Source organism: Candidatus Nanosynbacter sp. TM7-008 (assembly GCF_022828245.2).
In the GTDB taxonomy this organism is placed as follows: Bacteria; Patescibacteriota; Saccharimonadia; order Saccharimonadales; family Saccharimonadaceae; genus Nanosynbacter.
Window position 1 is genome coordinate 115,344 of record NZ_CP157587.1, and the last position, 57,671, is coordinate 173,014.

At 43.2% G+C, this 57,671-nt stretch carries 51 protein-coding genes, 3 tRNA genes, 3 rRNA genes and 2 other RNA genes (2 of these 59 cut by a window edge); 46 read left to right on the forward strand and 13 right to left on the reverse strand.

The annotated features are described in order from the left end of the window. A protein-coding gene (gene rpmB / locus LRM48_RS00620) for a 50S ribosomal protein L28 (protein ID WP_146423687.1) crosses the window boundary here: on the reverse strand, nucleotides 1-95 show its 5' portion. The gene continues 115 nt to the left of window position 1, outside the view; the window shows 95 of its 210 coding nt (coding positions 1-95); the start codon lies at nucleotides 93-95; its stop codon lies beyond the left edge, outside the window. A 98-nt stretch (nucleotides 96-193) separates the two neighbouring features. On the opposite strand from rpmB, the gene LRM48_RS00625 reads away from it, so the two are divergent. Together LRM48_RS00625 and rnpB are read left to right on the forward strand one after the other, a co-directional pair. Next, complete coding sequence (locus LRM48_RS00625) at nucleotides 194-838, forward strand: site-2 protease family protein (RefSeq protein WP_243812053.1); 645 nt, start codon at nucleotides 194-196, stop codon at nucleotides 836-838. Between the two features lie 175 nt (nucleotides 839-1,013). After that, an RNA gene (gene rnpB, locus LRM48_RS00630) (RNase P RNA component class A) lies at nucleotides 1,014-1,355 on the forward strand. A 50-nt stretch (nucleotides 1,356-1,405) separates the two neighbouring features. Here rnpB and rplT read toward each other — a convergent pair. The 4 genes from rplT to LRM48_RS00650 are packed head-to-tail and all read right to left on the reverse strand — an operon-like array spanning nucleotide 1,406 to nucleotide 4,057. Further along, the gene (gene rplT / locus LRM48_RS00635; protein ID WP_243812052.1) at nucleotides 1,406-1,747 is read right to left on the reverse strand and encodes a 50S ribosomal protein L20; all 342 of its coding nucleotides are present in this window, start codon (nucleotides 1,745-1,747) and stop codon (nucleotides 1,406-1,408) included. A gap of 2 nt (nucleotides 1,748-1,749) precedes the next feature. Continuing rightward, the gene (gene rpmI / locus LRM48_RS00640; protein ID WP_129743559.1) at nucleotides 1,750-1,944 is read right to left on the reverse strand and encodes a 50S ribosomal protein L35; all 195 of its coding nucleotides are present in this window, start codon (nucleotides 1,942-1,944) and stop codon (nucleotides 1,750-1,752) included. Beyond that, on the reverse strand, nucleotides 1,944-2,474 hold the full coding sequence (infC, locus tag LRM48_RS00645; protein WP_243812051.1) for a translation initiation factor IF-3: 531 nt from the start codon (nucleotides 2,472-2,474) through the stop codon (nucleotides 1,944-1,946). The genes rpmI and infC overlap by 1 nt, the downstream gene beginning before the upstream one ends. Nucleotides 2,475-2,533: 59 nt before the next feature. Continuing rightward, complete coding sequence (locus LRM48_RS00650) at nucleotides 2,534-4,057, reverse strand: YifB family Mg chelatase-like AAA ATPase (protein ID WP_243812050.1); 1,524 nt, start codon at nucleotides 4,055-4,057, stop codon at nucleotides 2,534-2,536. A 66-nt stretch (nucleotides 4,058-4,123) separates the two neighbouring features. Here LRM48_RS00650 and ssrA point away from each other — a divergent pair. The 4 genes from ssrA (at nucleotide 4,124) to LRM48_RS00670 (ending at nucleotide 9,643) form a co-directional block, all read left to right on the forward strand. Beyond that, nucleotides 4,124-4,526, forward strand: a transfer-messenger RNA (tmRNA) gene (ssrA, locus tag LRM48_RS00655). 1,332 nt (nucleotides 4,527-5,858) lie between these two features. Then, on the forward strand, nucleotides 5,859-6,230 hold the full coding sequence (locus tag LRM48_RS00660; protein ID WP_146423691.1) for a hypothetical protein: 372 nt from the start codon (nucleotides 5,859-5,861) through the stop codon (nucleotides 6,228-6,230). A gap of 54 nt (nucleotides 6,231-6,284) precedes the next feature. Further along, nucleotides 6,285-6,731 (forward strand): hypothetical protein, encoded by a 447-nt coding sequence (locus tag LRM48_RS00665; protein WP_243812049.1) that lies wholly within the window; start codon nucleotides 6,285-6,287, stop codon nucleotides 6,729-6,731. A gap of 8 nt (nucleotides 6,732-6,739) precedes the next feature. Beyond that, a complete protein-coding gene (locus tag LRM48_RS00670; RefSeq protein WP_243812048.1) occupies nucleotides 6,740-9,643 on the forward strand; it encodes a type IV secretory system conjugative DNA transfer family protein in 2,904 nt (967 codons plus the stop codon). A 14-nt stretch (nucleotides 9,644-9,657) separates the two neighbouring features. On the opposite strand, the gene LRM48_RS00675 is transcribed toward LRM48_RS00670, so the two are convergent. Continuing rightward, complete coding sequence (locus LRM48_RS00675) at nucleotides 9,658-10,227, reverse strand: hypothetical protein (RefSeq protein WP_243812047.1); 570 nt, start codon at nucleotides 10,225-10,227, stop codon at nucleotides 9,658-9,660. Between the two features lie 10 nt (nucleotides 10,228-10,237). Then, nucleotides 10,238-11,842: a hypothetical protein gene (locus LRM48_RS00680; RefSeq protein WP_243812046.1), complete on the reverse strand. Its 1,605-nt coding sequence runs from the start codon at nucleotides 11,840-11,842 to the stop codon at nucleotides 10,238-10,240. Between the two features lie 150 nt (nucleotides 11,843-11,992). Between LRM48_RS00680 and LRM48_RS00685 the strand changes: the two genes are divergently transcribed. From LRM48_RS00685 to LRM48_RS00700, 4 genes are all read left to right on the forward strand, one after another. Continuing rightward, nucleotides 11,993-13,981 (forward strand): DNA gyrase/topoisomerase IV subunit B, encoded by a 1,989-nt coding sequence (locus LRM48_RS00685; protein WP_243812045.1) that lies wholly within the window; start codon nucleotides 11,993-11,995, stop codon nucleotides 13,979-13,981. A 9-nt stretch (nucleotides 13,982-13,990) separates the two neighbouring features. Further along, the gene (gyrA, locus tag LRM48_RS00690) at nucleotides 13,991-16,489 is read left to right on the forward strand and encodes a DNA gyrase subunit A (RefSeq protein WP_243812044.1); all 2,499 of its coding nucleotides are present in this window, start codon (nucleotides 13,991-13,993) and stop codon (nucleotides 16,487-16,489) included. A 2-nt stretch (nucleotides 16,490-16,491) separates the two neighbouring features. Continuing rightward, nucleotides 16,492-16,923, forward strand: coding sequence for a divergent PAP2 family protein (locus tag LRM48_RS00695; RefSeq protein ID WP_243812043.1), 432 nt, complete (start codon nucleotides 16,492-16,494; stop codon nucleotides 16,921-16,923). A gap of 213 nt (nucleotides 16,924-17,136) precedes the next feature. Next, nucleotides 17,137-18,663 (forward strand): 16S ribosomal RNA (locus LRM48_RS00700). A 293-nt stretch (nucleotides 18,664-18,956) separates the two neighbouring features. Here the strand turns inward: LRM48_RS00700 and LRM48_RS00705 are convergent. Continuing rightward, on the reverse strand, nucleotides 18,957-19,196 hold the full coding sequence (locus LRM48_RS00705) for a hypothetical protein (RefSeq protein WP_146422321.1): 240 nt from the start codon (nucleotides 19,194-19,196) through the stop codon (nucleotides 18,957-18,959). 66 nt (nucleotides 19,197-19,262) lie between these two features. Between LRM48_RS00705 and LRM48_RS00710 the strand changes: the two genes are divergently transcribed. From LRM48_RS00710 to LRM48_RS00750, 9 genes are all read left to right on the forward strand, one after another. Next, nucleotides 19,263-19,339: transfer RNA gene (locus LRM48_RS00710), tRNA-Ala, on the forward strand. A gap of 49 nt (nucleotides 19,340-19,388) precedes the next feature. After that, a tRNA-Ile gene (locus LRM48_RS00715) sits at nucleotides 19,389-19,465 on the forward strand. Between the two features lie 13 nt (nucleotides 19,466-19,478). After that, a tRNA-Val gene (locus LRM48_RS00720) sits at nucleotides 19,479-19,555 on the forward strand. 92 nt (nucleotides 19,556-19,647) lie between these two features. After that, nucleotides 19,648-20,787, forward strand: coding sequence for a dihydroorotate dehydrogenase (quinone) (pyrD, locus tag LRM48_RS00725; protein ID WP_243812042.1), 1,140 nt, complete (start codon nucleotides 19,648-19,650; stop codon nucleotides 20,785-20,787). Between the two features lie 270 nt (nucleotides 20,788-21,057). Beyond that, nucleotides 21,058-24,444, forward strand: a 23S ribosomal RNA gene (locus tag LRM48_RS00730). A gap of 181 nt (nucleotides 24,445-24,625) precedes the next feature. Next, nucleotides 24,626-24,734: ribosomal RNA gene (gene rrf, locus LRM48_RS00735) — 5S ribosomal RNA — on the forward strand. A 118-nt stretch (nucleotides 24,735-24,852) separates the two neighbouring features. Further along, nucleotides 24,853-25,551 (forward strand): DUF3152 domain-containing protein, encoded by a 699-nt coding sequence (locus LRM48_RS00740; protein ID WP_243812041.1) that lies wholly within the window; start codon nucleotides 24,853-24,855, stop codon nucleotides 25,549-25,551. Continuing rightward, entirely contained in the window at nucleotides 25,548-26,264 is a 717-nt protein-coding gene (locus LRM48_RS00745) for a hypothetical protein (RefSeq protein ID WP_129744536.1), read from the forward strand. The genes LRM48_RS00740 and LRM48_RS00745 overlap by 4 nt, the downstream gene beginning before the upstream one ends. A gap of 327 nt (nucleotides 26,265-26,591) precedes the next feature. Continuing rightward, nucleotides 26,592-26,801: a general stress protein gene (locus LRM48_RS00750; RefSeq protein ID WP_129637339.1), complete on the forward strand. Its 210-nt coding sequence runs from the start codon at nucleotides 26,592-26,594 to the stop codon at nucleotides 26,799-26,801. Between the two features lie 41 nt (nucleotides 26,802-26,842). Here LRM48_RS00750 and LRM48_RS00755 read toward each other — a convergent pair whose 3' ends face one another. Beyond that, the gene (locus LRM48_RS00755; RefSeq protein WP_243812040.1) at nucleotides 26,843-27,313 is read right to left on the reverse strand and encodes a DpnI domain-containing protein; all 471 of its coding nucleotides are present in this window, start codon (nucleotides 27,311-27,313) and stop codon (nucleotides 26,843-26,845) included. Continuing rightward, on the reverse strand, nucleotides 27,279-28,091 hold the full coding sequence (locus LRM48_RS00760) for an ROK family protein (RefSeq protein WP_243812039.1): 813 nt from the start codon (nucleotides 28,089-28,091) through the stop codon (nucleotides 27,279-27,281). Before LRM48_RS00760 ends, LRM48_RS00755 begins: the two co-directional genes overlap by 35 nt. A gap of 76 nt (nucleotides 28,092-28,167) precedes the next feature. On the opposite strand from LRM48_RS00760, the gene LRM48_RS00765 reads away from it, so the two are divergent. The 6 genes from LRM48_RS00765 to LRM48_RS00790 all read left to right on the forward strand — a co-directional run bounded on the left by LRM48_RS00765 (nucleotide 28,168) and on the right by LRM48_RS00790 (nucleotide 34,413). Then, on the forward strand, nucleotides 28,168-28,635 hold the full coding sequence (locus LRM48_RS00765) for a hypothetical protein (RefSeq protein ID WP_243812038.1): 468 nt from the start codon (nucleotides 28,168-28,170) through the stop codon (nucleotides 28,633-28,635). 111 nt (nucleotides 28,636-28,746) lie between these two features. After that, nucleotides 28,747-29,823, forward strand: coding sequence for a 30S ribosomal protein S1 (locus LRM48_RS00770; RefSeq protein ID WP_129635204.1), 1,077 nt, complete (start codon nucleotides 28,747-28,749; stop codon nucleotides 29,821-29,823). Between the two features lie 49 nt (nucleotides 29,824-29,872). Then, complete coding sequence (infB, locus tag LRM48_RS00775; protein WP_243812037.1) at nucleotides 29,873-31,642, forward strand: translation initiation factor IF-2; 1,770 nt, start codon at nucleotides 29,873-29,875, stop codon at nucleotides 31,640-31,642. A 104-nt stretch (nucleotides 31,643-31,746) separates the two neighbouring features. Then, nucleotides 31,747-33,576 (forward strand): hypothetical protein, encoded by a 1,830-nt coding sequence (locus LRM48_RS00780; RefSeq protein WP_243812036.1) that lies wholly within the window; start codon nucleotides 31,747-31,749, stop codon nucleotides 33,574-33,576. A gap of 31 nt (nucleotides 33,577-33,607) precedes the next feature. Next, nucleotides 33,608-33,922 (forward strand): DUF5663 domain-containing protein, encoded by a 315-nt coding sequence (locus LRM48_RS00785; protein ID WP_243812035.1) that lies wholly within the window; start codon nucleotides 33,608-33,610, stop codon nucleotides 33,920-33,922. Nucleotides 33,923-33,984: 62 nt separating this feature from the next. Beyond that, entirely contained in the window at nucleotides 33,985-34,413 is a 429-nt protein-coding gene (locus tag LRM48_RS00790; RefSeq protein WP_243812034.1) for a DUF5663 domain-containing protein, read from the forward strand. Nucleotides 34,414-34,456: 43 nt separating this feature from the next. On the opposite strand, the gene fmt is transcribed toward LRM48_RS00790, so the two are convergent. The 3 genes from fmt to priA are packed head-to-tail and all read right to left on the reverse strand — an operon-like array spanning nucleotide 34,457 to nucleotide 37,837. Then, nucleotides 34,457-35,341: a methionyl-tRNA formyltransferase gene (gene fmt / locus LRM48_RS00795; protein WP_243812033.1), complete on the reverse strand. Its 885-nt coding sequence runs from the start codon at nucleotides 35,339-35,341 to the stop codon at nucleotides 34,457-34,459. Then, entirely contained in the window at nucleotides 35,301-35,876 is a 576-nt protein-coding gene (def, locus tag LRM48_RS00800; RefSeq protein WP_243812032.1) for a peptide deformylase, read from the reverse strand. The genes fmt and def overlap by 41 nt, the downstream gene beginning before the upstream one ends. Before the next feature lie 20 nt (nucleotides 35,877-35,896). Further along, nucleotides 35,897-37,837, reverse strand: coding sequence for a replication restart helicase PriA (gene priA, locus LRM48_RS00805; RefSeq protein WP_243812031.1), 1,941 nt, complete (start codon nucleotides 37,835-37,837; stop codon nucleotides 35,897-35,899). 39 nt (nucleotides 37,838-37,876) lie between these two features. Here priA and LRM48_RS00810 point away from each other — a divergent pair, with 39 nt between their 5' ends. From LRM48_RS00810 to LRM48_RS00910, 21 genes are all read left to right on the forward strand, one after another. Then, nucleotides 37,877-38,536 carry a phosphoribosyltransferase gene (locus tag LRM48_RS00810; protein ID WP_129632282.1) on the forward strand — a complete coding sequence of 220 codons (660 nt, stop codon included), beginning with the start codon at nucleotides 37,877-37,879 and terminating at the stop codon, nucleotides 38,534-38,536. A 64-nt stretch (nucleotides 38,537-38,600) separates the two neighbouring features. Next, nucleotides 38,601-38,903, forward strand: a complete 303-nt coding sequence (locus tag LRM48_RS00815; RefSeq protein ID WP_129632285.1) for an ArsR family transcriptional regulator — start codon at nucleotides 38,601-38,603, stop codon at nucleotides 38,901-38,903. Continuing rightward, entirely contained in the window at nucleotides 38,903-40,531 is a 1,629-nt protein-coding gene (gene recJ / locus LRM48_RS00820; RefSeq protein ID WP_243812030.1) for a single-stranded-DNA-specific exonuclease RecJ, read from the forward strand. Before LRM48_RS00815 ends, recJ begins: the two co-directional genes overlap by 1 nt. A 76-nt stretch (nucleotides 40,532-40,607) precedes the next feature. Next, nucleotides 40,608-41,747, forward strand: coding sequence for an alpha/beta hydrolase (locus LRM48_RS00825; protein WP_243812029.1), 1,140 nt, complete (start codon nucleotides 40,608-40,610; stop codon nucleotides 41,745-41,747). A 119-nt stretch (nucleotides 41,748-41,866) separates the two neighbouring features. Then, the gene (locus LRM48_RS00830) at nucleotides 41,867-42,379 is read left to right on the forward strand and encodes a hypothetical protein (RefSeq protein ID WP_243812028.1); all 513 of its coding nucleotides are present in this window, start codon (nucleotides 41,867-41,869) and stop codon (nucleotides 42,377-42,379) included. A 44-nt stretch (nucleotides 42,380-42,423) separates the two neighbouring features. Continuing rightward, nucleotides 42,424-42,639, forward strand: coding sequence for a 30S ribosomal protein S21 (locus LRM48_RS00835; protein ID WP_039326918.1), 216 nt, complete (start codon nucleotides 42,424-42,426; stop codon nucleotides 42,637-42,639). Further along, nucleotides 42,639-43,097, forward strand: coding sequence for a GatB/YqeY domain-containing protein (locus LRM48_RS00840; RefSeq protein WP_243812027.1), 459 nt, complete (start codon nucleotides 42,639-42,641; stop codon nucleotides 43,095-43,097). The genes LRM48_RS00835 and LRM48_RS00840 overlap by 1 nt, the downstream gene beginning before the upstream one ends. A 9-nt stretch (nucleotides 43,098-43,106) precedes the next feature. Next, the gene (locus tag LRM48_RS00845) at nucleotides 43,107-43,664 is read left to right on the forward strand and encodes an adenylate kinase family protein (protein WP_129634944.1); all 558 of its coding nucleotides are present in this window, start codon (nucleotides 43,107-43,109) and stop codon (nucleotides 43,662-43,664) included. Next, nucleotides 43,661-44,428, forward strand: a complete 768-nt coding sequence (map, locus tag LRM48_RS00850; protein ID WP_243812026.1) for a type I methionyl aminopeptidase — start codon at nucleotides 43,661-43,663, stop codon at nucleotides 44,426-44,428. Before LRM48_RS00845 ends, map begins: the two co-directional genes overlap by 4 nt. Before the next feature lie 47 nt (nucleotides 44,429-44,475). After that, the gene (ftsA, locus tag LRM48_RS00855) at nucleotides 44,476-45,702 is read left to right on the forward strand and encodes a cell division protein FtsA (protein WP_243812025.1); all 1,227 of its coding nucleotides are present in this window, start codon (nucleotides 44,476-44,478) and stop codon (nucleotides 45,700-45,702) included. A gap of 37 nt (nucleotides 45,703-45,739) precedes the next feature. Next, nucleotides 45,740-46,933: a cell division protein FtsZ gene (gene ftsZ / locus LRM48_RS00860; protein ID WP_129634948.1), complete on the forward strand. Its 1,194-nt coding sequence runs from the start codon at nucleotides 45,740-45,742 to the stop codon at nucleotides 46,931-46,933. Between the two features lie 5 nt (nucleotides 46,934-46,938). Continuing rightward, nucleotides 46,939-47,394, forward strand: coding sequence for a transcriptional regulator NrdR (nrdR, locus tag LRM48_RS00865; RefSeq protein ID WP_129632309.1), 456 nt, complete (start codon nucleotides 46,939-46,941; stop codon nucleotides 47,392-47,394). Continuing rightward, complete coding sequence (locus LRM48_RS00870) at nucleotides 47,394-47,651, forward strand: hypothetical protein (RefSeq protein ID WP_129744170.1); 258 nt, start codon at nucleotides 47,394-47,396, stop codon at nucleotides 47,649-47,651. Before nrdR ends, LRM48_RS00870 begins: the two co-directional genes overlap by 1 nt. Further along, nucleotides 47,644-48,249 (forward strand): vitamin K epoxide reductase family protein, encoded by a 606-nt coding sequence (locus LRM48_RS00875; RefSeq protein WP_243812024.1) that lies wholly within the window; start codon nucleotides 47,644-47,646, stop codon nucleotides 48,247-48,249. The genes LRM48_RS00870 and LRM48_RS00875 overlap by 8 nt, the downstream gene beginning before the upstream one ends. A 108-nt stretch (nucleotides 48,250-48,357) precedes the next feature. Further along, nucleotides 48,358-50,601, forward strand: coding sequence for an RCC1 domain-containing protein (locus tag LRM48_RS00880; protein WP_426303689.1), 2,244 nt, complete (start codon nucleotides 48,358-48,360; stop codon nucleotides 50,599-50,601). An 8-nt stretch (nucleotides 50,602-50,609) separates the two neighbouring features. Then, nucleotides 50,610-51,305 (forward strand): LPXTG cell wall anchor domain-containing protein, encoded by a 696-nt coding sequence (locus LRM48_RS00885; RefSeq protein WP_243812559.1) that lies wholly within the window; start codon nucleotides 50,610-50,612, stop codon nucleotides 51,303-51,305. A gap of 50 nt (nucleotides 51,306-51,355) precedes the next feature. Beyond that, nucleotides 51,356-52,000: a hypothetical protein gene (locus tag LRM48_RS00890; RefSeq protein WP_243812558.1), complete on the forward strand. Its 645-nt coding sequence runs from the start codon at nucleotides 51,356-51,358 to the stop codon at nucleotides 51,998-52,000. A 99-nt stretch (nucleotides 52,001-52,099) separates the two neighbouring features. Beyond that, entirely contained in the window at nucleotides 52,100-53,089 is a 990-nt protein-coding gene (locus tag LRM48_RS00895) for a WxL protein peptidoglycan domain-containing protein (protein ID WP_243812557.1), read from the forward strand. 28 nt (nucleotides 53,090-53,117) lie between these two features. After that, nucleotides 53,118-53,804, forward strand: a complete 687-nt coding sequence (locus LRM48_RS00900; RefSeq protein WP_243812556.1) for a LiaF transmembrane domain-containing protein — start codon at nucleotides 53,118-53,120, stop codon at nucleotides 53,802-53,804. 303 nt (nucleotides 53,805-54,107) lie between these two features. Continuing rightward, the gene (ileS, locus tag LRM48_RS00905; RefSeq protein WP_243812555.1) at nucleotides 54,108-57,017 is read left to right on the forward strand and encodes an isoleucine--tRNA ligase; all 2,910 of its coding nucleotides are present in this window, start codon (nucleotides 54,108-54,110) and stop codon (nucleotides 57,015-57,017) included. An 87-nt stretch (nucleotides 57,018-57,104) separates the two neighbouring features. Further along, nucleotides 57,105-57,671 carry the 5' portion of a hypothetical protein gene (locus tag LRM48_RS00910; protein WP_243812554.1) on the forward strand. 168 nt of this gene lie beyond the right edge of the window, so only the first 567 of its 735 coding nucleotides appear in the window; it begins with the start codon at nucleotides 57,105-57,107; the stop codon falls past the right edge of the window.

Genomic DNA, 57,671 nt, shown 5'->3' on the forward strand with positions numbered 1-57,671 from the left:
TTTGGTTTGAAAACACGCTTAGTGCGGCGCAGGGAGAAGCTGACGTTGTTGCCATACTGCTTGCCTTTGCCTGTTAAATCACATCGTGATGCCATTTCCACTCTCTTTACTTTATTATTAATAACAATCCTTATTATTGTAGCGGCATTTGTGTAATTAGTCAAGATCGTGTATTGATGCTATAATAACACTTATGATTTTAGAAATAATAGTAGTTTTGATTGTTATATTATTATCTATGACCATTCACGAGGCTATGCATGCTTTTATGGGATATGCATTGGGCGATAATACCGCAAAAGAAGAGGGGAGGTTGACACTTAATCCCATAAGACATATCGATCCAGTGATGACTCTTTTGCTTCCCTTGATTATGGTGGTGTTACATGCTCCAGTTTTCGGAGGGGCTAAGCCTGTTCCATTTAATCCAAATAGAGTCCGTTTTGGCGATTGGGGAGCAGCCCTTGTTGCCTTTTCTGGTCCAATTACTAATTTAATAATCGCCTTTATTACGTTTGGCGTCGGAGTGTTTAGCGGCGTTATTAATAATGTTGGGGCAGTACAGTCTACGATATTTGGACTGATTATTTCTACTGCTGTATCGGTGAACCTGGGCTTTTTTGTTTTTAATATGTTACCAATTCCGCCCCTGGACGGATCTAGAATATTATACGCCGTAGCACCAAATAGCGTCAGGAATGTTATGCAAAAAATTGAGCAAAACGGCGTTCTTTTGGTTATGATTATAGTTGTGCTGTTTTCTGATGTAATTGGGCAGGTTATGTCGGGCTGTATTCAGGCGATTTTGCGTGTATTTATGAACATATTTGGTGTATAATATAGGCAGACCCTGGATTTATCCGTGGGCGCGTATGATTTTCCTAACATCATACAATCGGGAGCTTTAATGATTTATTGTCGTGGCAATAAGTTGCGAGCACCCACCTTGCATTTATGCGGGGAATATCTAGCGCCCACAGACAAGTCTAGGGTTTAGTGCTATAATATATCATGTAGTCTGTTAGGTAATCGCTTAAGGTATACTTAAGAGGAAAGTCCGGGCAGCGAAGGATACGACAGTCGTTAACGGCGACCGGAGGCAACTCTAGGGAAAGTGCCACAGAAACGAAACTACCTTCGTATTTTATATACGAGGGAAAAGGTGAAACGAGTGGGGTAAGAGCCCACAGTCGTCTATGGTGACATAGACGAGAGGTAAACCCTGTCGGCTGCAAGGAGATTTGCAAATAGGATTATCCGTCCGCAGATCGATAACCGCTTGATTTGTTTGGCAACAAGCAAACTAGATAGATGATTGCCCTAGACAGAACCCGGCTTATAGGCAGACTATGAATAAAACACCCTGCATAATGTCAGGGTGTTTTATATTGGTAGATTTGTCCTATTATAGACTTGCTTTTACTATTTCAGCGAAAGCTTTTGGCTCGTTAACTGCCAATTCTGCTAATATTTTTCTATCAATCTCAATGTTTTTAGATTTCATAGAAGCTATAAGTTTGCCGTAAGTTGCGCCTTCTTGTCGAGCAGCTGCATTGATTCGGGTAATCCATAGACCGCGTAGATCGCGCTTCTTGTTTCGGCGATCGCGGTAGGCGTACTGTAGAGCTCTAATAACACCTTGTTTTGCAAGACGAAAACTTCTGGTGCGATTATGTTGCATTCCCTCAGCTGCTTTCAAGATTTTTTTGTGCTTAGCGCGTGCGGCAACTCCTCGTTTTACTCGCATAACTATACTCCCATTGCTCGACGGGCGTTCTTAGCCATCGAACCAGTTACTGTTGCTGTTGTGTTGATTGCGCGCTTACGACTTTTTGACTTTTTAGCCAACAAGTGGCCGCCAAATGCGCGCTGGCGGGTCAATTTTCCGGTGCTGGTCAGCTTGATACGCTTCGCAGTGCCTTTGTGGGTCTTTAGCTTTGGCATTATTTACTCCTTATTACTACGCTCAGATTGCGACCAGCCATCTGAGGTTTTTGCTCTAATATTGCATCCTCACTAAGGTGCTCCATGATTTTGTCAATCAATTCGTAGCCGATCTCTTTATGGGCCATTTCACGACCTTTATAGACCACTTGTATGCGGACTTTATGTCCTCCCTCCAAAAACTTACGGATCTTCTTCAGCTTAACCTCTAGGTCTCCAGCTCCTATCTTTAGACCAAAGCGCATCTGCTTTAGGTCTCCAGATTTGGCTTGGCGCCGATTCTTCTGTTGATCCTTCATTTTTTGGTACTGGTATTTACCCCAGTCAATGATTTTAGCAACTGGCGGATTGGCTCCCGGTGATATTTCAACTAGGTCAAGATTCATGTCGTTGGCCTTATTTAAAGCCTCTTTAAGTGACATGATTCCTAGCTGCTCGCCATCAGGACCAATTATCCGCAGTTCTCTTGCACGGATTGCTCCGTTGATACGGATTGATTTATTAATCTCTGGCTCTCCTTTTTGAAGCAATTTTAGATTAACTCAGTTGCTATTGTAACAGAGATGTTTGTTATTTTCAAGGATAATAATTAACCTATGTTAATCTGTCTGTATTGTAGGCTTTCTGCTATATGTGGAATTTCTATGGATGTGGATCCTTCTAAATCTGCGATAGTGCGAGAAACTTTTATAACTTTAAAATAGCTGCGAGTGCTTAAATCTAGTTTTCTGGCTGCGTTCGTCAAGAAGGTTTTTGCAGATTCTGAGATTGATGTAATTTTATCAACGTTACTACTTGGAATGTCATTGTTGTATTTATAACTACACTTATATCTGTCTCTCTGAATAGAGTAGGCTTTATGTATCTCGGATAAAAATGTCTCTTGTTGTGATTTTGTCGACATTTTATCATTTAATAATTTTTCATGGGGGACTCGTGAAACCGATACTGTTAGGTCTATTCGATCAAGTAGCGGTCCCGATAATCTTTTTTGATAATTGAGAATCTGATTTTGTGAACATACGCAAGTTTTTTCTGGGTCTCCAAGAAATCCACAAGGACAAGGATTCATTGTGGCTACTAATAAGAAATTGGCAGGGAAGTTGAATTTACCGTTTGCACGACTGACGGTAATTTCGTGATCCTCTAAGGGTTGACGAAGTGATTCAAGTATAGTGCGCGGATATTCGAGTAACTCATCAAGAAATAGGACACCTCTATGGGCTAAACTGATTTCTCCTGGCTGCACTTTCGATCCTCCGCCAATAATAGACGCTCTACTTGCGGTGTGGTGTGGTGATCTGAATGGCCTGTCTACTATGGGATTGTTTATTATAGTGTGTTCTCCAAGACTGTGAAGTTTTGTCACTTCTACTATTTCATCCTCTGATAGGGCTGGTAATAGATTCTTCAAAGATTTTGCTAACATAGTTTTTCCTGATCCTGGAGGGCCGGACAATAAAATATTATGTCTTCCGGCAACTGCTATTTGAACAGCTCTCTTTGCTTGTTCTTGTCCGTAGATGTCGTCAATGGTTGGAGTATTTTTATGATTGCGAGATATATTTTTTATTGATGATCTGTCTATTGGCTTAATAATCTTTTCTTTTTTGAGGTGTAAGAAGAGTGATTTTAGGTTTTTTACTGGAAATACATCAACTCCAGTCACTAGCGCTGCCTGTTCGGCGTTTTGGGCTGGCACGTATACCGATTTAATTTTTTGGTTTTTGGCTACTTCGGCTGTAATAATCGCTGATCGTATTGGGCGTAGACTACCGTCTAGTGCCAATTCACCTGCAAAAACCGCATTACTTACGTCGCTTTGGTTGAGTACGCCGTTGATGCATAAGATAGATAAGGCGATGGGAAGATCGAAATGAGATCCGTCTTTTGGTAACTCTGCCGGTGCTAAGTTGATGATTATTTTTCCTTTTGGAAAATCTAGGGAAGAGTTTTTTATTGCACTACGTACTCGATCTCTGGACTCATCGATGGCCTTATTGCCCATTCCGACAATTTGTAAGCTAGGAAGCCCTTTTGACATATCTCCCTCAACTTCGATGATTTGTCCACTAAATCCGTAGGGTGTAGCTGAAATAACTCTACTAATCATGAATCTATTAAAACATAAGCATGTAGATTTTTGAATGAGATCAGGGTATAATATGAATCGATATGTGGGGCTGATATAGCTTTCGACAATTGGACCTTATCATGACATTCTGCGAGCCGACGATACGCGTAACGTATGTTTTTAGATGCAAACTTTGTTGCAAAAGCAAAGTCATTCGTAGCGAGCGCTTTCGCTCCTAAGATGGCCTTTGCGCCAATCGCTGCCTAATTTTTAGCGATCATCCTTGTATTGTGGCAACAGTCAATATCTAAGGGTGCTATATCTATGTTGCTTGCTATATATTCGGAAGTAGCGAATATATAGGACTTTTACTACGTAACGGAACTCGGTTTTCTTGGTTTATTTTAAATCCGAGTAGCGTTATTAAATAAATTTAGATAAGCCTATGCTCGTAGACGAATGCTGTGATACCAGTTGGACCCGGGGGCAGTACCCGGCAGCTCCACCAGATAGATTAAATTAAAAGTCAGCCTTATCGCTGACTTTATTTATGCTAAAGAGTAGAATTTATCTTTAATATAGAAAAACAACCACCTGCGAGTAGTGGTTGTTTTCAAAAAAGTGGAGTTTTACAATTTCTTTTTATTTTTGGCCTCTGTATAACTTTTTTATTCAGAAGCTACCCCTATAATAAGCTATATAAATGCTTATGTCAACAATATTTTTGTAAAAAGTTTAGTAAAAAATACCACACATTTTTATAATCTTCTTTCTAATTTTTGCAACTATTTTTCTAACAGCTTTTACTATGAAGTTGTATACTAGAAGACTGGTGCTTGTTTGATGGTCTTTTTTATGTGTGCGACAAATTAAATTGTCGCACATTTTCTAGGACTCTTTTATTGAAGTGTAAAGGGTGGCTTTGTGTGCTATGAATAAACTTTATACTTTCGTTTTGTAATTTTTAATTAAAACTGTTGTATAACATTTTTGATGTATAAGATTTAATATACATACGGATGCTTGTATGTTCTTGTAATAATATAAAAAATAATTTTGTTAAGTTTGCTATAGTGTGGCAATGAAAGTGAACAGAGTTTTATAAAGCGGGGAATAGAGATTATTATTTTATTGCGGATTTGAGTGCTAGGTGTCAGTCTGATATTGACTGTACGAACCTATTTTTGTGGCAATGTTTGGATGATAGATAATCATAGGTTAGTCGTGCAATTGGGTGGTCACTAAGTCGAGGGTATCTTTATCAAATGACAGCAGAATCTGTGCTGGCTAATACTCAAAATGGTAAGTTTGTTGTAAAATACACATATGACCATAAAGCGATAGGAGAATAATTAACAGATGATAATTTTAACAACATTAAAAAATAGGTGAAAATTACAATATTTTTTGGACGAGTAATGGTTGACATCTAAATAGGGCTATGCTAGTATAAGGTTAAGCTTTTAGAAAAATAAAAAAGCAAAAATACATTAACAATAAAATTTATATAAAGCTACATTTTGCGTATAAATTGACGGACAGTTGGCTGCATGATTTTTATAATGACGCAGCCAATGCTCCGCCTTATAAAAGCGTTGAGCGCGCGGTTAGTACCGCATACATCCAGTTAACCCTCGTTAAAGGACTAGCGGTGAGAATCCTGGATGTATGCAGAGGAACACTGCAAGGATGCTCCTTAATTAAGGAGCGGTCAAATCGCCTCGAGCGGTAATAGGCAAGTAGCACCCGCGCCTAATAGTTATTTTTTATCGGCGGATGGTTTGTGTCTATATGCTATAGTATTATCGCTCAGGCTTCTCGTGTATAGTATGATGTGAGTATGGGGATGAAGATAATTAGTTTTATAGCGTTGGTTGCATTGATTTTGACTGCGGTTATTTTGAATGCAACAAACCCGAGTTCTGCTGGTCCGTTTGGGATTTTAGCGTTTTTTGTATGTTTGTATGTACTATTTATCTGTCTAACTTATGTAGTATTTTTAACATCGGAGCGAATAGCTGCGAAATTTTTTAATTTCAAGAATAGTCGCAATGAGTCTAAGTATAAGACGTATTATTACTCTACTGTAATCTCTCTTGCTCCAGTTATTTATGTGGGTATGCAATCGATGGGAGATGTTGGGATTTTTGAGATATTATTACTTGGTGTGTTTGAGTTGCTGGCGTGTTTTTTTATACATAAAAGATACTAATCTCGTCCTGAATGTAGTCGTGTATTTTAAGTAGTTACGTGGTACAATATATTTATGAATCCCGAACTGCCACAAGTTAATAGGACCCCTGAGGTGCAGCCACAAAATATAGGTGGCGGTGAGTATAATGTAGAAAATACATCATTAAATCCTGAAGTCGGAAGAGAGTCTGAGCAGTCACTTGGTGCTAGGGTTGAACAATATAACAATATCCCTGTGGCTTTGCCTGTTGATAATACTACAACAGTTCCTTTATCTCAATCTCAAAACGACGATCAAAGTGCGAAGCAGTCAGGGGTAGTAGCTGATGATGACACTCCTCTGGTAGCAGCGGATGAAGACTTGATAGAAAGAGAGTGGGTGGATAAAGTTAAAAAGATTATAGCCTTAACGAAAGATAATCCTTATGAGAGGAATAGAGTTATTGCACAGCTGCAGGCTGATTATTTAAAAAAACGATATAATAAGACTTTAGGTCAAGATGACGACGGTAGTAAGTAGGGTTTTATATGGGTGCGGGTCCTTTGATAGTTAGTTTTATCGCGATTGTTATTATAGCCGCTGGTTCTGCGGTAGCTTTTGTGTTGTATCGTAACATGCTGAGGGAAGCCAAAAATTATGAACGAGGCTTGAAGATGGTGCCGTTACTTATACATTTGCCTCCGACAAGTGAAGACGTCAATAGTTCAAATCGAGATGAGCGAGATTTAACTGAAGAGGTGCTGTCGCAAGCCCAGGTGATGTATAACATTATCTCAAGTACGGCAACTAAAGGATTCAAAAGTAAAGTCTACGGCCAACGTCATATATCGTTTGAGATTGTTGCGCATGGTGGATTAGTTCACTATTACGCGGTTGTTCCGCTAGTGCTAGTTGATGTTATTCGTCAAGCTGTAGCGGCGGCATATCCTTCTGCTCGGCTAGAAGAGGTATCTGATACTAATATATTCAGCAAGGTTGGTAAGATGAGCGGGACCATCGGCGGCGAATTCACCCTGAAAAAGTCCTTTGTTTATCCAATATCGACTTATCAGGAGTCGAAAAGAGATGCTTCCAGGGCGTTATTAAATGCTTTGTCTTCGGCATCTAAAGAAGATGGAATAGGTGTGCAATTTTTACTACGTCCGGCGTATGACGGTTGGTCCAAGGCTTCAGAGTCTCATATTGACGGTATGAAGAAAAATAAGGGCAAGAAGAAAGGCTTTGGAGGCGTTGCTCCTATGGATATTATGGAGGCTCTGTGGAAACCGCCAGAGAATAATGAAAAAGATGGTGGTTCTAATTCTGAGGACAAGCAGCTAACATCTTTAGAGCAGGCTGAAGTGGATGCTATCAGCGAAAAAGCTCGCTATCCTGCGTATGAAGTTTTGGTGCGTGTTGTAATTTCGTCAAACACTGCAGCACGCTCTCAAGTGCTGTTAAAAAATATAATAGCAGCCTTCTCGTTATTTGACTCACCGCGTAATAATGGGTTTAAGTTCTCTTTAACCAGGAATGTTGAGGAAATGACAACAGCTTATATTATGAGGTTCTTTCCTCAGGAAACTCGTAGTAATATTCTCAACAGTGTAGAAATGGCAACGTTATTCCATTTACCTGGAGCTAACGCGATACCGACTTCACAAGTTAAGCGACAGATGTCCAAGCAGGTTGATGGACCAACAGACGTTTTGGATGAGGGTTTGCTGATTGGGTATAACGAATTTCGAGGAGTCAAGAAGCCTATTCGAATCGGGACAAAAGACCGTCGTCGTCACGTATATATTATTGGTCAAACAGGCGTTGGTAAGTCTGTATTGCAAGAGAATATGGCATATCAGGATATGATGGACGGTCGAGGATTCGCCTTTATTGATCCGCACGGTGACTTGGTTGAATCTTTATTGGGTAAGGTTCCAAAAGAGCGCGTTGAGGATATTATCTATTTTAATCCTGCTGATATGACTAATCCAATTGGGTTGAATATGTTTGAGTTCGACACTCCAGACCAAAAGGATTTTTTGGTTCAAGAGGCAATTAATATGCTGTATGGACTTTATGACCCAGGGCATACAGGAATTGTTGGTCCTCGCCTAGAGCATATTTTTAGAAACTGCGCTTTATTGTTGATGTCGGATCCTGCTGGTGGAACGTTTATTGATGTGCCGAAGTGTCTTATTGATCCTGAATTTGTGAAAAGCAAGCTTAAATATGTAAAAGATCAGCAAGTTATTGATTTCTGGACAAAGGAATTCCCTGCGTCACAGAGGTCAAATGAGGCGGGTGAGGTTATTTCATGGGTTGTATCAAAGTTTGGTCCATTTATTTCCAACGATGCAATGCGCAATATTATTGGTCAGACCAAATCTGGATTTAATTTGCGTGAAATCATGGATAATAATAAGATTTTGCTAGTCAATTTGTCAAAAGGTAAGATGGGTGAGCTTAACTCTAAGCTTTTGGGTATTATCTTTGTGATGAAGTTTCAAGCAGCAGCGATGTCTCGGGCGGATATTCCAGAGGATCAGCGAGTTGACTTTTCACTGTATGTTGACGAGTTCCAGAACTTCGCCACTGACAGCTTTGAATCTATTTTGTCTGAGGCTCGTAAGTATAAATTGAGTCTTATTATGGGTAACCAGTTTATGACGCAGTTAACGGATAAGATACGAGAAGCAATTATTGGTAACGTCGGTACGGTTATTTCTGGGCGTATCGGTGTGACTGACGCCGAATTGATGGTTAAGAAGTTTCAGCCGACTTTCGATGTCGACGACTTGGCTAAATTGCCAAACTTCCAATCTATAACTTCTGTGATGATTAATAACGTGCCGTCTGCACCGTTTAGTATGAATTGGATTCCTCCGATGGGGCAAGTTAATAATCAGCTGAGAGATGCGTTAGTAAGGCTATCTGCTGCGAAATACGGTAGACCGCGAGCTGTTGTTGAGAAGGAGATATTTGACAGGATTAGGGGTAGTGTGCAACCAAAGACAAGTCCTTCTCAATTAGCGTCTTCTGTTGGTCAAAAATCGTCGGGCGGTGGGTCATCGTTCTTGGATGAATGGCTAGCGAAGAGACAACAATTAGGAGGAAAGCCCGCTCCTAGCCCAACTGTAAGACCAGTAAATTCGCAAGCCCCACAGGCTTCCTCGCAAATACAGAATCCGCAAGGTCGCCCAGGGGCGGTTGATAATGCGCCTTCTAATATAAATAGCGTAAATGCTACAGCTTCTAACCTTGGCAATAAACAGCAAAGTCAACCTTCTGTGATAGATAGTGCTGTCGCTAATAAGCCAAATATGTCTATGACTACAAATAATAACCCTGTTTCTTCTGTAAATGTAAAACCGAGCCAACCTGTAGTTAAGAATCGGCTCGATTTACGCAATGGTGATGATGACGATAGTGAAGTGATGATTAGCTTGAGATAAGATTCAACATCTATCTAGCTATTTTTCCTGTTGTTGATAAACCCTACTCGAGCATACTCAATAACAGCGCCGATAGACCAGCCGGCTACAAACAAGATAATAGTTTCTGATCCTGATAATAGGTATCCGTATCGTTTGGCGATAAAATACACGACAACAGAAGCTATTGCTCCTAAGGCGCCAGAAATGATTAAGTTAGGGCGGGCAACAGTATTGCCAATTGCGTCACTAGTCTTTTCGACGACTGGGTTGTGAATGACCTTACTGAAGGCTCTGGATGGAGCTGATAGTTGGTCTTGTACATTCTCCAAAGTCTTCTTATACGAAGCTTCAATATCTTTTTTTGTAAGAGGTTTATCTTTTTTTATCTCTTTAGATTCTTTTTGTTCTTGCCTCTTTTCTTGGCGGGCGGCAATTTCTATAGCTTCATGTTTAATGCTATTTTCATTTTCGGCATTTGATTTTTCTTTTTCAACCGCCTTTTCTAGAGATTTTTCGATCTCAGCCGCTTTTTCTCTGCTTAAGTCTGCCAATTCTCTGGTGTCGACAGCATTCTCTACGGTAGATTTTAATTTTTCACTCATTTTTCACCTCCTATAAAGTTCCTGCGGACATGTCTCGCCGAATGATTCTAACTTCTTTATTTAATTGACGTGATCGAGCGTAGAAGTATACGACCACGGCTGCAATAATCCCTGCGAACATCATATTCTCGCTGGCGCCAGTTTTTGGCAGTTGTGAAGTGGTTTGTTCAATAACTTTCGGTGCAGGGCAGTCAATTTTTGTGCTGACAGTATTGCCAAATGTGTTATCAATCCTACAGTCATAAGACATTGGATTACTTTTACCGCTAGCCATGGCTGGGATGCTGTTCTTTATTTGGATGGTAAAGCTGCGCTTCTGGGTTTCTCCTGGCTTGATCTTTATAGGGTTCCATACTAGAACTTTTGCGTTGCCGCTGCCCGCACTAGCGCCTTTATCGTCTGTCAATGTTCCGCCGCCAGCGTCGAATATATCGGCATACTCTAATAGGTCGCTGACTTGATCTTTGAATGTAAATTCTTCCTCTTTAAGGCCTTTGTTTTTTACCGAAAGAGTGTAGGTAATTCGATCTCCAGATTTTGCAACCGTAGTTGTTGCGTCGGCGTTATTTTGGGTGAGATTAACTGCGGTTTTTGTCTGTACGAACGAGGCAGAACATCGACTATCGTTAATCCATATCGTAGAGTCGCCTGGACATGGTTGACATTGAGGATCGTCCTTTAACAATTTAGGGTTTTGAGGACACCTTGCTGGCTCTGGTATAGTAAATGTCTTTACGCAGGCGTCTGAGGTCTTGTCGCCTAGCGAGCTTTTTACTGTTAGAACAACTTTGTATGATCCCGGTGTTTTCTCTGTATAAGATACAATCTTATCGTTGCTTTCTATAGTTTTAACTAGGGTGTCTCCTCGATAAATACTGTATACATATTTTTGAATTGTAGCACCGTTGGCTGCACTGGCGTTGGCTGTAAGTTGGTAAGTGTCTCCATTATTCTTTATGTCTAGAGCGTTACACGTGGCTACTGGCTGTGGTGGAGTAGAGCAGTCGGGGTATGTGCCGACTTGACCAGTCGGACAATGGTGATTCGGTGGTGCGAATTTTAAGATTAAGTTGCCACAGTTAAGCATAATTGCAAACCAGCCAGTCCCGGCTGAATATCCAACGAATGCTCTGTACGAGAAACTACCCCAGAGGTTGTGAGGTCGATAGTAGAATGTGCGAGCCCCTCCTTGAGATGTGCGCACTACATATGAACCTTCACCTCTTGATGGTCCAAAATGAGGCGTAAGTCCCCATGAATAGGTACCCATATTGCTATTTAAAGTCTGAAGATTACCAGTCGCTGCTACCAAATCAGAACGGCTAATACCAAGATGATTATAGAGGTCGCGAATATTATTTGTGTTCGCGTCATAATGAGCCATCAATTGCTGACCGCTAGAAATTCCGCCGTAAATTAGGTCGCTGGAATCTGCTGCATTGGCTGATTCTGGCGGTGAAAAAACAGTGAAAGACTGCACAATAAGCGCTAGGGCGGTTAAAATAAGCCCGATCTTTCGAGTAGCTTCTTCTTTACGTAGGCGTTTCGCATAAAAGCCCAAACTGTGGATCATTGAAGGGCTGTATGGTAGGCGCGAGATAATTTTTTTGAACATTTTGACCTCTTTTATTTTTGTTGTTATATAACTTTAATCTAACTTTAGCATAAGCAGGCTGAAAAAGTAAATAGTTTGAGAATATATCTATTTTGATGTATAATAAAGTTGTTGAAAAGAGCTGATAATTCAGATAATAGTGAGGGAGATATGGCTAAACAAACAAATGAACAATCTTATGATGGCTCACAAATCCAGGTCCTAGAGGGTCTTGAGCCGGTTCGTAAGCGTCCAGGAATGTACATCGGTAGTACGGGATATGAGGGCGTACATCACTTGATTAAGGAGATTGCCGATAACTCAATTGACGAGGCAATCGCTGGTTATGCTACAAAGGTCGAAGTAACTTTGTTAAAGGATGGCGGCGTTCGAGTATCTGATGACGGTCGTGGCATTCCTGTCGATAAACACCCAAAGACAGGTAAGAGTACATTGGAGACGGTATTAACAATCTTACATGCCGGTGGTAAGTTTGGTGGCGGTGGCTATAAAGTTTCATCTGGACTTCACGGTGTTGGTTCTAGTGTTGTGAATGCATTGTCTACGCGGATGATTGCTGAAGTTAGAAAGAATGGTAAAATCTATCGCCAAGAATACGCAACAGGCGTGCCTCAGACAGAATTAGAGGTAGTCGGAAAGTCTGATGGTTCTGGTACGACAATTACATTTTATCCAGACCCAACCATCTTTAAGGAGACGGTTAATTTTGACTATAAATGGGTTGTTAATTATCTTCGTCATCAGGCGTACCTTACAAAAGGCATTCACACGTCGGTTATTGATGAGCGAACTGGCGAGCGGAAAGCTTTCTACTTTGAGGGCGGTATTCAGAGTTATGTAAAAAACCTGAACATCGGAAAGGATGTTTTATCGGACGATATATTTTACGTCGAGAAGCAGGTTGAAGATTGTATGGTGGAAATTGCGGTTCAGTATAATGACACTTACGCTGAAGTGGTAAAGCCATTTGCCAATAACGTCTTAACTCCCGATGGCGGTACTCATTTGGTTGGTTTTCGAACAGCTCTCACGCGTGTAATTAATGATTATGCTCGTAAGAATAGCCTACTGAAAGAAAAAGAGGATAATCTGACTGGTGATGACATTCGTGAAGGTTTGACGGCGGTTATTTTGGTGAAATTGCCAGATCCTCAGTTTGAGGGTCAGACTAAGAATAAACTTGGTAATCCAGAGATGCGTCGCTATGTTGATCAGGTGATGAGCGAATATTTCGCGTATTATTTGGAGGAAAATCCAGCTACAGCTAAGAAGGTTGTCGGCAAGGCTACATTGGCAGCACGAGCTCGTAAGGCGGCAAGGGCTGCGCGCGACAACGTTATCCGTAAGGGAGCATTTGAGGGCTTAAACTTGCCATCTAAATTGACGGATTGCTCATCTCGTAATCGAAAAGATTGTGAATTATTTATTGTCGAGGGTAATTCTGCTGCGGGTTCAGCTAAGGATGGCCGCGATTCAACTATTCAGGCTGTTCTTCCTCTTCGCGGTAAGGTGTTGAATACGGAGCGCGCAAGGTTTGATAAGATGTTTGCTAATGCTGAAATTGTTTCGTTGATTAAGGCTATGGGTGTTGGAATTGGCGACCAATTTGACATTAGCGGCATTCGTTACGACAAGATTATATTTATGACAGATGCCGACGTTGACGGTGCGCACATTTCTACGCTTTTGATGACATTCTTCTTCCGATATATGTCTGAAGTGATTGAAGCGGGTCACGTATATCTAGCGAAGCCGCCTCTGTTTGGACTGAGTAGAGGAACTGGCAGTAATCGTAAGATAGATTACGTCTATGATGAAGTAGCCCTCGAGCAAAAATTGAACGAAAAAATCAATGAGCGCAAGGCCGCTGGTGTAAAGATTGATGAAAATGCTGAGAAATTTAAGCAGGCAGGCTACACGGCACAACAGCGATTTAAGGGTCTTGGTGAGATGGATGCCGCCCAATTATGGGAAACGACTATGAATCCAGAAAATCGAACATTAGTGAAGGTTAATATTGAGGATGCGGAACGGGCAGACGCGATATTTACGAAGCTTATGGGTGATAGTGTAGAATTGAGGAAAAATTTTATTCAAACAAATGCCGCTAAGGTTAATGTGGAAGATTTGGACTTTTAAGGAGGAGATATGGCGGACAACGACAATAAAAATATAGTAGAACCAGAAATTCTGAACGAAGAGCCAGAAGTTCGCGGTATTGAAAAGTCGACAGTTGAGCGTGTTATGGAAGACTCCTTCCTCAAATACTCCATGTCGGTTATTATTGACCGTGCTTTGCCGGACGTTCGTGACGGGCTGAAGCCTGTTAATCGTCGTATTTTGTATGCGATGAATAAGAATGGTTGGCGTGCTCCTCATGCTACAGTGAAGTCAGCAAAGATCGTTGGTGAAGTTATGGGTAACTATCACCCGCACGGTGACTCATCAATTTATGATGCCATGGTGAACTTGGCTCAACCTTGGAAGATGCGCTATACGCTGGTCGAAGGTCAGGGTAACTTCGGTTCTATGGACGGTGACGAGCCAGCAGCTTCTCGTTATACTGAGGCGCGAATGGATAAAATTGGCGGCGAGTTGCTGTCTGACATCGACAAAGAAACAGTTGATTTTCGTGATAACTTCGATGGAACAGAGAAAGAGCCAGTGGTTTTGCCGTCGGCCGTTCCAAATATTCTATTGAACGGTCAGATGGGTATTGCTGTTGGTATGGCAACGAATATTCCGCCGCACAACCTTGGTGAGGTGGTTGATGCTACAGTTGCTCAAATAGATAATCCTGAAATTACATTAGATGAACTGTTGACACACATTAAGGGTCCTGATTTTCCGACAGGTGCGGAAGTTTATGGTGGTGCGCCAATGCGTCAAGCATATGAAACTGGGCGTGGCTCAGTTACGATTCGTGCGGTTGCGTCGATTGAAGAGCGTAAAAATGGTCGTTACAGTATTATAATCACCGAAGTTCCATACGGTATGAGCAAAGAGGGCTTTGTTGATAAGGTTCGAGAACTTGTCCTTGCTAAAAAAATAACGCACATTGCCGATGCGCGAGATGAAAGTGCTCGCGGTAAGGTCCGAGTTGTCGTTGAACTGAAAAAAGATGCTTATCCAAAGAAGATTCTTAATCAATTGTATAAATTGACCGGACTACAGACATCATTCCATTATAATGTCCTGGCTTTGGTCAATGGTATTCAGCCTAAGGTCATGGGCTTGAAAGAGATCTTGGCGGAGTTTATTAAGCATCGTCAAGGTGTTATTCGACGTAGGACTGAGTTTGAACTTCGCAAAGCCAAGGAGCGAGCTCATATATTGGAAGGTCTGAAAATTGCACTTGATCATATTGACGAGGTGATTAAGACAATTCGCGAGAGTTATGACGATGCCGACAAGCGTTTGATGGAGCGATTTGGTCTGTCGGAAATTCAAGCGGCCGCAATTTTGGCGATGCAGCTACGACGATTGCAGGGATTGGAGCGCGACAAGATTGAAGAAGAATTGAAGCAACTCCACGAACTGATCAAGAAATTGGAGGCAATTCTGGCTGACGAGAACGAGATTTTGCGTGTCGTTAAGGAAGAGTTGCTCGCCATGAAAGAAAAGTATGGCGATGATAGGCGCAGTAAGATTATCAATCACGAACTAGGAAAGTTCTCTGACGAGGAATTGATTCCAGAGGAAGAGTCGGTAATTCTGCTTACAAGCGAAAATTACATCAAGCGAACTCTTGTGAGTGATTATCGTAGGCAAAATCGTGGTGGTAAGGGTAAGCGCGGAATGACAACCAAGGAGGAAGATGTCATTGATCAAGTTGTCCAGGCAAGCTCGCACGATTATCTACTATTCTTCACCAATATGGGTAGGATTTTCCGACTGAAGGCTTATGAGGTGCCCGCTGCTAGCCTAAGCGCGAAAGGTGTTGCGGCCGTTAACTTATTGCAACTTCAGCCAGAAGAGAAGATAACAGCGATTATCAAGCATGAAAAGAACGCCAACGAAGACGGCTATCTGTTCATGGCGACAAAGAAGGGTACAGTTAAGAAGACTCCTGTGAAAGATTATGCCAATGTTCGTACGAATGGATTGATTGCTATTAAATTGGATGAAGGTGATGAGCTTCGCTGGATAAAGAGGACGACTGGAGAAAATGATGTGATTATATCTACGTCTGCAGGACAAGCTATTCGCTTTAATGAGAAAGATACGCGCCCAATGGGTAGATCAGCTCGTGGTGTCCGCGGCGTCAGATTGCGTCCAAACGACTCCGTTGTTGGTATGGATATCGTTACGGGCGACGACCAAACCTTGCTGGTGGTTAGTGAAAAAGGTTTCGGCAAACGTACAAAGGTATCGAATTTTCCAAGTCATAAACGTGGCGGAGTCGGCATAAAAGCCGCAGTTGTAACTGCAAAAACTGGTCCGATTATCTCTGTGCAAACTATTGATCCAGAAATAACAGAGGCGTTATTGGTTTCTCAGAATGGTCAAACTATCCGCCTGGGCTTGAGCGATATTAAGCTGCTCGGAAGGACAACTCAGGGCGTGACGATTATGCGCCTGTCTGATGGTGATGCTGTTTCGTCAATCGGTTTGATGGCGGATCGTCCGCAGGATGAGGGTAATTAATAGTGAAAGTCTTGGTAGTCCCAGTAATTGCATGGGCGATATCCCAAGGGTTGAAGCAAGTGTTTCATCTCATGGGACGAAATCGTCGAGTATTTAGTGGTGATACGAATCCAAAAATACTTCTATCCGGAGGTATGCCAAGCGCTCATAGCGCGATTGTTGTGTCGCTGGCGGTATTTCTGGGGCTACAAGACGGCTGGGATAGTTCTGTATTTGGACTAGCTACTTGGCTGGCTATTATAGTGATGTATGATGCTATGATGGTTCGCTATTCGTCTGGAATGCAGGGTGAAACGCTTAATAAGTTAATTTCAGAGCAGGGTAGTAAATTGAAAAAACTTCGCGTTGCTCATGGTCACACCCCTGTAGAAGTGGCTGCTGGAGCAGCTATTGGTGCGGTTGTGGCTGCCGTTGTATTTTTCGCAACAAAATAATTGTAAAAATCTATTGACCTAGGCAATTATATACTGTAAGATTAGTAACAAGTCTGGTTGCTGGAGTGCGAGTTAAGCAACGATTTACAATCTGTAAAGTGAGGTAAATCATACTTCAGTCTGACTTAAGATGAACTTTAACAATTTGATTGTGCAATATCATCGTCAGTTTATATTTTTGTAGAGCCTTAATACTTTGATACAAAGTAGATTTTAACGGAGAGTTTGATCCTGGCTCAGGATGAATGCTGGCGGCGTGCCTAACACATGCAAGTCGAGCGGCAGCGAGTTTTACACTGAATTCTGGAAGCTTCTGGGTAATATAGAAGATTTATTCAAGAATTTTGTGTAAAATGTCGGCGAGCGGCGGACGGCTGAGTAACGCGTAGGAATTTGCCCCAAAGTGAGGAATAACTGCCCGAAAGGGTAGCTAATGCCGCATATGGTCTTCGGATTAAAGCCTTCGGGCGCTTTGGGAGAAGCCTGCGTTGGATTAGGTAGTTGGTAGGGTAATGGCCTACCAAGCCGACGATCCATAGCTGGTCTGAGAGGATGATCAGCCAGACTGGAACTGAGACACGGTCCAGACTCCTACGGGAGGCAGCAGTGAGGAATCTTCCACAATGGGCGAAAGCCTGATGGAGCAACGCCGCGTGAAGGATGAAGGCCTTCGGGTTGTAAACTTCTTTTATGAGTGAAGAATATGACGGTAACTCATGAATAAGCACCGGCTAACTACGTGCCAGCAGCCGCGGTCATACGTAGGGTGCAAGCATTATCCGGAGTGACTGGGCGTAAAGAGTTGCGTAGGCGGTTTAATAAGTGAATAGTGAAACCTGGTGGCTCAACCATACAGACTATTATTCAAACTGTTAAACTCGAGAATGGTAGAGGTAACTGGAATTTCTAGTGTAGGAGTGAAATCCGTAGATATTAGAAGGAACACCGATGGCGTAGGCAGGTTACTGGGCCATTTCTGACGCTAAGGCACGAAAGCGTGGGGAGCGAACCGGATTAGATACCCGGGTAGTCCACGCCGTAAACGATGGATACTAGCTGTTGGAGGTATCGACCCCTTCAGTAGCGAAGCTAACGCGTTAAGTATCCCGCCTGTGGAGTACGGCCGCAAGGCTAAAACATAAAGGAATTGACGGGGACCCGCACAAGCGGTGGATTATGTTCTTTAATTCGATGATAACCGAAGAACCTTACCAGGGCTTGACATCCAGGGAAGGTCTGCGAAAGTAGACTGTGCCTTTTGGAACCCTGTGACAGGTGATGCATGGCCGTCGTCAGCTCGTGTCGTGAGATGTTAGGTTAAGTCCTTCAACGAGCGCAACCCTTGTGAATAGTTGTATTTTTCTATTCAGACTGCCCCGGTAACGGGGAGGAAGGAGGGGATGATGTCAGGTCAGTATTTCCCTTACGTCCTGGGCTAGAAACGTAATACAATGGCTAGTACAATGCGCAGCGAAGCCGCGAGGTGAAGCAAATCGCATCAAAGCTAGTCCCAGTTCGGATTGTAGGCTGAAACTCGCCTGCATGAAGTCGGAATCGCTAGTAATCGCAAATCAGCAAGTTGCGGTGAATACGTTCCCGGGTCTTGTACACACCGCCCGTCAAACCATGAAAGTGACCAACACCCGAAGTCCGATTCGTCGGCCTAAGGTGGGGGGCATGATTGGGGTTAAGTCGTAACAAGGTATCCGTACCGGAAGGTGCGGATGGATTACCTCCTTTCTAGGGAGTAGCGATGCCAATCTGTCGAGCAATCACAGATTGAGCTAGGTCGGTCTCGTAAATGTGTCGAGCTTACATATTTACAATAGTCCTCTCGAGGACGAGACAAAAGTTCAACCTTTCTCTACGATAAGCCGATTGATGAATTGCACAATCAAGTTGTTAAACAAAAAAGTCCCTCTATGAGGGGCTTTTTATATGGCATATTTAATCAAATCTAATATTTTGGTAGAACTGTGATTATAAAAAATAGCCAATAATTTTTGGCTATTTATGTTTTTTGCTGACGCTTATTATAGTCCGCCGCCAAAAAGGGAGTTTAGTAGCCAGTTTAATGGGATAGTGTGTAGGCTGAGCATAATAGCGAATCCTACTCCACATGTAACAAGTCCCCAAAATTTGAAACGGTCATAGCTACTTACACCACTTCCCAGATTGTCGGCTAATTTTTGATGAAAAACGACGACGATTCCACCAGCAATTAAGACTAAAATCCCAAAAAATAATGAGCCAAAACTAAATTGATATAACATATTATTAATTATACACTTGTCAGAATTAAAAAGATACTGTACAATTAAAAAGTCTTGGCAATTTATGGGGACATAGCTCAGTTGGCTAGAGCACCTGCTTTGCAAGCAGGGGGTCCAGGGTTCGAGTCCCTGTGTCTCCACCATATGGGGTGAAGTGGGCTTACGTCCACGACACTCCACCAAGACGAATGAGGGCGATTAGCTCAGCTGGTTAGAGCGCGTCACTGATAATGACGAGGTCGGAGGTTCAAGTCCCTCATCGCCCACCATATTTTTTAATATGGGCGCTTAGCTCAGTTGGCTAGAGCATCTCGTTTACACCGAGAGGGTCGGGGGTTCGAGTCCCTCAGCGCCCACCAATCATAGATAGTCAGGATTATCGCCGAGTAGGCGATTTTTTATTTACAAGCAACCTTGCTTAATAAATCATAGATAGTTATACTCTTAGAATATGTATAAGCATATTATTAAGCCGATATTATTTTTGTTAACACCAGACTTTACTCATAAGTTAACTATTTTTTGCGGTCGTTTGGCGCAAGCATTCCCTCCTGTTAGGTGGGCTATTCGTAAATTATGGAGCTTCCAGGACAAGTCGCTACAGCAGGAAATTGATGGAGTTGTATTTAATAACCCAATAGGCTTGTCAGCGGGATTTGATAAAAATGTACAATTGTCACCTTTAATGGAAGATGTTGGATTTGGCTTTGCTTCTGGCGGATCTGTAACTATGGAGCCGAGAAGGGGGAATCTGCGACCATGGTTTCATCGATTACCGAACACCAAATCTGTAGTTGTGTATGCTGGTATGCCGAATTATGGATTAGAGAAGATTAGTGACTATATTGAACTAAATAGATCTAAAGTTAAATCAATGCCGACTGTTGTGTCTGTGGCTGTTATTGCTGATAAATCCACGAAAGACGAATTTGGGCCAGTCGTTCCGGAGGAATATATAATTCGGGATGTAAAAAAAGCGGTTAGTTATATCGTAGAAAACAGTCTGGCTAATGTCGTAGAAATCAATATCTCTTGTCCGAATGCTGGCAAGGAGCCGTTTATCTATGCTGGTACGCTGGAGTCTTTATTAAGCGAATTAGATTCTGTAGAGAGAAATGTTCCTTTCTGGGTTAAAATGCCACATTTGTATGATTTGAAGCAATTCGACTCGCTATTAAAGGTTATTGTTGAGCATAATATTCAGGGTGTAACGGTCGCTAATTTAATAAAGGATCGTGAGAAGGTAGATCTTAAAGATCCTTTGACTGATGATGTTAGAGGAGGACTAAGTGGTGAACCTACTCGCGCACATAGCTTAGAATTGATTAAGCATACATATAAAAACTATGGAGATAAACTAACTATTATTGGTGTTGGCGGAGTTTTTTCGGCCGAAGATGCATACGCTAAGATTAAAGCGGGCGCTAGTCTAGTTGGGCTTATCACTGGGCTGTTTTTTGAAGGTCCGCAGCTAATTGGGCGAATGAATCGCGAGTTGTCTCAGCTGCTAAAAAATGACGATTTTTCTAGTATTTCTGAGGCGATTGGCGCTGATTTTAATAAAAAGCAAAAAAAGTCGAAAAAACTTTGAAAAAACCCTTGCAAAAGAATCTCAGCTGCTGTATAGTTAATTACTAGTTAAGCGAATGTTCAAACGAACCTCTGGCAATACACTGCAAAACGTGCGAGGGCAGTGGAAAAACATCTGAGTGTAGATAGATTTGTCAATTTATTGACTTGTCGGTTGTGCACTCAAATGTGTGAGGCACTGATCATTAACAATTTGAGAGTAAAAGAAATTGAGTTTTTAATTGACGGTAGTAGTAATTGCAAAGTAGCAACTACTAGTTAAGTCAATGCATAAAAAGGTACTCAAGGGCGCTAAATGGATGCCTAGGCGTGTATTACCGACGAAGGACGTGGAAGACTGCGATAAGCTTCGGGAAGCTGTCAACAAGCTTTGATCCGGAGATTTCCGAATGGGGAAACCCAGCATGAGTCATGTCATGTTGCCACTTGCTGAACACATAGGCAAGTGAGCGGGAACCATCTGAACTGAAACATCTTAGTAGGATGAGGAAGAGAAAGTAAATAACGATTGCGAAAGTAGTGGCGAGCGAAATCGCAACAGCCCAAACCTTTTAAGTTTTTGCCTATTAATTTAGGCAAATAAGTTGATAGACGAATACTTATAAGGGGTTGTGATATTACATATGACCAAGTCAGAGAATTTGATTCATTCAAATAATCTGATTTGCGATAACTGGCTATCAACAGTTAGTAAGGTAAGAAATCGGCGTGGTTAGTAGAATAGTTTGAATGACTAGCCAAAGAACGTGAAAGCCGTGTATATGAAAACGACGCTGACCTTATGTATGTTTTATCGAGTAGGACGGGGCACGAGAAACCCTGTTTGAATCTGGCTGGACCACCAGCCAAGGCTAAATATAATATACGACCGATAGTGAACTAGTACAGTGATGGAAAGGTGAAAAGAACCCCGGGAGGGGAGTGAAATAGATCCTGAAATTTAGTGCCTACAAGGAGTCGGAGCCGGCTTGTCCGGTGACGGCGTGCTTTTTGTAGAACGATCCAGCGAGTTAATTTTTACAGCGAGGTTAAGTCAATTGACGGAGCCACAGTGAAAGCGAGCCTGAATAGGGCGATCAAGTTGTAAGGATTAGACCCGAAACCGGGTGACCTAACCATGAGCAGGTTGAAGCCACTGTAACAGGTGGTGGAGGACCGAACCAGGATACGCAGCAAAGTGTTTGGATGACTTGTGGTTAGCGGTGAAATGCCAATCGAACTCGGAGATAGCTGGTTCTCCTCGAAATAGCTTTAGGGCTAGCGTCGTGTTAGTAGCACATGGGGGTAGAGCTCTGTAAAGGACTGGGGCGGGCAACTGTACCCACCCTTAACAAACTACGAATACCATGTGTGTAATCACGGCAGTTAGAACATCGGTGCTAAGATCGGTGCTCAAAAGGGAAACAGCCCAGACCATCATCTAAGGTCCCTAAATTAACGTTCAGTGGGAAACAAGGTGAGATTTCTTAAACAGCTAGGATGTTGGCTTAGAAGCAGCCATTCATTTAAAGAGTGCGTAACAGCTCACTAGTCAAGAGATCTTGCGTGGAAAATGTAACGGGGCTAAAACGTTATACCGAAGATATGGATTACACGCTAAGTACAAAGTTAAAGTTGTGTTACAATCAATTTATGGAAAATGAGATTTACGTAGGTAGCGTTTATAAACACTATAAAGGCAATAAGTATGTTGTTGTAAGTATAGCTGTTCATACTGAGACGCTTGAAGAGCTTGTAATTTATCGAGCCATTTATGGCGACGGAGAGTTATGGGCTAGACCTAAGAAAATGTTTTTAGATAATATTGAAAAAGACGGAAAGATCATTCCAAGGTTTAAATTGATTAAGAAACTTTGATTTTGTTCTTAGTGTGTAGTGGTAGAGGAGCGTTCCTATCAGCAGTGAAGTCGAATCGGAAGGTTCGGTGGAGCGGTAGGAAGTGAGAATGCTGGAATGAGTAACCATAAGAGAGGTGAGAATCCTCTCGGCCGTAAGAGCAAGGTTTCCTGAGCCATGGTAATCATCTCAGGGTTAGTCGGGCCTAAGCCGAGGCGCAGAGCGTAGGCGATGGACATCAGGTTAATATTCCTGAACCGGTTAAGTTTTGTACACTGTTCACGGGGAAGTAATCGAAGCGGATTCATGGTTTATCCGTCCAACCGAGCGGGAACGCAAAGGGAGTGAAAGTGATTCTTCGGAGTCGCGATTTTGGTGAAAGCCCTGGCTAGAAAAGCAGGTGTACGCGTGGACTTAGCCGCCCGTACCGCAAACCAACACAGGTGCTCGAGTCGAGTAGACTCAGGCTTACGAGCGAACCTTCGCTAAGGAACTCGGCAATACAGCGACCGTAACTTCGGGATAAGGTCTGCCCCCACTTCGGTGGATATCAGCCGCGTTCACTCAGTGAATATTAGGTTAAAGAGTACATTTTTAATCACAAAACGAATTTTCTGAGATAGAGCAAACGAATTGTTCTTTTGAACGCGAACCTCTGGCATCTAACGATGTGGGGGCCGCAGCAAAAGAGCCCACGGAACTGTTTATCAAAAACACAGGTCTCTGCTAACACGAAAGTGGATGTATAGGGGCTGACTCCTGCCCAATGCTGGAAGGTTAAGGGGAGCGCTTCACGGTGCGAACTGAAGCCCTAGTCAATGGCGGCGGTAACTATAACCGTCCTAAGGTAGCGAAATTCCTTGTCAGGTAAGTTCTGACCCGCACGAATGGAGTAATCATGTGGGCACTGTCTCAGCGAAGGACTCGGTGAAAGTGCATTGGCGGTAAAGATGCCGTCTGTCCGTACCAGGACGAAAAGACCCCATGGAGCTTTACTACAGCTTTACATTGAATATGGTTTCAACATGTGTAGCATAGGTGGGAGACTTTGAAGCAGATACGCCAGTATTTGTGGAGTCACCAAGTGAAATACCACCCTTGTTGTGATTGTGTTCTCACGCTGACCGTTATCCGGTTAGCGGACCGTGTATGGTGGGTAGTTTAACTGGGGCGGTTGCCTCCTAAAGAGTAGCGGAGGCGTTCAAAGGTTGGCTAACTTCGGATGGAAATCGAAGTGATAGTGTATGCGCATAAGCCAGCTTGACTGTGAGGAGTACATTCCAATCAGAGACGAAAGTCGGAGCAAGTGATCCGCTGTACGTACATTTGTACATGAATGTGGGATCGACAGCGCAAACGGATAAAAGTTACCCTGGGGATAACAGGCTTATAGCGCCCAATAGTTCACATAGACGGCGCTGTTTGGCACCTCGATGTCGGCTCATCACATCCTGGAGGGGGAGCACCTTCCAAGGGTTCGGCTGTTCGCCGATTAAAGTGGTACGCGAGCTGGGTTCAGAACGTCGTGAGACAGTTCGGTTTATATCCGGTATGGACGATAGGAAACTTGAGAGGATCTACCCCTAGTACGAGAGGACCGGGGCGGACGCACCTCTGGTGTATCGATTGTGGCCACCTGCTGCATTGTCGAGTAGCTATGTGCGGACTAGATAAGCGCTGAAAGCATATTAAGCGCGAAACTAACCTCAAGATAAGGTTTCCCTATGAGGACACAGAAAGACTATCTGTTTGATAGGCGCAAGGTGGAAGTACAGTAATGTATGGAGCTAAAGCGTACTAATAGTCCCATTGCCTTTTTATGTCCTTGTCCGTGGAGTTTATGCTTGCATAAACATTGCGGATAAGGTAGACTTAACTAGTAATTGGTGCTTTTCAAAAGTACCAGTCAATTAAAAATCAATTCCGTGCTGATGTTGGACATCGAAGAAAGGGGTTTGGCCCACCGTGGAGTATATACGGAACCAAGCGTCGTAACCCCCTCCTTCGGTGCCCATAGCGAGGAGGAAACACCTGTTCTCATTCCGAACACAGAAGTTAAGCTCCCCAGCGGCGATTATACTGCGAAAGTGGGAAACTAGCACGGTGCCGAATTATAAGAAAGCCATCCTAATAGGGTGGCTTTCTTCTTTATTTTAAAACGTTTGTGGTATGTTTTGGCGGGTGATAGAATATAAGTATGTGTATAGTGTGCAGGGTGGCTACTGGTGGTATGGCAATTGCTGTTGCTTTAACTCCAACGATTAGCATAACAGCACCCAATGAGACTAAGGGTGATGCGAAGAGGGCGATTAGTGCTAAAATTTTCTCTGAAATAAAATCTCCGTCGTCGCTATCCAGCTTTAAGGTGTCAGATATCCAGACTCCAGATTGGCACTCCACATATCAATCGTCAAAAAAATCAAATTCTGGAGTGAAAAAAGAAGTCACATACACAATATCAACAAAGGGGAATGTCCGATCAAATTTGTCTGAATTCTCGAAACAGGTAAACGAAACCTTAAACGACAATCGAGGCTGGGCGCGTATGGGAATTGTTTTTAAAGAGGTAAAAGAGGGTGGAAACTTCAATTTAGTTCTGTCGCAAGCCGAATTAATGTCGTCGTTCTCGTCAGGTTGTGACGCGGATTGGAGTTGTCGAGTCGGGTCTTCTGTTATTATCAATGATAATCGATGGTCTGGCGCGACTACAGCGTGGAATAAAGCGGGTGGCGACATTCGTAATTATCGACATATGGTAATCAATCATGAAGTTGGGCACTGGCTGGGGCATGGGCATTTGAATTGTTCTGGGGTTAATAATCCAGCGGTGGTTATGCAGCAGCAATCAATTGACTTGCAAGGTTGTACCTTTAATCCTTGGCCGCTTGATAGTGAATTGTGGTCAACTACGCTAGGGATAGAACTATGAAATTGATAAAAAATTATCGCACACTTAAATTGGCCATTGCCATGAGTTTTATAACGCTGATAATGATATTGGCGTATGGATTCATGAGTTGGAAATCTTGGGAAAACGTTCAAAGCGTAACAAAAAACACTAACGAAGTGGAAAGCTCGCTGTTTGTTAACTTGCAAAAAGACAAATTATCTGCTGAAAAATTGAACGAATATTTGGTTGATTTAAAAAATAAACGCCAAAGCTGCGATGTGGTATTTTTTATATCTTGGCAGAGGGACATTAATGCTAGATTTAAAAAGTATTCGGAAGAATGTAATAAATCAGTAGAGAAGATGAACCGAACTATACAGAGTATAGAGAAGATTGTTGGCTTTATGGAGTTTGATAAGGAGTTGAGCGGTGAAATACGTACAGTGTCAGATAACCTATCGAAGACCAGGCAAAATGACTTTATTGCTATAGAGAAAATATGGACTGGCGTAAAGAAGAGGTTGGAATCCAGAGAAGACGAGGTTGACTTACGTAAGCTAGCGATGAAGAGGATAGACGCTATTTTATTGGCTGTGCGTGATTTGAAGTCGGCTAACGAAAAGAAAGACAGCGACCAGTTTGCTATAGCTAGGGATAAATTTACTGTGGCTATTAACGCTTGGATTGGTTTACAAAATGAGTTGACACAAGAATCTCAGCTTAGGATAGATAATCTATTAAGAGAGTTTTAGAATAAATCTGCAATAAAAAATATCCCTCTATGTGATGGGATATTTTTCTTCTCGAATCTCGCAGAAAACGAGAATTTTTTGTGGTGGAACTCATGATTTCTAAAGCTCCAACAGGTGCCGTCAGTAACTGACTTTATTAGTATAGCTAACGTGTCAGTAAAATGCAATATTTTATTCACAATAAAAACTACTTATGTAAATATTGACAAAGTATTAGTAATATGCTAGCATATAAACATAACACATATCATGTGTGATATATAAAGGTGAGGGTTTCCATTTAAATTTATGTGGAAATCTTTTTTAAAAACGGAGGAAAACCTTCCTATGGCAGGAACAAAGGCTGGCGGCTTAAAGGCTGCTCAAAAAAATCTAGCTCGCGATCCAGATTTTTACGCAAAAATCGGACGTAAGGGCGGTAAAAACGGTCGAACTGGTGGCTTTGCTGCAAATCCAGCTTTGGCTCGTATCGCTGGTGCTAAGGGCGGACGCATTTCACGCCGTACTAAGAAGACAGTACAAAAAATTGCAGAATAAGACCGCTCCAATCTCTTAAAATTAGCCTCCGTATAAGAGGCTTATTTTATTTGATATCTTTTAAGCTGGCAGGATTTTGCTTGATTTACACGCCACTCTGAGTGGCAATTAATGCATCTGTAAGATGAGGCAGTCGCCTGTAGTCCAACTGCGCCACACTGAGGGCAAAGACTACGTTTATGTAGCCAGTCCCTGTAACTATCCAAATAATCTTGAATATTATCGTCGTCCATACTGAGAGTTAAGCCGTATTTTGGAGCCAAAGTATTAACGGCGTACTCCCAGGCGGATCTCTCCATTTCGATTAGCTGAATGTCGTGTTGATAATTTTTATGACCAAGTTTAGCATGGGCGATTTCGTGTAAAAGTTGCACTAAGTCTTCTTGTGAATCTAATTTTTCGTAATAGACTGTTTGTGAATTGGGGTTCCAGGAAAATACTTCACCCTCCTTGAGCTGCAGTTCTGGGAAATCGTGTTTAATTTGAGGCAAGCTGACTGATAGCATTGTCATAACATCCGTATAATACAATTTCTTCTGGGTTAGGGGCGCTGATTATTTTTGGTACTGATATGGCGGCGGGTAAGTTTTCTGCCAGAAGCCCGCTTAAAATATCTGAAAAATAGGATGTGAATACTCCCACGCTCCCGCCAATAACAACGACATCTGGTTGCGTAAAGGCAATGAGCGGTTGCAATCCAGCTTTTATCCTATTGGCGACCTCTTCCCAGACTTCCAGGGGTGTGTCTGATGATAATTCGCCAAAAATTCTCTGTAAAACTCTACCCGCAGCAATCTCTTCCCAGGTGGTAATCTTGCCATTGTAATTCAAAGACATATGTCCGCCTTCGCAGTCGCTAAGTTCTTTATGTAGATTTCCATCCAGGATCAGGGAAGTGCCAACGCCGGTCCCCAGGGTGATGTATAGACCGCATCTGGGAGTTTTGGGCAATCTGAGCATACTTGCCAGTCCTGCCATATTGGCGTCATTTGCAATGAATATTGGTATATTAGGAAAATATCGGGAAAGTAGCTCGCGGATAGGTTGATTTTTCCAGCCGAGGTTTTGGCACCACACTGCCACGCCGTCTTTGACTACTCCTGGCAGAGCCACAGAGATTGCGTCAATTGGCTTATCATTCGTAATCAGGTGAATTTGATCGGCAACGCGTTGAATGTATTGGTCTACGTTTTTAGGGGTGGGGAATTTAATGATATGCTTAGGATTTTTTTCCTCGTCAAAGCTGGCTACTAATGTTTTGGTCCCACCTGTGTCAACCGTAATAATCATATTCTTATTATATCACCAGCTTTACTTATAAGAGGTTATTATGATATAATAAAGAAAATTTGAGTGGAGATGTAATATGAAGCGAGTAAATCAGACTGGATCAATTGGAGTTTTTGTAATAGTAGGTGCTATTTTAGTGGCTATATCTTTGGCTGTTCTTTACGGAATTAGGCAGAATAATTTGTCGCAAGATGGGTCTCCAATTTCTAGCGATTTGGTAGCATCAGAAAGTGGTAATAAGAATTCACAAAACAACACATCTCAGCAATCTGCAGATCAAAAAACGAATAGTCAGTCGGGCGGAAGAGGTGAGGCGCGAACCGACGTGAAGACTGAAGAGTCGAAAAAGACAACTCCTACACCTGAATCTTCTCACCCTCAGCAGTCACCATCATCTACAACGCCAGCTCCATCTACTCCTTCCAAGCAATCTGATAAAGGATTGCCAAAAACTGGACCAGAAGATGTGGCTATTTCTGCAGTGGCTTTTGGTATTTTGACGTTTTTGACGGTAGCTTATCAACGATCTCGCTATCTGATCTAGCTTTGACTTCTATCTATCTATTGTGATATAATTGTGATAATCTGTGGGGATATTTTTATTATGTCCCTGAAGAATAATATCAATTTTAAGGAAGGGGTCTTTAGAAGACTTATGGCAGATGCCAAAATTACAATGGATGACTTGCTGGCTCAAGCAGGTGATAGTGTTAAACAACTTACTGTCGGTGAAACAGTTGACGGTACTGTTTTGTCAGTAAAGAAGCACGAAATTTTAATCGATTTAGGACCTTTGGGCGTTGGCTTGGTTCCACGCCGCGAAGTTAGCCTTTCAAAGAACTACAATGTTGGCGATTCAGTAATTGCTAGCGTAATTGATACCGAATTGGAAGATGGCTATTCGCTACTTTCATTGCGCAAGGCTGCGAAAGATCGTGGTTGGGATGAAGTTATGGCTAAATTGGAATCTGGTGAAATCATCACCGTTGTGCCATACGACGCTAACCGCGGTGGACTACTAGTTGAATACGAAGGTATTCGCGGATTCTTGCCAGTATCGCAATTGTCGGCTGAACACTATCCTCGTGTAGGTTCTAGCGACAAGGACGAAATCTTGCAACGATTGAATAGCTTAGTAAAGAAAGATATCAAGGCGCGAATCTTGGATGCTGACCGAAAAGCTAACAAATTGATCTTCTCTGAAAAAGAGGCGGTTAAAGAAGGCTTGGCAGAGCGATTCCAGAAGTTGGCAATTGGTGACACGGTTACGGGTGTTGTTACGGGTGTTGTCGACTTTGGCGTGTTCGTTAATGTTGAAGGCATTGAAGGTTTGATTCACATCTCAGAAATTAGCTGGGAGCGTGTTAATAATCCATCTGACTATGTGAAAGTTGGTCAAACTATCGAAGCTAAGATTATTGCAATTGACAAAGAACGCTTGAGCTTGAGTATGAAGCAATTGACCAAAGATCCATGGTTGGATGAAGTTGAGCAATTTAAGCCTGGTGAAAAAGTTGAGGGAACTGTAACTCGAATTACTCCATTTGGTGCATTCGTACAGTTGAGTCCAGCGGTTGAAGCTTTGGTCCACGTGTCAGAGCTTGGCGGTGACGGTACTGATCCTGAAAAAGTATTTACATTGAACGAGCGTAAAGAATTTACGGTTTTGGATATCGATAAGGAAAATCGTAAGATTTCTCTTTCACTCGGCAAATCATCAAAGAAAAAATAATACAAATCCCCTGAAGCGTAGTTACGCCCAGAGGTGAGAGGAGCTTATTATGGCAGAAAAAATCGTCAATATTGCGGATTCGGTAACGGTTGGCGAGTTGGCCGAAACTCTGGGATTGTCAGTAACTACGCTGATTGGTGAATTGTTTAAGAACGGAATTGCTGCGACAATTAATCAGCGACTAGATTTTGAGACTGCGCAGATTATTGTTGAAGAATTGGGGCTGGATGTGCAACTGAAGCGAAAGACGGTTTCTGCGGAAATTCATCATCATGCGCACAAATTGTCAGATAAGGCAGTTCCTCGTCCGCCAATTGTAGCTGTGATGGGGCATGTTGACCATGGTAAAACGAGTTTACTAGACGCAATTCTTGATAAGAAAACAGCGGCCAGTGAAGCCGGAGGAATTACTCAGCATATTAGCGCTTATCAAGCTCAACGTAACGGACGGACTATCACTTTATTGGACACTCCAGGTCATGAGGCTTTTGCGGCGCTAAGGCAGCACGGAGCTACACTGACCGATGTGGTGATTATCGTGGTGGCAGCAGATGATGGAGTTAAGCCTCAGACTGTTGAAGCTATTCGATTTGCCAGGTCAGCTAACGCTAAAATTGTGGTGGCAATTAATAAGATTGATAAAGAAGCAGCCAATCCGCAACTGGTAAAGACTCAATTGGCATCTGAGCATGGCTTGAATCCTGAAGAATGGGGTGGCGACACTGTGATGGTTGAGGTTAGCGCAAAAACTGGTCAGAACTTAGATAAGCTTTTGGATATGGTTTTATTGGTGGCGGATATGGAAGATTTGCGTGCAGATGAAGATGTTCCGGCTGAAGGTTTGGTTATTGAGGCACACATGGAAACTGGTCGTGGCGCCGTAGTTGGCTTGTTAGTGGAGAACGGTCATTTGAGGCCTGGTCATTATCTGGTTGCTGGGACGGCTTACGGGCGAGTTCGAACGCTTCAAGATTTCCGTGGTAAAACCGTTAAAGATGCCGGTCCGAGTATGCCAGTGAATATGACCGGATTTAAGGAATTGCCACAATTCGGTGATGGATTTGAGATTGCGAAGAGCGAAAAAGAGGCTCGCAATTTGGCGCAAAAGGCTAAAATTGAACAAGAGAAAATGGCAGCCACAACCAATGTTACTGGCGCAGATATTCTTAAGATGATGAACCGAAAGCTTGATGCGGAAGAATTTAACGTAATCGTTAAGGCTGATGTTCAGGGTTCGGTAACGTCTGTGGTTGATAGTTTGAAGCTGATTGACACGAATGGCGAAGTTGAGCTTCATGTTGTCGGAACTGGCGTTGGCAATATTTCCGAGAACGATATTCATTTGGCGGTCGGTGAAAATACGGTGATTTATGGCTTTAATGTCGATTTGCCACCAGCGGTTAAGCGATTAGCGGCGCGTGAACATGTGGAAGTGCGAATTTTTAAGGTAATTTATGAACTATTGGATGACGCTAAGGCTTCAATGGAGGCTTTGCTAGCGCCAGAAATCGTTGAAACTGAAATTGGTGAGCTGGAAATTAAGGGTGTATTTAGGACGATGCGCGAAGAAGTGATTGCCGGCGGTGAAGTGAAGCGCGGTAAAATCGCTAAGGACTTGCTGGCGCGCGTAAAACGTGGCGGAGAGCAAATTGCCGAGGTTGAGGTTTCTTCCGTACAACGTCAGCAACAAGAGGCAAAAGAGGTCTTTGAGGGTGAAATGTGCGGGCTGAGTCTTAGGACAAAGAAAAAAATTACCTTAGAAATTGGCGACAAGCTGGAGTTCTTTACTAGGGAATTAGTGAAGAAAACTCTGGGGTAGACTGTTCTAAGTATTGACTTTTTTGTGTATTTATGATAGTATCTTAGATATACATAAGTTTATTGCCATTCTGCATGCAGAAGGCGAAAGGAAACCACCACAAAATGAGCAAAACACCCGAAGGACGTCCAGACGTCGAAAACAATTCCGAGAAGCCGCCTTCTGTGCTTAGAAGATTGGGTCGGGTTGCAGCTAAAGCTGCAGGAGCAGTAAAAAGGACTTGGAGGACAATGATTGGCAGGGACTCTGATGAATATGCTGTTAATGATAGCTTGGCGCCAGAAGTTTCTGAGCCGTCTAAACCTACACTTGATGATATAGCTAGAAATAAGCAGAAGGATAAGGCGAGGGACGCAGCCGCCACTGAAGACACTTTAGAAGGGGAGACTTCTAGTGTAGATGAACCGGAAGTCGAAGGTAAAAATACTAGTACCCCAGAAAAGCCAGTAGACGTATCTGAAAATGAATCTAAATATTATTCTCTAGACGATTTGATATACGGAGATGTTCCTAAGAGTAAGGCTGATAAAATACTAAAAAATGCGTATGGGACTGCACATGAGCCGAAAACTCTAGATGAATTGATAGATAATCCAAATATATCTAAAGAGGAAGCTGATGAAATATTGGATAGAGTATATGGATCGTCTTCTGAAAAAAACGATCGAAAAGATGACGTCAACTCAGCTAAAAGTGGTCAAGAGTCTGGCGCTGCTGAGTTAAGCAAAGATGAGCAGGTAAAAGATTCAAATTCTAACACTGGAGAGGCTCCAGTAAAAGAGATAAGTCCAGAAGAACACGAAGTCGCTACTAATCTTAAAGTCGCCAGGATAAGATATGTTAAGGCTGGCGTCAAGTATGAAACGCATTTCTTTAAGGAGAACTTTGGTGGTGAGGAGCGTCGTAAAAAACTCGATGCTGCTGCTGAGGAGCTGAAGAGGTGTGAGCTTGAATATATGCGCTTCCAATTCTCTGAAAAGATTGAGGCAGTAAAACAAGGATCAGAAGAAGATCAGGCTAAATTAGCTGAAGAGATAGCTCATGCTGTGTTTGAGGACATGCAGAGGGTGTCGAGAGAGATAAGGGAAGCATACAGTGAAAAACTAGACAGCCAATCTCCAGTCAGAAAGGTACTTTCTAAGCTAGGTAAATGGATTAATAAGGGCGGAAAGATTTCTCAGACTGTAAAGCAGGGCGGTGCTGGTCTTGTAGGCGGTGCTATAGTAGGGTCTGTTGCTACATGGCCTATTACGACGGCAGTGGGTCTTGCTGCAGGCGTAGGTGTCGCTAACTTGGCAAAACTGGGCGCGTTGGAAGATCGCCGCGATAAAGACATCTTGTCTGAAATTCCTATTGAGCGTCTAGGAAAGCTGTTTAGGGCTGACGTAAAGGGTATGGACGTTGGTGACGTCATTGATCACACAGTGAGTGGGTCAATTGGCGAGCTTCACAATGCAAGTGTAGAAAGGCAAGATGATTTGCGTAAGCGAATGAGTTGGGCAATGGGTAGGTTTAGCGTCGGCTTTGCTCTGGGCGGTTATGCTGGTAAATTTGTTGGCGACTGGGCTAACTCTGCACACGCTACTGGGGATAGTGCGTCGCAATCTGGCGGTAAAGAGCTTAAGGCCCATCTTCTTGAAAAAGCAAATAATACTAAACCCGGGTCTGCTAACCCTGTAGGCAACTATACCCCTGGACTCGACAGTTTATACGGGTATGATCCAAGTAAGCACGAATTTCTGTGGCAATGGGCAGAGAGCGTTTATGGTGAGGGTAATGGCACGAGCGGTATAATGCATACAGTAGATGTGCTTAGAGATAATGGCTATACAGTAGACATAATTAACAATCCCAACGGTTCGTTCTCTGTTGTAGTAGATGGAGTTAGTGATACGAAGGGGCTAGTAAAAATATTTAGTCAATTCGTTAATTAAATTAAAATAAAATAAACAAGGAGATAAAAAAATGTTTGAAATTACTGACGAATTCTTAGCACAGGCTGGTTTTGGATCATTGCCTGCGGATAAAAAGGAACAGATGAGGGAAGACGTCGCTAACAGTGTCCAGGATAAGATTACAAGGAAGATTTTACTGGCTGTTGGCGAAGCGAAGCTGGATGAGTTTATGGAATTACTGGATGGTGACGATGTTTCTGTGGTATTGAACTGGTGTGCAAATAATGGCGTTAATTTAACGGAAATTGTTCAAACCTCGATGAATGAGACTATGGTTGAGCTACAAAAATTATACAATGACGCGCTGAATATGATGCGTGGATAGTAATATTAAACAGTTACTGGTATAATTTAACTTAATTATATAGACGAAAGAAAAGGAGGACTATGTTCCAACTAAATGAAGAATTTCTTAAAGAATTGGGGCTGGGCCAGTTGCCGGAAGATCAGCAAAAATCGTTGTTACAGCATATTTATAGCGAATTGGAGCTTCGAGTTGGCGAACGATTAAGTCAGGGAATGAGCGATGCTCAGTTGGAGGAGTTTGCAGGAATTATCGATAAAACTCCTGGTTCTGTGGATGATTTTCTAGCGAAACATGCGCCTAATTATCAGCAGGAACCAATGTTGCAGAAAATGTCACAAGCTTCAGGTCTGCCAGTTGATGATCCGCGTCTGAAGGATGAATTTGCAGCTACTAAGTGGCTAGAGGTCAATCGACCAGATTATCGTGACGTTGTGGCTGCAGTGATGGCTGACTTGAAAAAGGAAATTATAGCGAATAAAGATGCTATTTTAGGCTCAGTCCAAGCGTAATTTTATGTGGACAATAAAATAACCCCTTATGTGGGGTTATTTTTTATTTGTAGCCTCTTAGGTAATCTTCAGCGGTCATTGTTTTTCCGCTGGGCGCAATGAGCTCGTCGATAATTAAATAGTTGCCGTCGGCGAATTTTTTATCAAGATGAGAATTCGGAGTTTTGTCGCAATGAGATTTCGTGATGATGATATCTCGATCGTCAATTGTCATTCGGCTACGCGGAAACCCTAGGTGTGCGCGAACGTGAGCTTCGGCTTCGGCGGCGGTCATACGTTCCGTATCGAGCCATGAATTGTCCTTGTTTAATAATTGACAGTATGAAGCCTGAGAGTTGCCCTGTGGTGTTGGTTGAAGACTCCCATTGATGATGTTTGGCAGGTTTTTTATTAGCAGAAAAGTGCCCTCATGGAATAGTTTGTCGTATAATTCGAACTTTGTTTCTTTTCCAGTGAGGGTTTGCCGAGTTTGGGTGTATATGGGGCCGGCATCCATTTTACTATCAAGTTGCATTATTGATATGCCAGTTTCGGTATCTCTATTGGCTATAGCTGATTCAATGGGTGAAGGTCCTCGATATTTTGGTAGTAGAGAAGGGTGGACATTGATAATTACCGGTGTAAATAAGTCGATAATTGACTGGGGAATGATTTTTCCGTATGCAACCAAAACGCCTGTTACTGGCTGAAGTTGTTTTATGTAGTCGGTAATTTCACTGACTTTGCTTGGCTGCAAAACTGGAATATTGTGAGATTTAGCGAATGTTTTTACTGGAGGTTCAGTAAGTTTGTGTCCACGACCGCGCTTGGTGTCGGGTTTGGTAATAACGCAAACAACGTTAAATCCCTCTTCAACGAGAGCTTCTAAGGTGATTAGGCTGTAATTTTCAGTCCCAAAGAATACTATTTTCGGCGATGTCTTTGTCATAATCTAGCGGTTGCAACTCGCCTTTCTCGTCGAGCGTATAAAAAGCATCTTTTTTATCCTTAATATGGTCTATAAAAACTAATCCATTACAGTGGTCTATCTCGTGCTGCAATACGCGCGCCAAAAATCCTTCGGCTTTAATTCGCACTTCTTCGCCATCTAAATTCATGGCTTTTACGCGAATTTTACTGTAGCGAGGAACTTTTCCGTAAATGCTTTTAACGCTTAAGCATCCCTCAAAGTCTTCAACAACTTCGCCTTCATATTTCACGATTTCTGGATTGATAAGAGTGATGAAATCGCGAGTTGATTTTCTTTCAAAGTCGGCTCGAACAATCACAACACGCTCTAATTTATCGACTTGCACAGCAGCCAGGGCAGCACTAATTTCATGAGGCCTGGAATCCTCCCAATCTAGTGCAGCTGCGGTCATTTCGTCTGCCAGTTTTACAACGTCATTAGTAATTACGTGGATTTTCGATGATTTTTGGCGAAGATGTGGATTTGGTAATGTGATAATATCGTCTTTTGTCATTGCTATAATTATACCAGAAATTACAGTAGACTTACAGGGTCAAGCTCGTACTGCCAGTGTGACGATGGCAGGAAATTTAAGACGTCAAGAAGCTCTTGTCGTTTGGGACTTTTTACTACGATTTGCCATCGATATGTATCGCGGACGTGCTCATAAAAAGCGGGCGTTGGTCCAAAAACTTCAATGTTATCAAAATTGGATTTTAATAATTCGGACAATTTTTTCGCGTTCCTTATGGCGGCGGCTTCGGTTTTATAAACGCAAGTTAATTTTAATAGATAAGTGAAAGGTGGAAAGTTGGTTTTTTGTCGTTGAGATATGGTTCTTTGATAAAATTCTGCATAGTTTTGAGATAGTCCGTTTGTGATGGATGGGTGATTTGGCTGATACGACTGGACGACAACTTCTGTTGGTGTGCTTGACCTGCCGACGCGGCCGACGACTTGGGCGAGCAATTGAAATGTTCGTTCGGGCGATGAATAGTCAGGGAGAGAAAGTCCGGTGTCAGCCTGAACGACTCCGACGACTGTTAAATGTGGCAAATCTAGTCCTTTGGCGATAACTTGCGTGCCGATAATTATATCTATTTCGCCATTTTTCAGTTCATCATAACGCTCGTCCACGGTAGCCTTCAAATCGGTGTCTTTATCAAATCGAGCAATTTTTTTATTCGGGAATAACCTCTGTAATTCGTCTTCAATTCGCTTAGTTCCGATGCCTTTGTGGATGATGTCAGCGTTTTTACACTCAGGACAACTAGTAGGAACTTTGGTCGAAAAGCCGCAAATATGGCATGATAATTTATGGCTATCCGCGTGCAGGGTGAGCGGAATAAAACAACGTGGGCAGCCAGCCTGCCAGCCGCAGTTATCGCATAATGTGATTGATGCTGTGCCGCGTCGATTGTGAAAAATAAGAACTTGCTCATTTTTTGATAGAGCTGTGTTTATAGATTTCAGAAGCGGGTCAGAGAGGAATTGATGTTGAGTAAAATTGTTGCGCTTTGTCATGTCGACCAGCGTCACGTTAGGGGAAACGGTGTCTGGCCTTGCTGGTTTTGTCATTGTAATGATTGGTGTATTTGATTTTTTGGCAATGTAATAGTCGGCAACTGCTGGAGTAGCGCTACCTAGAATTAGCTTGCCGCGATGTTGATTTGTAAGGATTGAGGCGACGCGGAGGGCTGAATATCGAGGGGATTGCTCTTGCTTGAAGCTCGGTTCATGACACTCGTCAATTACCACAAGTCCAAGTTGTTGCACGGGCGCAAAAAGGGCAGATCGTGGACCGATGATTATTACCGGATCGTTTGAGCTAATAACTCTTTTCCAGATTGCATATCGTTGAGCTTCGGTTTGCTTGGAATGGGTAACTATGACATTTGGTAGATGAGCAGAGAACTCAGCAACTAGTTGCGAAGTCAGGGCAATTTCGGGGACTAAGATTATTGCCGATCGCTCTTCTTTTAAGGCTTGTTTTACGGCTTCTATGTATACTAGAGTTTTTCCTGAGCCAGTTACGCCGTGTAAAAGTGCCGTTCCGGAATGGAGATTTTCGATGGTCTGGAGGGCTACTTTTTGCTCATCAGTGAATACATTTTTTGTTCGATTTTCTGCTGGATTAACTGGGGTGGACTGGCTAATTGAGCGACGTTTTTTGGATAAACCGCTGGGTAAAATTGTTTGCCAGACGGTCGCTTGGTGTGTAGCGTAATATTTACTCATCCATATGGCGGTTTGAACGAGTTCGATTGGCAAGGGATATTCTTCAATGATTTTACTAATTGGCTTGACTTCAAAATCGGGCTGGCGAACTTCTTGTAGAACTACGCCAATAGCATTGATTTTACCGATTTCTATAGCAACAATCATTCCGGTCGGCAGTCTTTCCTCTGAAGAATACGTAAACGAACTTGCGTCGGCGCGGACGATTCTTGTTGGCGAAACCAAATAGTAATGCATGTTTATATTATATCGCGAAAAAAATGCTAAAATAAGCATATGTATTTTGAGAGTCGTTCGCAGGCTGGGGCAATTCTGGCTGATCAAGTGCTGGAAAAGTATCGCTATGAAAACTGCGCGGTGGTTGCAATTGGAGAAGGTGGCGTGTTGATTGGTGAGCAAATTGCAGTGAAGCTTCACTGTGTTCTCATGATGCTGCTGAGTGAAGGGATTGAGATCCCCGGGGAAAGTTTAAGCATCGGGGCGATGTCGCAGTCTGGGCAATTTACGTATAATAGCCAATTTTCTGACGGTGAAATTAATGAATATACTAGTGAATTTCACGGTTATCTGGAGGAAAAAAAGCGCGAGGCTCATCAGAAAATGAATAGGCTTTTGGGTGATGGTGGAATCATCGATAAGGATATGCTGAAGGATCGGGTGGTGATTTTGGCGAGTGATGGTTTTGGCGATGATTTGTCGGTTTTGGATGTGGCTTTAAGTTTTCTGAAGTCTGTTCGGATTGAGAAGTTGGTGATTGCGGTGCCGTTTTGTGGCGTGGCGGCGGTGGATAAATTGCATATGACGGTTGACGAAATGCATATCTTGGACGTGAAGGAGAATTTTATGGGATTAAATCATTATTACGAGGACAATACGTTGCCATCCAAAGAGGAAACGATAGCGAAAATTAACCAGGTTATTTTGAATTGGAAGTAAAAAACTTGTCGGGTGTTGTAAAATTGTGATAAACTTTAATTAAGAAAGATGCGTTAGGGAGGTTATGTTAGACGTTTTTATTACATCTAGGGTGCGGCGAAAAATTGTAGTAGTATACGCTAAGTATCCTGATTTTCACACACATGTTCGCGGATTAGCAAAGCTAATTAAGGAAGATCCTGGAAACATTCAACGAGAATTGAAGCGACTAGAAAAGGTTGGATTTTTGCAGAGTGAAAAGCAAGGTAACTCACGTACGTATTTCACTAATAAACAATTCCCAATTTTTAAGGAATTGCAAAGTATGGTGATTAAATCTCAGCAATATTCAGCGCGATCAAAGCGCGGCATGGCTGATAAAGACTAATGACATTATTTGAGAAAATTTTAGCGGCTCGAGGCTTGACTACGCGTGCGGCGCGTGAGGAATTTTTACATCCGAATTACGTGTCAGTAAAACACGATCCGTTTTTATTGCCAGATATGAGAAAAGCTGTGGACCGCTTGAAAAAGGCGCATGCTGAGGGTGAGAAAATTGTTATTTATGGCGATTACGATATTGACGGGCTGAGTGCAACGGCAATTTTATTGGATGCGTTTGGTAAGTTTGGCTTTAAGGAAGTTGGCGCATTTATTCCGAACCGGTTTGTTGAGGGCTACGGAATGACGATGGGTGCCGTTGATAAGGTGCGAAATATGGGCGCGGATTTAATTGTCACGGTTGATACGGGAAGTTTGTGTCATGCGGAAATTGAATATGCGTCGAGTTTGGGGATTGATACGGTGGTGACTGATCACCATAATGTTGCTGAGACTCCACCACCGAGTATTGCTGCGGTTAACCCTAAGTTTCCTGGTCATAAATATCCTTTCCGCGATTTGTGTGGTGCAGGTGTGGCGTTTAAACTGGTGCAAGCTCTACAAACTGAACTGAACGGGTTGCCGGATGGTTACGAGAAGTGGCTATTGGATCTGGTGGCGCTGGGGACGGTTTGCGACATAGTTACGTTGGCGGATGAAAATAGGGCGAATGTCTATTGGGGCTTGGAGGTTTTGAAAAAGCAGAGGCGTCCTGGTTTGAAGGCGTTGATGTCGGTGGCGGGAATTGATCCAGAGAAGGTTAATGCTAGACATCTGGGATTTGGTCTGGGTCCGCGAATGAACGCGGCGGGTAGGCTGGAAACGGCGCAATATGCTCTGGATATGCTGACGGCGAGTGACGGACTGGAGGCGTTGGAGGCTAGTGAAAAATTGGAAGAATTGAACATTAAGCGTCGCAGTATTCAGGACGAGATTTTTGACGAAGCTTGCCAGCAGGCGGACAATATGACTGATGATCGAGTTTTGGTAGTGAATAGTGACAATTGGAATCACGGGGTTATCGGAATTGTGGCGTCAAAGTTGGTTGAGAAATACAAAAAGCCAGTTTTTATAATTGGCGAGCGTGGCGACGAGGCTACGGGTTCGGCGCGAAGTTTTGGTGATTTTTCTGCGGCTGACGCGGTTCGTGCAGCTGACGACATCATTATTAAAGGTGGTGGCCACGGAGCGGCGGCGGGCGTGACGCTGGCGACCGAGAGAATTGACGATTTTAGGCGACGAGTGAATGAGTTTTACGATTCGCTGCAATTAAAAAATCAGGAATTATATTTGTTGCCGAGAGCTGACGTTGAGATTGACGATTTTTCGGAAATTAATGAGGAGCTGATTGATAATTTGGCGAAGATGGAGCCGTTTGGCAATGGTAACGCGGAGCCTATATTGAAAATAACTGAAGCGACGGTTTTAAATGTGAGGAGAATGGGTGCGGATGGGCAACACGTGAAATTGACCTTACGTGATAAAAATGACGTTGCGCTGCAAATGCTGGCTTTTAATGCACCAGAAGAATTTTTCCGTGAAGTGGGCGACGAAGTGTCTGCTTGGTTCCAGCCGACCGTAAATGAATGGCAGGGAATGCGATCTGTTGAGGGGCGATTATTGCATTTGGCTTAGGTGTAATAGTTGCGTTACTTAGATATATATTGTATAATAAATCCAATAGTTTAAATTTATTTGGAGTGAAGTTCTTGTGAAATCGGAAACACTTTGGGTGCCGTCATCTAAACCTACAGATTATGGCTTTGAGAATGGTCTACAGGTCGCCAAGATTGATAGCGGCTTAAGACAGGGAAAGACTATACAACTTGCTACGCAGGAAGATATGCGTCGCTTGGCTGAGGAATCTTACAATTCAAACCACATAAATAAGACTGTTGAACAACTGAGAGATCAGCGCTATATTCGTGTATTTAGTGGACTAGGCAGCGTTGGGCTTGAAGTCGCGATATTTGGTAATGAAAATGCGAATAAGATTCAGGCTGTTTTGTATGGATGGGGAGGAGATGACCATAATCCAGTCGCAATTCGAGAAGCCTCCGTTCTGGCGTGCGGAAATCCGGATACAGCTATTGTGGTTGTGAATATGCCGGGAGTGGGCAATTCTGGGATGCTGCCCGAGTCTGTTCGTAAGGAGATACGAAAGACTGGTAGCTACGATAGCTTAGGGGAATATGTTGGTCCAGTAATTGACCATGTCGCGAAAGATTTCGACGAGGTTAGTGTTGGTGGGCATTCTTTGGGTGGTCGTGTTGCGACGTCGTCAGTTGCTCACATGGAATCTAAGGTTAATGAGTTACGACTATTCGATCCGGTGGGATCGCGTAAAATGGGGGTTGTTGCTTTGGGGTGGAATTTCATAGTAAAAGAAGGCATGGAATTGATACGTTACGGCAAGAAATCATTGAGTCCAAGCGCAAAAAAACTGGGCTTGGAGTTTTTGCAGAGAGAAGATCCTAAAGTTATTGAGGAAGTTGGTAAACTCTCAGAAGAGTCAAGTGTCGAGTTTGCTTCGCCGAAACAAGGTTGGCGCCAGCAATTCCTTACTGATCCTTTTGCCTTAAGCAATGATGGCTTATTAGAAGATTTATTGAAAGCCGCGCCAAATGTCCGAAACAATATTATTATATTTGTACCCGAAGGTAGTCATTTGACTAATATGCGTGACGTGGCTCGCATTGTCGGTATTGTGAATGGTGAGCCTAAGTCGACAAGTGCTGAAGTCGGACTGTATGGAATTTTGAACAACCACACTCACAATGTCATGAACGACCCTACTGCGTTAGCGATTGTGTATGGCGCTGGCACTAAAGATCTCGCCTTGTCCGCCTAAAGCTTGCAGGGTGATTATTGCATTTGGCTTAGGTGTAATAGTTTCATTACTTGTAGAGTAGTGTATTATAGTGTAGTAATACTTTTTAAGTAGAGGGTGATTTTAGGAGTTGTGGTAATATGAGAAACTATGAAAATTTTACTGAAATTGGGCGTGGAGAAGGTTTGACGGAAGGTGAGTTGCGAACAATGGGTGCGTTAGCAATGAAAGCAACTGAAGAGCTTAAAAAAACTACCATTAGGAAAGAGGCTGTCTTATTAGGGAGCGTTCCATTTGGTTCTTGGGACGAATTCGCAAAAGCTGCACAAGAAATGGCTGCACATAGTTATGAGCCTATTCCAGTTAAAATTAATACAAAAAGGCTTATAGCAACAGCATCCCTAGATGATGGAGGAGAGATGTCTGTAGAAGAGCGTTCCGTACCTGAGGAGGTGTTTATAGACTTGTCAAGAACGAGGTGTGTTGTGGATGCGGATAGAAGTCATAAGTCGTATAAATTCACGTGCCCAGTACTTGAGAAATTTCCAGATGGAGAGCTCTACCCAATACGCGAGGTGTATGTTATATCGGCAATAGATGTTAACGGTAGCCAAGAAGTGGATTTCAAGATTATTTATGGCAACCTTAACTAAACCTAGTTGGCAAATAGTTTCTTATCTGTTATAATGTTTGCAGTATGGTACAAGTAACACGTAAAGATCAGAAGGAAGCGAACGAAAATATCATTCGTCGTTTCAACCGCAGGGTTTTGCAAAGCGGTGTTTTGGCTCGAGCTAAGAGCGTTATGCGTTTTGAAAAACCAATTTCAAAGACCGAGCGTCGTAAAAAAGCTATTATTCGCCGCGAGCGACGAGCTGAAAAAACGGCAAAAATGCGCCTAGGGGTGCGTTAATGTCTGCGCTAAAAGAGCGCATTACTAGTGAAATGAAAGCCGCTCTATTGAGCGGCGATCGTTTTCGTGGTGATGTTTTGCGTAATCTAAAGGCAGCAATCTTAAACGAAGAAGTTTCTTTGGGTAAGCGAGAAGACGGCTTGGATGATGCTGAGATTGAAAAAGTCGTTGCTCAAGAAGTGAAAAAGCGCGTCGAAAGTGCGGATTTATATCGAAAGAATGACCGTGCGGAATTGGCGGAACCTGAAGAAAAAGAAGCGGAAATTTTACGAGAATTTTTGCCAGAGCAACTTGGCGAGGCGGAAATCTCGAAGATTGTAGAAGAAGTTATTGCGGGTATGAACGATGTCTCAATTCAGAAAATGGGACAAGTTATTGGCGCGGTAAAAGGTAAGGTCGGCAATGCTGCGGATGGCGCGTTGGTGGCAAAAATTGTTAAAGAAAAACTCACAAAATAGGAGGAAAAAATGATTGTATTTTTTGGGCCGGCGGGTGCTGGTAAGAGTGTGCAGGGGCAGATTTTAGCGGCACGACATGGTTGGCGTTGGCTTAGTGCCGGGCAACTGTTGCGCGATACTCACGATGGCGAATTGATTCATCGTATGCAATCTGGCGAACTAGTGCCGATGGAAACTATCAACGGTTTGATGGGCGAAGCTCTTAATAAAGCTAAGGATATTAATGGTGTAATTTTGGACGGCTATCCAAGGCAATTAGAACAAGCTAAATGGCTGATTGAGTCGCGTTCACATCACGGAAAAGATGTTAAGTTGGTGATTGTGTTGGAAGTTCCGCGCGATGAAATTTTGGAGCGTTTGAGAGTCCGTGGTCGAGTTGACGACACACCTGAAGCAATTGACAAACGGCTCAGTATTTATCGAGGTGAAATTTACCCGATTCTGGATTATTTGAATGACAATGGTGTTCCAATTGTACATATGAGCGGAGTTGGAACTGTCGGGCAAGTTCATGATGAAATCGAGAGAGAGCTGGTTAGCCGCGGCATTGTTGAGGGTGTAAAATGAGCCAATTGATCACCGGAGAAAAAACGCCGCAACAGATGAAAGATATGCACGAGTGCGGCAAGATGCTTGCGACAATTTACGATGAATTGAAAAAATCCGTAACGGCTGGAATGAGTGAACTGGACGCTAATGATTTTGTAGCCAAGCGAATTAAAGATTTTGGCGCAGAGGCGACTTATCTTACGGACGAAGTGAAATTCCCGGGAGTGATTTGTATATCGACGAACGAGCAATTGGTGCACTCTTTCCCGACCGAATATGTTTTTGAAAAGGGTGACGTGGTCAGTTTCGATTTGGTAATTGGCTATCGTGGAATGAAGACGGATAGCGCTTTTACTATGGTTGTCGATGAAGAACCTAAGGGCGCGAAGAAACATTTATTGCATGCAACAGAACAGAGTTTATATGCGGGAATTGACGCGATAACTGGCGATGGAACGCGAGTTGGCGATATTTCAGCGGGAGTAGAAGCTGTATTGAAGAAGGCTAAACTTGGTATAATCCGTGAACTAGTTGGTCATGGCGTGGGGCTGAGTATGCATATGGAGCCAGAAATTCCGAATTACGGCAGGCGAGGAACTGGTCCGATGTTGCACGCTGGTGACACAATTGCAATTGAACCGATGGCAAGCCTAGGCGGTGAGAAAATTATTACCGACAGCGACGGCTGGACAATTAGTATGAAAGACGGCAGTTTGGGTGCGCATTTTGAGCATACGGTATTAATTACCGAAACTGGCGCTGAAATTCTGACAAAGCTTTAGGCTAATTCACTTGCCAAATTATAGACATAACCTGTATAATAGAGCTTATGCAGGAGCAATCTCGATATGTGGTAGGAATTGATATTGGCACAAAAAACGTGCGCTGTGTCGTTGGTTATATTGACGCAGAAAATGGTGCGCCAAAAATTGTTGGCGTCGGTGAAGCGCCGAATAGCGGAATGCGAAAGGGAACCGTAACGAATTTGAGCGGTCCAGCTGAAGCTATTGATAAGGCTTTGGAACCGGCCGAGCGAATGAGCGGTCATCAGATTAACGCAGCCACATTGAGTATTAACGGATCTCATTTATTAAGTACAAAAGCCGACGGAATGATTACCGTTGGAACCGTTAATAATGAAGTTACGCACGATGATATATTAAGGCTGGAGGAAGTTGCTACAACTGGAAAAGTGCCACAAAATAGAGAGATTTTAGATATTATTGCGCACGCGTATAGACTGGATGGTCAAGATAATATTAAAGATCCAATTGGTATGACTGGCGCGCGTCTGGAAATTAGAGCGAATGTCGTGTCTGGTTTGGTCCCTCACATTACTAATCTACAGAAGTCGGCGGAAATGGCTAAGGTTGAGGCTGTATCTGTTGTTCCGTCAGTTTTGGCGGCAGCTCAATCCGTTCTTACGGAAAGTCAGCGCGAAAACGGCGTTGCGGTGATTGATTTTGGTGCGGCAACTACAGGAATTGCTATTTATGAAGAGGGCGATTTGCAACATCTGGCGGTTATCCCAATGGGCGGTCAGAACGTAACGAACGATTTGGCTATTGGACTTAGGACGGATCCGGAAATTGCGGAAGTTGTGAAATTGGCGCATGCGAGATTTGGCGGTGAGACTTTGGGTGAAGTTGAAACGAAGGTTGAAAAGCAGACGTATAAGTTTAACCAAGAAGAAATTGACGAGATTGTTCAAGCGCGATATGAAGAGATTTTTGAGGCGATTGCTAAAGAACTGAAGCGAGCTGGACGATTAGGAAAGCTACCGAGCGGCGTTGTGCTGGTTGGCGGCGCGGCGAAAGTGAAGGGTGTGGTAGAGTTTACGAAAGATCAATTGAGCGTGGCGGCACGCTTGGGTGTTCCGGCTGGCTATAGCGGAGTTAGCGATGAAGTGAAGGGCGCAGAATTTTCGACTGCGGTTGGTCTGATGTTGATTGATTCTATGGGCATTTCGCAGCAGGTAAGGCCGATAGTTGGTGCAAATGATGTCACTAAAAAAGCTGGCGGTTTACTTAAAAATATTTTCGCTAGATTTAAATAAATGATATACTTTATGTAAGGATTAAGAGAGGGAATATATGCCGCAAATACAACCAAGTGAAGTTCAAACATTTGCCAGCATAAAGGTCGTCGGTGTCGGCGGCGCTGGTGGCTCAGCTATTAACCGAATGAAAGACGCTGGTCTAACTGGCGTTCAATTTATCGCTATGAATACGGACGCTCAGGCGTTGCACAATTCGAAGGCTGACATAAAGATTCATCTTGGTCGTGACGCAACTAATGGTTTGGGTGCTGGTGCTGATCCTACTGTTGGTGAGGCTGCAGCTAATGAATCCCGTGACGAAATTAGGGAAGCGCTAGAAGGCGCGGACATGGTATTTGTAACAATTGGTGCTGGTGGCGGAACTGGTTCTGGTGCTGGTTATGTTGTGGCAGAAGTGGCGCGCGAGCTTGGTATTTTGGTAGTTGGCGTGGCAACTCGACCGTTTAGCTTTGAAGGCGAGAAGCGTCGAGTAAATGCAGATTGGGCGATTTCTCACTTGGGACGCGAGGTTGATACCTTGATTACTATTCCAAATGACAGATTATTGCAGACGATTGATCGCCGAACGCCGCTACTGGAAACATTTAAGATTGCCGATGATGTTTTGAGGCAGGGTGTTCAGGGTATTTCTGAACTGATTACTGAGCATGGTTTGATTAACCTTGACTTTGCTGATGTTAAGGCAATTATGAGTAATGCCGGTTCAGCTTTGATGGGAATTGGGCGAGCGAGCGGTGATGACCGAGCGGTTCAGGCGGCGCAGCAAGCTATTGAAAGTCCTCTAATTGAGGTGTCGATTGATGGCGCCAAGGGTGTGTTGTTCAATGTAACTGGCGGCTATGACATGAGTATGGCGGAAATTCAGGAAGCCGCAGAAATTATTACTAGCGCTGTTAGTCCGAATGCCAACATTATTTTTGGTGCGACTTTGAAGCCGGAAATGGAAGACGAGCTGGTTATTACGGTGATTGCGACAGGATTTGATAGTGATACATTCCGTCAGCAGGAAGTTAGCTTGACTGTAGGTGACGACACAAAACCTGCCGAGACAGAAGTTGATGACGAAATGGTTAAAAATATTGACCTAGAGTTGGACAAGGAAGAATCTGCCGAAAGTTTTGCGACTGAGCCAGAAACTAATATTTGGGAAAATCCAACAGTTGAAGCTGACGACGATGAGGACGATACGCCGGCATTTCTGAGGCGACGAAAGAAGAATAAGGAGTAGATAAAATGGTGTTTAATATCGGCAATAGTCGCGTTATTGAATCACGCGAAGTTTCTGACGGTGCCGCAATTCGACGTCGCAGGGAAACTCCAGATGGCAAGCGATTTACTACGTATGAGCGAGTTGAAAAGCCGAATCTAGCGGTGATAAAGAAAAATGGTGATCGTGAGCTGTTTGACCGGGTGAAGTTGGCGAATTCGACGCGCCGTTCGGTCGGAAAATTCTTTAAGTCTGACGAGGAAGTTGATAATATCATTACAGCGGTTGAAGATTCTTTATACGCGCTGGGCGAATCGGAAGTTACGTCAAAACAGATTGGCGATCAAGTTTTGGACGAGTTAGAAAAGCGCAATGAAGTGGCGTATGTTCGTTTCGCCAGTGTTTTTTACGAGTTTAAGACACTGGATGATTTTGTGGAGATTTTAGCAAAGCGACGCAGTAAGGGCGAGCGGGAATTGTAATGCGAGTAGTTGTGATTTATCGTTCGGAAAGCGATTATGCGCGCCAAGTTTCAGACTTTTTGCGTGATTTTAGCCGACAAACTGGTCGGGTTTTAGAGGAAATGAGTCCTGATTCTGCAGAAGGTAATAATTTTTGCGAAGTGTATGATATTGTGGAGTATCCAACAATTATCGCGCTGAGTGACAGTGGTCAATTGCAAAACCTCTGGCGCGGCTTGCCGCTGCCAACAATTAGCGAAGTGAGTTTTTATGTTTAAGTTTTTTGCTCAATGGTTTTCTAAACAAGATAAGCGTCAAAAAATTGCTGAAATCTCACTACTGACGGGCGCAGGAGTTGGTTTACTGGCGTCATTTATCCTGTCTATCGAAACATTGGTTCTGGCAAAAACTCCAAATACAGTCCTGGGGTGTGATTTAAATGCGGTGATCAGCTGTAGCAGTGTGGCCCAGCATTGGTCTGCGTCGCTGCTTGGTTTTCCAAATGCCTTTATTGGCCTTATGGCTTTGCCTGTTATGGTGACAATTGCAGTGGCGTTGCTGGCTGGCACTAAGTTTCCGCGCCGGTTTATGTTTGCGGCGCAGATTGGCGTCAGTGTTGGGTTTATTTTTGCGTTATGGATGTTCTATATGAGTTTTGTGGAAATCGGGGTGTTGTGTCCTTGGTGTCTAACACTTGATGTTGGCATGTTGCTAATTTTTGGCGGCATGACAAGATACAATATCCTAACTGGGGTTATCACTGGAAAAAAAGTAAAAAAATTTGTTCAAAATGATTATGACATAGTTCTACTGGCAACAATCATCGCTTTGGCTGTTGTTATGATTTTGGCAAAATTTGGTGATCAATTATTATAAGAATTTTTATGTTATATTAAAAAACTTATGCTATAATGATAACCACAAGTTAATTATTAATAAAAATAGTAGAAGTCGAAGGTGCATCTTAATACGATGATGTCGGAAATGAATAAAAACCAAAGATTAATGATCAATCAGCGGCGATTTGCTGGTCCTCGGCTTGTTTTGTTTGCCAGCTTCATGATCTGTGTGGTCGTTGGCATATTCTTTACGGTTGGAAATCTATTGACTCGTCAGGGTAGTGCGACGGTGATGGGAGATATGGAATGGTCATTTAGTCAATTTACTTCTAACGGCGGCTACACCTGCGCCCTCACCACCACTGGTCAGGCCTACTGCTGGGGGCTGAATAACCAAGGTCAACTAGGCAACAACTCCACCACCAACTCCCGCATCCCAGTCGCCGTCCAAATGCCAGCCGGCGTCAGTTTCCAGTCCATTACCGCTGGCAGCCTCCACACCTGCGCCCTCACCACCGAAGGCAAAGCCTACTGTTGGGGATATGGTGGTAGTGGTCAACTAGGCAACAACTCGACTACTGCCTCCCGCATCCCAGTCGCCGTCCAAATGCCAGCCGGCGTCAGTTTCCAGTCCATTACCGCTGGCAGCCTCCACACCTGCGCCCTCACCACCACTGGTCAGGCCTACTGCTGGGGACAGGGTAGTAGTGGTCGATTAGGCAACAACTCGACTACTGACTCCCGCTTCCCAGTCGCCGTCCAAATGCCAGCCGGCGTCAGTTTCCAGTCCATTACCGCTAACAACGTCCACACCTGCGCCCTCACCACCGAAGGCAAAGCCTACTGTTGGGGATATGGTGGTAGTGGTCAACTAGGCAACAACTCGACTACTGCCTCCCGCATCCCAGTCGCCGTCCAAATGCCAGCCGGCGTCAGTTTCCAGTCCATTGCTGTCGGCTATTACCACACCTGCGCCCTCACCACCACTGGTCAGGCCTACTGCTGGGGACAGGGTAGTAGTGGTCGATTAGGCAACAACTCGACTACTGACTCCCGCATCCCAGTCGCCGTCCAAATGCCAGCCGGCGTCAGTTTCCAGTCCATTACCGCTGGCAGCCTCCACACCTGCGCCCTCACCGCCGAAGGCAAAGCCTACTGCTGGGGACAGGGTAGTAGTGGTCAACTAGGCAACAACTCGACTACCGATTCGTCAATCCCGTTGGCAGTTAGTTCAGTTGGCGTTAATGTGCCAGTTGAGCAATCAGCTAGTCGGTTATATAAATGGAACAATGCCGTTCAGCCAGGAACGCCATTGGCTGCAACCAATGCGGTGGCCACTTTACCAGAAGTTGGCAGTTCGTTCCGGATTAGGGTGGGTCTGACGGCGGACGGCAATAAAACTCTTCAAAACACCACAGTTCCTCCTGGCAACATGAAACTTCGCGCTCAATATGCCAAGAAAACTGCCGCCAGTTGTAGTGCTGTGCCGTCTGGTGATTGGCAAAATATTACTACAAACTCCAGTCTGCGTTATGCTGCCACTGGTCCAGCGCATCAAACAGCCATTAGTGCTATCTCTGACAATCCAGTGCTGCCCACCAACAGCCACAATTACGTCCACCAATCGATTGTTCGTCCAACAACTGATTCATCGTTAACTTTTACTAATTATCAAGGCATTGAGTCAGGGCAGACTGGTTTATGGGACCTTGTCTTGGCAGATAATGGCTTGGAACAAAACACCAGCTATTGTGTCCGTGTGGTAACCGACACGACTGCCGCTCCTGGATCTAGTATTGACAGCTACACAACGTATCCAGAATTTAAGACCGCTCCTGGGTCGTTAGACATTCGTTTTAGGGATAATGCTGGCACTACGGTCGCGAATCCTGTCACGAATTTTGATAATTCCATTATTGGTAGCAGTAGTGTAATTACCAGCGCCCTCTTGTCCAACTCAAGCTCGAAACAAATTGAAGTTACGAATACACAGACCAGCTCTGGGTGGAGCGTTGTGTTGTCGGCATCTGACGGTGTGACCGCCAAGTGGAAGCGAACTGGCGGCACAGAATCGTATATGTTCAACGGCACTAATGGTGATCAGGGATTTCTGTCTGTTAATTTTGGGACATCATCTGTCTTAGCTTCGGGCAATTCATTGAGCGGTTCAACTTGTCAAACATCAGGAATATCAAAGGGTGTTGATTCTCAATTTAAGGTGGGGACTGCTACGGCTAACGGCGTTACATTGATGAGCAGCAGTGGATCAACTGGTCAATTGGGATGCGCATTTTTGCTACAGAATGTTCGATTAAATCAGACTATTCCAGCATATCAAAAACCAGGAACTTATGAATTGCCAATGACATTAACGGTAACAGCGCAGTAAGGTTGAGTATGAAAAATAGAGTAAAAAAATTATTCATCGCCATAACAATACTAGCTACTTTGAGTAGTCCTTATTCGGCTCTTGCGGATTCGTCGGCTAATTCTAATTTGTCGCAAGTGATCACTGATTGTACTCATGATTCTCTGGAAAATGGTAGCCAGATGAATGAGTCAATTTGTCCGATTTTTCTGCCAAAATTCTCTAAATTTGATTTGGTAAATGGGAAAGATTTGTTGGTATATGGTGTTTATGATGCGGTACATACAATAGCTGATCCCGCGACAGGACAGCACGATTTGAAGGTTGAGTTTAATGGTCGGACTTTTGTTTTGGGACGGGATAGCGAGCTTAAAGTTAACGGAAATATATGGGTGTTGGATTTTTCAAATTGGCAGAATAATCATCCGGGTGATAATTTTATGCCGCCAGTTCCAGAACATACCTATAACGGTCGTGTTACGACTAAGCTGAAGGATAATGCAACATCCCCAGAAGTAGTGCGGATTGCTGATTTTTCATTTACGACTCCGAAAAAGACCACTGAAGATGTTATTGTTATTCCAAAGATTGTTAAAGAGATAAGTAAGGCTTTGGCTAATACGGGAATTAATTTATGGATGATTATGGCTGCTGGTATTGGTGTAATTGTTGCGGCGTTCATTATGTTATTTATTGTTAAAAAACAGAAAAAGAGGGATGAATGAAAAAATAATCATAATAAGTTATAATGTAATAAATTAAGTAAGGAGAAAAAATGAAAAAGTTAACGTTGTTGATCGTTGCGAGCGTAGGCGTGGTCGGTCTATTGGGGTTGTATAATATGACAAACCCTTCTGTAGCTAATGCCGCAACTACTGCTAACTCTAAACTCTCTCAGACAATTAATCCTGGAGTTTTGAGTACTGATATCCGTGATTCAACGAATTCCTTAGTTAATAATCCAACATTCGCTATGGGCGCTACGACAGTGTCATCTTCATTAGGATCGGGAACTGGTGTTTTTGGGAATAACGACAATCGAATTTATGCCGAAAACCCAGGTGCCGCAGATAATGGCTGGACGTTGACGCTAAACGTAGCGACCCCAGGAACTGGTGTTTGGTCTGCTGGCGGTGGAAAACAGTATAAATACAACGGAACTATTAACGAGGGTCGCCTAACAGTTAATCCAGCTGGCGGTACAGTTACCCCTGTAATTGGTGCAGCTGCAGGTATTACCAAGGGTACTTCTACGACCTTTTCTGGTACTAGTCCTGTAACACTAATGAGCGCTTCAGCGACTGCTAGTAAAGTATGGGCTGGATATATAACTAATACCTCATTAGCCCAAACCATCCCAGCTGGTCAGGCAGCAGGTACATACGTATTGCCAATGGTTCAGACAATCACAGCTCTTTAGTGGACTAAATTATTAAGCGAGAATAGGCATTCTGATGAGTGTCTATTCTTTTATGTGTGACATTGATATAATAAGCATAATAGGTTTTTAAGGAGGGATATGAAGAATTCGTTGAGGGGTAAGATTATTGGAGCGGTGATGATTGCGGGGCTGATTTTGCCTGTGTCAGTGTCTGCTAATGGCATTGGTGGTCGACCAGCAAATCCTGATCCGAATAATCCCAGGACAAGTTCAATTTTCATCTATAATCTTTCTGGTGGCGATTCGAAATCTGACCAATTGTATGTTCAAAACGGGTCTGATAAAGAAGAGACAATTGAAGTTTATTCGGTTGACGGTACAGTTACGACGACTGGTGATATGACTTGCAAGGAGAAGTCGGAGGATAAAGTTGGTGCGGGCAAATGGGTTTCTGTCTCTAAAAAAGAGGTGACTCTTGGTGCGAACGAAAACGCGCTTGTTGATTTTACGGTAAATGTTCCAAGTAAAGCAGATGTTGGCGAGCATAATGCATGTATGGTTGTTCAGCGGAAGGTTAAGCAGGCGTCAAATAATGCTGGCGGCATTCAAGTTCAGACTCGTCAGGCTATCCGTATGGCGATAACCGTTCCTGGTGATATTCACCGCGACGTGACGATTGAGAAGTTTAATGTTAAGAATTCTAACAGTAGTCAATTGTATGAAATTGCCTTAAAAAATTCTGGCAATGTGTCGGCTGATGTTGACGTAAAGCTGGTCGTGAAAGACCCGATGGGAAATGTTGTATATAAAAACGGTGGCGTGAATGCAACGATTGCGAATGAAACGCGGCAGTTTAATTTTGATAGCAATTTGGCGCCGTTTTGGGGCGGAAAATATAAGGTAGAGCTGTCGATTTCCTATAAAAAGAAGGCTGGCGAGTGGGGAATTAGCCAGGACAAAAATGAGCTAATCACAAAAACCGCCGAATCAAAAGAATTGTTCTTCTGGCCATCAACTACAGCGTTAATGATGATTGGCGGTGGAATACTTTTGTTCATTATTTTGATAGTGATAATTGTTATAAAATCAAAGCGGAACAAAAAAACTGTTCAATTTAAAAAGCGTTGAGTTTATAAAAAAGTGATAGAATAGTTATATGAAGAAAAGTTCTCTGATTAGAGCGTTTTTGAGCATTGTAGTCGTGGCGCTCGGCGGGGTTTTATTATTGAAGAACCTCGATATCATCAACATTAGCTGGGATATTTTCTGGGGTACGGTTTGGGCTGCAGGATTTGTGTTGTCTGGGCTGGTGAATATATTCAATTATCGAAATAAAACGGCGTGGATTTGGGGATTATTGCTGGTTGCGATTGGCGTTCTGATTGGCTTAAATTCTTACGGAATAGTTGATGTTAGTATCTGGAAGGTATTTTGGCCTGTAGTTTTGATTGCTGTTGGTTTGGCAATGATGTTTAATACTAGTCCTAAGAGCGTTAAGCGTTCTAAAAAGCTGGATAAAGACGGTGCCTCTAATGAGAAGATTTCTTGTTTTTGGAGTGAAGAAGACGCTGTAAAAGGTGATTATACTGGCGGTTCGTTGGTTGCCACATTTGGTGGCGTGGATTTGGATCTGCGTCAAGCAAAGATTAAAGACGGTTCTGTAATTGAAATTTTTACATTTTGCGGTGGTATTAATATTACTTTGCCAGACGATGTGATTGTTAAGAACGAAGTGCGCGGATTTTTGGGCGGAACTGATGATAAAACTCTACCTAAAGATTCTGCCAAAAAGACTCTATATCTGAAGGGTGAGTGTATTTTAGGCGGTCTGGAAATTAAATAAAGTTCTTGGGATTTTGACGAAAACGCGCTACAATAACAGTAGGGCGTTTTCACGTATGTTGAATTGGCGTGAAATGAGCGGTTATCAGCCGTGAAGTCTGCGGGAAGAAATTGGCATAAAGTCGAGATTAGAACCTGCCGTGAGCTTGCGTAAATAGCAAATAAAGAGCTGAAAGAATCACTTCTTTTGGAATCGAGATGGTACCGTCCGCATAAAACACCCAAGCGGATTCTCGAAGTCAAAAGAGGTGATTTTTAATTGAAAATAATTGTCGAAGGTCTAAAAAATAAAGGAGGCAATATAATGAAATTCAAACATGGAACACGTCGTCGAGCTGCAGAATATGAGAAAGATTGGGTGCAGCGATGGAAAGAGGATGATACATTTAACAAGTCAATCGCGCAGCGTCCTGCTGATAATTCTTGGGTTTTTTATGACGGTCCTCCGTTTTTGACAGGAACGCCGCACCACGGACACTTGTTGGTTAGCACGGTGAAGGATACGATGGGACGATTTCACACGATGAAAGGTCAGCGAGTTGAGCGCCGTTGGGGCTGGGATTGTCATGGGCTGCCAGCAGAGGTTTACGTTGAAAAAACGCTAGGCATTTCTAACAAAAAAGAGATTGGCACGAAGATTAGCGTTTCAGATTACGTGAAGGAATGTCGAGCGGCTATGGTTCGAACTGGCACCGAGTGGGAAGACACGATTGAGAGAATTGGTCGCTGGGTTGAGTTTAAGGGCGCTTATAAAACCATGGATAATAATTACATGGAATCTGTTTGGTGGGCGTTCAAGAGACTTTACGAAGAAGGCAAAATTTACGAAGGTGAAAAGATTTTGATCTACTGCACAAAGGACGCAACACCAATTTCCAAGAGTGAAGTGGCTATGGAAAATAGTTATCAAATGGACACTGATCCGAGTTTGTTCGTTTACTTTAAGCTGGAAGATGAAGATGAGTATTTGCTTGCATGGACGACGACTCCGTGGACTTTGCCGGCAAATATGGTTTTGGCGGTAAATCAAGATGTCGATTATTCTTTGGTGGAGTACGGCGATAAAAAGTTTTACGTTGCGAGCGACCGTGTTGAGAAAGTTATGACGGATGAAAAGCACCAGCCGCTGGAATATTCAATTGTTAAGACGATTAAAGGTTCTGAATTGGTGGGTAAAAGATTCGAGCCGCTATTCGAAAATCGCGGTCCGGCTGCGCATAAGATTCTTCACGCCGATTTCGTGACAACTGAGGATGGTACAGGAATTGTTCATGTCGCGCCAGCTTACGGTGAGGACGATTATGAATTGTGCCGAAAAAATGACGTTCCGATGCTGTCGTTGGTTGATGGCGATGGAAATTATACGGAAGGCAGATGGCTGGGTCGCAACATTTGGGAGGCGAATAAGGAAATAGCGAAGACTTTATTAGAAGAAGGTCGGGCGCTGAAAATTGAATATATTCGCCACGAATATCCGCATTGTCATCGATGTGGCACGAAATTGATGTACCGCGCTCATCCGAGTTGGTTTATGGATATTCAGAGTCAGAAAAAGGAAATGTTGGAGGCGAACGAGCAGACAAGCTGGACGCCAGACAATTTGAGAACTGGACGATTCCACAATATCATCGAGCAGGCGCCGGATTGGAATTTGAGCCGCGATCGTTACTGGGCAACACCAATTCCAGTGTGGAAGGGTGTGAAAAATGATGGCACGGAAGTGGTGAAGGTGATTGGTAGCTTTGCGGAATTTGAAGAAGTTACGGGTCGCAAGCTGGATGATTATCATTTGCCACAAGTTATGGACGTTACGTTTGAGTGCGACGGCGCAGAAATGCATCATATTGGTAAGGTTTTGGACTGTTGGTTTGAATCTGGTTCGATGCCGTTTGCTCAGTTCCATTATCCATTTGAGAACAAGGAAAAATTTGAAGCAAGTTTTCCTGCCGATTTCATCATTGAGGCGATTGACCAGACGCGCGGCTGGTTCTATAGCTTAACGGCGGTAAACGTGGCTTTGTTTGGTAAATCTCCGTGGAAGAATTTGATTTGTACTGGATTTATCAATGCTGCCGACGGTAAAAAAATGAGCAAGAAGCTAAAGAATTATACCGATCCGATGGAACTTATGAACAAGACTTCGGCTGACAGTTTCCGATTCTTGATGCTTTCAAGTCCGCTAACGAACGGCGAAAATTTTGCCTTGGCGGATAAGGACGTGATGGATGTAGCGCGCAAGCTTGGTATGATCTGGAATATGTACGATTTCTTCACGATGTATGCTGAAGTTGACGGCTGGGAGTTTAACGGCGATATATCAGATCCGCTTCACGATTTAACAAATCCGTTGGATATTTGGATTGTGTCGAGGTTGCATCAATTGATAACAGAGGTCGAGCGAGGTCTTAATAACTATAATTTGCAGGACGCAACCAAGCCGATCTTGCCGTTCTTAGACGACGCAAGTAACTGGTATGTTCGACGCAGTCGTCGCCGCTTCTGGAAATCTGAAGATGACGGTGATAAAAATGACGCTTACCGCACGCTCCATTACGTTTTGGTGCGACTCAGCTATATGCTAGCGCCGTTTACGCCATTCTTAGCGGAAGAATTGTACCATAATTTGACGGGCGATAACGAGTCGATTCATCTTAAAGATTGGTTGCCGGCTGGTGAAATAGATAATTCAATGCTACGCGACATGAATGCACTGCGTACTGCGGTGAATGACGGCTTGTCGAAGCGCGCATCAGAGGGAATTAAAGTGCGTCAGCCGTTGGCGTCTGTGAAACTTGTCAACACTATTTCTCAGGATACGCCAGCGGAAGTTGCGCAGTTCTTGATTGATATCGCTAAAGATGAATTGAACGTGAAATCGGTTGAAATTGTTACAGAGTCAGAGTCTGAGTCGGCGCAACCGAGTGTTGTTTATGACTTAACAATCACTCCTGAATTAAAGCGTGAAGGTTTGATGCGCGAAATCGTTCGCCACGTCCAAAGCGCACGCAAGCAGGCTGGTCTGCAGATAGATGATCGAATTGTACTGAGTATCTCCAGTGACGATTCTGAAATATCTCAAGCTGTTAACGCTTTCGCTGACGTCATTAAATCTGAAACGCTCGCCGTGGAATTGAATTTTGTGATCAATGAATCGGAAAAATATGACGCCAAAATCGAGGGTAAATTGGTAGAAATTTCCCTAAAAAAGGCGTAAAAAACTAAGTTATAACGTCTATGCTTGCAAAAGTCAAGGGCAGCTAGTATAACAAGTTCATAGCATAATAATTTGAAAGGATAAGCTATGATTAACTTGATTAAGGCTGGAGCTATCGCTGCATTGGCTACCGTTGGCGTAATATTCGGCAATGTAACCGCGTCTGCATTAGAAGCTAATCCGCCAGCTGCACCAAAAATAACAATTTCCACCGCTCAGTATAAAGGTGAGAAAAATATAATTAAGTTCGAGGGCGTTGCGAACGACCACTATCGATTCGTGCTAACGAATGGCACAAATAAGATTCAGCTGAAAAGTCCTATTCGTCAAGAATTGATGCAGGGCAGTGAACTGTCGATTGAGGATTTGGTGAAGAAGTATTACTCAAGTTCTGCCGATTCAATCCCATACGATATTCCTATTTCAATTGACACATACTGGTTCGACAAAGAAGGTAATTACGATAACTCATTGCGCCAAACTGTCGCATTGACTGTTGGTGGTAATCTGACAAAGGCTGTGAAGTTGAGCCAGACATCGGCAACATTGAAAAACCCAGAAAGTTTGCCGGAAGCTCCTGCTAATCCAGATCCAGCTACTCCAGAAAATCCAGTAAACCCTGAAGCTTCAACTGAATCGGAAAACGTTAATATA

Excerpts from the sequence above, each read along its gene's own strand:
- LRM48_RS00625 (WP_243812053.1), top strand. The coding sequence starts at position 194 with ATGATTTTAGAAATAATAGTAGTTTTGATTGTTATATTATTATCTATG.
- rplT (WP_243812052.1), bottom strand. The coding sequence starts at position 1,747 with ATGCGAGTAAAACGAGGAGTTGCCGCACGCGCTAAGCACAAAAAAATC.
- rpmI (WP_129743559.1), bottom strand. The coding sequence starts at position 1,944 with ATGCCAAAGCTAAAGACCCACAAAGGCACTGCGAAGCGTATCAAGCTG.
- LRM48_RS00650 (WP_243812050.1), bottom strand. The coding sequence starts at position 4,057 with ATGATTAGTAGAGTTATTTCAGCTACACCCTACGGATTTAGTGGACAA.
- LRM48_RS00660 (WP_146423691.1), top strand. The coding sequence starts at position 5,859 with ATGGGGATGAAGATAATTAGTTTTATAGCGTTGGTTGCATTGATTTTG.
- LRM48_RS00665 (WP_243812049.1), top strand. The coding sequence starts at position 6,285 with ATGAATCCCGAACTGCCACAAGTTAATAGGACCCCTGAGGTGCAGCCA.
- LRM48_RS00670 (WP_243812048.1), top strand. The coding sequence starts at position 6,740 with ATGGGTGCGGGTCCTTTGATAGTTAGTTTTATCGCGATTGTTATTATA.
- LRM48_RS00675 (WP_243812047.1), bottom strand. The coding sequence starts at position 10,227 with ATGAGTGAAAAATTAAAATCTACCGTAGAGAATGCTGTCGACACCAGA.
- LRM48_RS00680 (WP_243812046.1), bottom strand. The coding sequence starts at position 11,842 with ATGTTCAAAAAAATTATCTCGCGCCTACCATACAGCCCTTCAATGATC.
- LRM48_RS00685 (WP_243812045.1), top strand. The coding sequence starts at position 11,993 with ATGGCTAAACAAACAAATGAACAATCTTATGATGGCTCACAAATCCAG.
- gyrA (WP_243812044.1), top strand. The coding sequence starts at position 13,991 with ATGGCGGACAACGACAATAAAAATATAGTAGAACCAGAAATTCTGAAC.
- LRM48_RS00705 (WP_146422321.1), bottom strand. The coding sequence starts at position 19,196 with ATGTTATATCAATTTAGTTTTGGCTCATTATTTTTTGGGATTTTAGTC.
- pyrD (WP_243812042.1), top strand. The coding sequence starts at position 19,648 with ATGTATAAGCATATTATTAAGCCGATATTATTTTTGTTAACACCAGAC.
- LRM48_RS00740 (WP_243812041.1), top strand. The coding sequence starts at position 24,853 with ATGGCAATTGCTGTTGCTTTAACTCCAACGATTAGCATAACAGCACCC.
- LRM48_RS00745 (WP_129744536.1), top strand. The coding sequence starts at position 25,548 with ATGAAATTGATAAAAAATTATCGCACACTTAAATTGGCCATTGCCATG.
- LRM48_RS00750 (WP_129637339.1), top strand. The coding sequence starts at position 26,592 with ATGGCAGGAACAAAGGCTGGCGGCTTAAAGGCTGCTCAAAAAAATCTA.
- LRM48_RS00755 (WP_243812040.1), bottom strand. The coding sequence starts at position 27,313 with ATGACAATGCTATCAGTCAGCTTGCCTCAAATTAAACACGATTTCCCA.
- LRM48_RS00760 (WP_243812039.1), bottom strand. The coding sequence starts at position 28,091 with ATGATTATTACGGTTGACACAGGTGGGACCAAAACATTAGTAGCCAGC.
- LRM48_RS00765 (WP_243812038.1), top strand. The coding sequence starts at position 28,168 with ATGAAGCGAGTAAATCAGACTGGATCAATTGGAGTTTTTGTAATAGTA.
- LRM48_RS00770 (WP_129635204.1), top strand. The coding sequence starts at position 28,747 with ATGGCAGATGCCAAAATTACAATGGATGACTTGCTGGCTCAAGCAGGT.
- infB (WP_243812037.1), top strand. The coding sequence starts at position 29,873 with ATGGCAGAAAAAATCGTCAATATTGCGGATTCGGTAACGGTTGGCGAG.
- LRM48_RS00780 (WP_243812036.1), top strand. The coding sequence starts at position 31,747 with ATGAGCAAAACACCCGAAGGACGTCCAGACGTCGAAAACAATTCCGAG.
- LRM48_RS00785 (WP_243812035.1), top strand. The coding sequence starts at position 33,608 with ATGTTTGAAATTACTGACGAATTCTTAGCACAGGCTGGTTTTGGATCA.
- LRM48_RS00790 (WP_243812034.1), top strand. The coding sequence starts at position 33,985 with ATGTTCCAACTAAATGAAGAATTTCTTAAAGAATTGGGGCTGGGCCAG.
- fmt (WP_243812033.1), bottom strand. The coding sequence starts at position 35,341 with ATGACAAAGACATCGCCGAAAATAGTATTCTTTGGGACTGAAAATTAC.
- def (WP_243812032.1), bottom strand. The coding sequence starts at position 35,876 with ATGACAAAAGACGATATTATCACATTACCAAATCCACATCTTCGCCAA.
- priA (WP_243812031.1), bottom strand. The coding sequence starts at position 37,837 with ATGCATTACTATTTGGTTTCGCCAACAAGAATCGTCCGCGCCGACGCA.
- LRM48_RS00810 (WP_129632282.1), top strand. The coding sequence starts at position 37,877 with ATGTATTTTGAGAGTCGTTCGCAGGCTGGGGCAATTCTGGCTGATCAA.
- LRM48_RS00815 (WP_129632285.1), top strand. The coding sequence starts at position 38,601 with ATGTTAGACGTTTTTATTACATCTAGGGTGCGGCGAAAAATTGTAGTA.
- recJ (WP_243812030.1), top strand. The coding sequence starts at position 38,903 with ATGACATTATTTGAGAAAATTTTAGCGGCTCGAGGCTTGACTACGCGT.
- LRM48_RS00830 (WP_243812028.1), top strand. The coding sequence starts at position 41,867 with ATGAGAAACTATGAAAATTTTACTGAAATTGGGCGTGGAGAAGGTTTG.
- LRM48_RS00835 (WP_039326918.1), top strand. The coding sequence starts at position 42,424 with ATGGTACAAGTAACACGTAAAGATCAGAAGGAAGCGAACGAAAATATC.
- LRM48_RS00840 (WP_243812027.1), top strand. The coding sequence starts at position 42,639 with ATGTCTGCGCTAAAAGAGCGCATTACTAGTGAAATGAAAGCCGCTCTA.
- LRM48_RS00845 (WP_129634944.1), top strand. The coding sequence starts at position 43,107 with ATGATTGTATTTTTTGGGCCGGCGGGTGCTGGTAAGAGTGTGCAGGGG.
- map (WP_243812026.1), top strand. The coding sequence starts at position 43,661 with ATGAGCCAATTGATCACCGGAGAAAAAACGCCGCAACAGATGAAAGAT.
- ftsA (WP_243812025.1), top strand. The coding sequence starts at position 44,476 with ATGCAGGAGCAATCTCGATATGTGGTAGGAATTGATATTGGCACAAAA.
- ftsZ (WP_129634948.1), top strand. The coding sequence starts at position 45,740 with ATGCCGCAAATACAACCAAGTGAAGTTCAAACATTTGCCAGCATAAAG.
- nrdR (WP_129632309.1), top strand. The coding sequence starts at position 46,939 with ATGGTGTTTAATATCGGCAATAGTCGCGTTATTGAATCACGCGAAGTT.
- LRM48_RS00870 (WP_129744170.1), top strand. The coding sequence starts at position 47,394 with ATGCGAGTAGTTGTGATTTATCGTTCGGAAAGCGATTATGCGCGCCAA.
- LRM48_RS00875 (WP_243812024.1), top strand. The coding sequence starts at position 47,644 with ATGTTTAAGTTTTTTGCTCAATGGTTTTCTAAACAAGATAAGCGTCAA.
- LRM48_RS00880 (WP_426303689.1), top strand. The coding sequence starts at position 48,358 with ATGAATAAAAACCAAAGATTAATGATCAATCAGCGGCGATTTGCTGGT.
- LRM48_RS00885 (WP_243812559.1), top strand. The coding sequence starts at position 50,610 with ATGAAAAATAGAGTAAAAAAATTATTCATCGCCATAACAATACTAGCT.
- LRM48_RS00890 (WP_243812558.1), top strand. The coding sequence starts at position 51,356 with ATGAAAAAGTTAACGTTGTTGATCGTTGCGAGCGTAGGCGTGGTCGGT.
- LRM48_RS00895 (WP_243812557.1), top strand. The coding sequence starts at position 52,100 with ATGAAGAATTCGTTGAGGGGTAAGATTATTGGAGCGGTGATGATTGCG.
- LRM48_RS00900 (WP_243812556.1), top strand. The coding sequence starts at position 53,118 with ATGAAGAAAAGTTCTCTGATTAGAGCGTTTTTGAGCATTGTAGTCGTG.
- ileS (WP_243812555.1), top strand. The coding sequence starts at position 54,108 with ATGAAATTCAAACATGGAACACGTCGTCGAGCTGCAGAATATGAGAAA.